The 57,671-nt window shown below is 43.0% G+C and carries 56 protein-coding genes (2 of these 56 only partly in view); 28 read left to right on the top strand and 28 right to left on the bottom strand.

Annotated features, from left to right (window positions below; all coding sequences use genetic code 11):
• Both fba and J7649_RS04325 read left to right on the top strand, forming a co-directional pair.
• Window positions 1-930: the 3' portion of a class II fructose-bisphosphate aldolase gene (fba, locus tag J7649_RS04330; protein ID WP_004279853.1), read on the top strand. 108 nt of this gene lie to the left of the window's left edge; the window shows 930 of its 1,038 coding nt (coding positions 109-1,038); the start codon falls outside the window, past its left edge; it ends in the stop codon at window positions 928-930.
• Between the two features lie 85 nt (window positions 931-1,015).
• Window positions 1,016-1,870, top strand: coding sequence for an EamA family transporter (locus J7649_RS04325; RefSeq protein WP_219309528.1), 855 nt, complete (start codon window positions 1,016-1,018; stop codon window positions 1,868-1,870).
• Here J7649_RS04325 and J7649_RS16765 read toward each other — a convergent pair.
• Window positions 1,833-2,060 carry a hypothetical protein gene (locus J7649_RS16765; RefSeq protein ID WP_228738663.1) on the bottom strand — a complete coding sequence of 76 codons (228 nt, stop codon included), beginning with the start codon at window positions 2,058-2,060 and terminating at the stop codon, window positions 1,833-1,835. The two genes, J7649_RS04325 and J7649_RS16765, sit on opposite strands and share 38 nt — an antisense overlap.
• 106 nt (window positions 2,061-2,166) lie before the next feature.
• Window positions 2,167-2,820 carry an oxygen-insensitive NAD(P)H nitroreductase gene (gene nfsB / locus J7649_RS04315; RefSeq protein ID WP_219309527.1) on the bottom strand — a complete coding sequence of 218 codons (654 nt, stop codon included), beginning with the start codon at window positions 2,818-2,820 and terminating at the stop codon, window positions 2,167-2,169.
• Between the two features lie 243 nt (window positions 2,821-3,063).
• Between nfsB and hpaI the strand changes: the two genes are divergently transcribed.
• From hpaI to J7649_RS04300, 3 genes are all read left to right on the top strand, one after another.
• Complete coding sequence (gene hpaI / locus J7649_RS04310; protein ID WP_004279848.1) at window positions 3,064-3,858, top strand: 4-hydroxy-2-oxoheptanedioate aldolase; 795 nt, start codon at window positions 3,064-3,066, stop codon at window positions 3,856-3,858.
• 101 nt (window positions 3,859-3,959) lie between these two features.
• The gene (locus tag J7649_RS04305) at window positions 3,960-4,217 is read left to right on the top strand and encodes a hypothetical protein (protein WP_228738662.1); all 258 of its coding nucleotides are present in this window, start codon (window positions 3,960-3,962) and stop codon (window positions 4,215-4,217) included.
• A gap of 322 nt (window positions 4,218-4,539) precedes the next feature.
• Window positions 4,540-4,758 carry a hypothetical protein gene (locus J7649_RS04300; protein ID WP_004279847.1) on the top strand — a complete coding sequence of 73 codons (219 nt, stop codon included), beginning with the start codon at window positions 4,540-4,542 and terminating at the stop codon, window positions 4,756-4,758.
• Window positions 4,759-4,786: 28 nt separating this feature from the next.
• Here the strand turns inward: J7649_RS04300 and J7649_RS04295 are convergent, their stop codons facing one another.
• Together J7649_RS04295 and J7649_RS04290 are read right to left on the bottom strand one after the other, a co-directional pair.
• Window positions 4,787-5,506, bottom strand: coding sequence for a UDP-2,3-diacylglucosamine diphosphatase (locus J7649_RS04295; RefSeq protein WP_114540753.1), 720 nt, complete (start codon window positions 5,504-5,506; stop codon window positions 4,787-4,789).
• Between the two features lie 110 nt (window positions 5,507-5,616).
• Entirely contained in the window at window positions 5,617-6,126 is a 510-nt protein-coding gene (locus J7649_RS04290; protein WP_004279844.1) for a peptidylprolyl isomerase, read from the bottom strand.
• Between the two features lie 423 nt (window positions 6,127-6,549).
• Between J7649_RS04290 and J7649_RS04285 the strand changes: the two genes are divergently transcribed.
• Both J7649_RS04285 and J7649_RS04280 read left to right on the top strand, forming a co-directional pair.
• Window positions 6,550-8,277 (top strand): glutamine--tRNA ligase/YqeY domain fusion protein, encoded by a 1,728-nt coding sequence (locus tag J7649_RS04285; protein WP_219309526.1) that lies wholly within the window; start codon window positions 6,550-6,552, stop codon window positions 8,275-8,277.
• 69 nt (window positions 8,278-8,346) lie between these two features.
• Window positions 8,347-9,258 (top strand): bestrophin family protein, encoded by a 912-nt coding sequence (locus tag J7649_RS04280; RefSeq protein WP_216985974.1) that lies wholly within the window; start codon window positions 8,347-8,349, stop codon window positions 9,256-9,258.
• 83 nt (window positions 9,259-9,341) lie between these two features.
• Here J7649_RS04280 and J7649_RS04275 read toward each other — a convergent pair whose 3' ends face one another.
• From J7649_RS04275 to putA, 4 genes are all read right to left on the bottom strand, one after another.
• On the bottom strand, window positions 9,342-9,902 hold the full coding sequence (locus J7649_RS04275) for a lecithin retinol acyltransferase family protein (RefSeq protein ID WP_026055785.1): 561 nt from the start codon (window positions 9,900-9,902) through the stop codon (window positions 9,342-9,344).
• A 388-nt stretch (window positions 9,903-10,290) separates the two neighbouring features.
• Window positions 10,291-10,515 (bottom strand): hypothetical protein, encoded by a 225-nt coding sequence (locus J7649_RS04270; RefSeq protein WP_034436106.1) that lies wholly within the window; start codon window positions 10,513-10,515, stop codon window positions 10,291-10,293.
• A 243-nt stretch (window positions 10,516-10,758) separates the two neighbouring features.
• Entirely contained in the window at window positions 10,759-11,841 is a 1,083-nt protein-coding gene (gene trmA / locus J7649_RS04265) for a tRNA (uridine(54)-C5)-methyltransferase TrmA (RefSeq protein ID WP_219309525.1), read from the bottom strand.
• A gap of 184 nt (window positions 11,842-12,025) precedes the next feature.
• Window positions 12,026-15,781: a trifunctional transcriptional regulator/proline dehydrogenase/L-glutamate gamma-semialdehyde dehydrogenase gene (gene putA, locus J7649_RS04260; RefSeq protein ID WP_219309524.1), complete on the bottom strand. Its 3,756-nt coding sequence runs from the start codon at window positions 15,779-15,781 to the stop codon at window positions 12,026-12,028.
• A 118-nt stretch (window positions 15,782-15,899) separates the two neighbouring features.
• On the opposite strand from putA, the gene J7649_RS04255 reads away from it, so the two are divergent.
• Entirely contained in the window at window positions 15,900-16,394 is a 495-nt protein-coding gene (locus tag J7649_RS04255; protein ID WP_004279833.1) for an Lrp/AsnC ligand binding domain-containing protein, read from the top strand.
• A 79-nt stretch (window positions 16,395-16,473) separates the two neighbouring features.
• Here J7649_RS04255 and putP read toward each other — a convergent pair whose 3' ends face one another.
• Window positions 16,474-17,982 (bottom strand): sodium/proline symporter PutP, encoded by a 1,509-nt coding sequence (gene putP, locus J7649_RS04250; protein ID WP_219309523.1) that lies wholly within the window; start codon window positions 17,980-17,982, stop codon window positions 16,474-16,476.
• A gap of 421 nt (window positions 17,983-18,403) precedes the next feature.
• Between putP and J7649_RS04245 the strand changes: the two genes are divergently transcribed.
• The 5 genes from J7649_RS04245 (at window position 18,404) to J7649_RS04225 (ending at window position 26,087) form a co-directional block, all read left to right on the top strand.
• On the top strand, window positions 18,404-19,846 hold the full coding sequence (locus J7649_RS04245) for an aspartate ammonia-lyase (RefSeq protein WP_219310051.1): 1,443 nt from the start codon (window positions 18,404-18,406) through the stop codon (window positions 19,844-19,846).
• 129 nt (window positions 19,847-19,975) lie between these two features.
• Window positions 19,976-20,341 carry a hypothetical protein gene (locus tag J7649_RS04240; RefSeq protein WP_191112447.1) on the top strand — a complete coding sequence of 122 codons (366 nt, stop codon included), beginning with the start codon at window positions 19,976-19,978 and terminating at the stop codon, window positions 20,339-20,341.
• Between the two features lie 123 nt (window positions 20,342-20,464).
• Window positions 20,465-23,923 carry a transcription-repair coupling factor gene (mfd, locus tag J7649_RS04235; RefSeq protein WP_219309522.1) on the top strand — a complete coding sequence of 1,153 codons (3,459 nt, stop codon included), beginning with the start codon at window positions 20,465-20,467 and terminating at the stop codon, window positions 23,921-23,923.
• Between the two features lie 228 nt (window positions 23,924-24,151).
• Window positions 24,152-24,586 carry an HIT domain-containing protein gene (locus J7649_RS04230; RefSeq protein ID WP_004646760.1) on the top strand — a complete coding sequence of 145 codons (435 nt, stop codon included), beginning with the start codon at window positions 24,152-24,154 and terminating at the stop codon, window positions 24,584-24,586.
• A gap of 55 nt (window positions 24,587-24,641) precedes the next feature.
• Window positions 24,642-26,087 carry an adenylate/guanylate cyclase domain-containing protein gene (locus tag J7649_RS04225; protein WP_180038714.1) on the top strand — a complete coding sequence of 482 codons (1,446 nt, stop codon included), beginning with the start codon at window positions 24,642-24,644 and terminating at the stop codon, window positions 26,085-26,087.
• Between the two features lie 89 nt (window positions 26,088-26,176).
• On the opposite strand, the gene fdx is transcribed toward J7649_RS04225, so the two are convergent.
• The 8 genes from fdx to J7649_RS04185 all read right to left on the bottom strand — a co-directional run bounded on the left by fdx (window position 26,177) and on the right by J7649_RS04185 (window position 32,345).
• Complete coding sequence (fdx, locus tag J7649_RS04220; RefSeq protein WP_004279821.1) at window positions 26,177-26,515, bottom strand: ISC system 2Fe-2S type ferredoxin; 339 nt, start codon at window positions 26,513-26,515, stop codon at window positions 26,177-26,179.
• A 15-nt stretch (window positions 26,516-26,530) separates the two neighbouring features.
• Window positions 26,531-28,390 carry a Fe-S protein assembly chaperone HscA gene (gene hscA / locus J7649_RS04215; RefSeq protein WP_005107162.1) on the bottom strand — a complete coding sequence of 620 codons (1,860 nt, stop codon included), beginning with the start codon at window positions 28,388-28,390 and terminating at the stop codon, window positions 26,531-26,533.
• A 34-nt stretch (window positions 28,391-28,424) separates the two neighbouring features.
• Window positions 28,425-28,940: a Fe-S protein assembly co-chaperone HscB gene (gene hscB, locus J7649_RS04210; protein ID WP_005107161.1), complete on the bottom strand. Its 516-nt coding sequence runs from the start codon at window positions 28,938-28,940 to the stop codon at window positions 28,425-28,427.
• Between the two features lie 103 nt (window positions 28,941-29,043).
• Window positions 29,044-29,364, bottom strand: coding sequence for an iron-sulfur cluster assembly protein IscA (gene iscA / locus J7649_RS04205; protein ID WP_005107159.1), 321 nt, complete (start codon window positions 29,362-29,364; stop codon window positions 29,044-29,046).
• Window positions 29,365-29,398: 34 nt separating this feature from the next.
• On the bottom strand, window positions 29,399-29,785 hold the full coding sequence (gene iscU, locus J7649_RS04200; protein ID WP_004279815.1) for a Fe-S cluster assembly scaffold IscU: 387 nt from the start codon (window positions 29,783-29,785) through the stop codon (window positions 29,399-29,401).
• A gap of 104 nt (window positions 29,786-29,889) precedes the next feature.
• Window positions 29,890-31,107 carry an IscS subfamily cysteine desulfurase gene (locus J7649_RS04195; protein WP_004279813.1) on the bottom strand — a complete coding sequence of 406 codons (1,218 nt, stop codon included), beginning with the start codon at window positions 31,105-31,107 and terminating at the stop codon, window positions 29,890-29,892.
• Between the two features lies 1 nt (window position 31,108).
• Window positions 31,109-31,582 (bottom strand): Rrf2 family transcriptional regulator, encoded by a 474-nt coding sequence (locus J7649_RS04190; protein WP_004279811.1) that lies wholly within the window; start codon window positions 31,580-31,582, stop codon window positions 31,109-31,111.
• A 112-nt stretch (window positions 31,583-31,694) separates the two neighbouring features.
• Window positions 31,695-32,345 (bottom strand): hypothetical protein, encoded by a 651-nt coding sequence (locus J7649_RS04185; protein WP_219309521.1) that lies wholly within the window; start codon window positions 32,343-32,345, stop codon window positions 31,695-31,697.
• Between the two features lie 203 nt (window positions 32,346-32,548).
• Here J7649_RS04185 and J7649_RS04180 point away from each other — a divergent pair, with 203 nt between their 5' ends.
• The 3 genes from J7649_RS04180 (at window position 32,549) to J7649_RS04170 (ending at window position 35,453) form a co-directional block, all read left to right on the top strand.
• Window positions 32,549-33,022 (top strand): phasin family protein, encoded by a 474-nt coding sequence (locus tag J7649_RS04180; protein ID WP_219309520.1) that lies wholly within the window; start codon window positions 32,549-32,551, stop codon window positions 33,020-33,022.
• 162 nt (window positions 33,023-33,184) lie between these two features.
• Window positions 33,185-33,457 (top strand): HU family DNA-binding protein, encoded by a 273-nt coding sequence (locus J7649_RS04175; protein WP_004279807.1) that lies wholly within the window; start codon window positions 33,185-33,187, stop codon window positions 33,455-33,457.
• A gap of 130 nt (window positions 33,458-33,587) precedes the next feature.
• The gene (locus J7649_RS04170; protein ID WP_219309518.1) at window positions 33,588-35,453 is read left to right on the top strand and encodes a SurA N-terminal domain-containing protein; all 1,866 of its coding nucleotides are present in this window, start codon (window positions 33,588-33,590) and stop codon (window positions 35,451-35,453) included.
• Window positions 35,454-35,514: 61 nt separating this feature from the next.
• Here the strand turns inward: J7649_RS04170 and J7649_RS04165 are convergent, their stop codons facing one another.
• The gene (locus J7649_RS04165; RefSeq protein WP_044110068.1) at window positions 35,515-36,384 is read right to left on the bottom strand and encodes a DUF2797 domain-containing protein; all 870 of its coding nucleotides are present in this window, start codon (window positions 36,382-36,384) and stop codon (window positions 35,515-35,517) included.
• A 34-nt stretch (window positions 36,385-36,418) separates the two neighbouring features.
• Here J7649_RS04165 and J7649_RS04160 point away from each other — a divergent pair, with 34 nt between their 5' ends.
• Together J7649_RS04160 and J7649_RS04155 are read left to right on the top strand one after the other, a co-directional pair.
• The gene (locus J7649_RS04160; protein ID WP_219309516.1) at window positions 36,419-36,889 is read left to right on the top strand and encodes a DUF6231 family protein; all 471 of its coding nucleotides are present in this window, start codon (window positions 36,419-36,421) and stop codon (window positions 36,887-36,889) included.
• Between the two features lie 105 nt (window positions 36,890-36,994).
• Window positions 36,995-37,666, top strand: coding sequence for a YidB family protein (locus J7649_RS04155; protein WP_044110063.1), 672 nt, complete (start codon window positions 36,995-36,997; stop codon window positions 37,664-37,666).
• Window positions 37,667-37,731: 65 nt separating this feature from the next.
• On the opposite strand, the gene J7649_RS04150 is transcribed toward J7649_RS04155, so the two are convergent.
• Genes J7649_RS04150 through J7649_RS04140 form a run of 3 tightly spaced genes read right to left on the bottom strand, consistent with a single transcriptional unit; the run spans window position 37,732 to window position 39,693 of the window.
• Window positions 37,732-38,346 carry an OB-fold-containig protein gene (locus tag J7649_RS04150; RefSeq protein WP_004279798.1) on the bottom strand — a complete coding sequence of 205 codons (615 nt, stop codon included), beginning with the start codon at window positions 38,344-38,346 and terminating at the stop codon, window positions 37,732-37,734.
• Window positions 38,347-38,365: 19 nt separating this feature from the next.
• Complete coding sequence (locus tag J7649_RS04145; protein ID WP_004279797.1) at window positions 38,366-38,674, bottom strand: Rieske (2Fe-2S) protein; 309 nt, start codon at window positions 38,672-38,674, stop codon at window positions 38,366-38,368.
• A gap of 14 nt (window positions 38,675-38,688) precedes the next feature.
• Window positions 38,689-39,693, bottom strand: coding sequence for an adenosine kinase (locus J7649_RS04140; protein WP_213687210.1), 1,005 nt, complete (start codon window positions 39,691-39,693; stop codon window positions 38,689-38,691).
• Between the two features lie 276 nt (window positions 39,694-39,969).
• On the opposite strand from J7649_RS04140, the gene J7649_RS04135 reads away from it, so the two are divergent.
• The 3 genes from J7649_RS04135 (at window position 39,970) to J7649_RS04125 (ending at window position 44,688) form a co-directional block, all read left to right on the top strand.
• Window positions 39,970-40,422 (top strand): GNAT family N-acetyltransferase, encoded by a 453-nt coding sequence (locus J7649_RS04135; protein WP_005107150.1) that lies wholly within the window; start codon window positions 39,970-39,972, stop codon window positions 40,420-40,422.
• Window positions 40,423-40,587: 165 nt separating this feature from the next.
• A complete protein-coding gene (locus tag J7649_RS04130) occupies window positions 40,588-43,527 on the top strand; it encodes an insulinase family protein (RefSeq protein WP_219309513.1) in 2,940 nt (979 codons plus the stop codon).
• 21 nt (window positions 43,528-43,548) lie between these two features.
• Window positions 43,549-44,688, top strand: a complete 1,140-nt coding sequence (locus J7649_RS04125) for a phospholipase A (RefSeq protein ID WP_004646777.1) — start codon at window positions 43,549-43,551, stop codon at window positions 44,686-44,688.
• 70 nt (window positions 44,689-44,758) lie between these two features.
• Here the strand turns inward: J7649_RS04125 and J7649_RS04120 are convergent, their stop codons facing one another.
• From J7649_RS04120 to ilvA, 4 genes are all read right to left on the bottom strand, one after another.
• Complete coding sequence (locus J7649_RS04120) at window positions 44,759-46,099, bottom strand: TrkH family potassium uptake protein (RefSeq protein ID WP_219309511.1); 1,341 nt, start codon at window positions 46,097-46,099, stop codon at window positions 44,759-44,761.
• Window positions 46,096-46,752 carry a potassium channel family protein gene (locus J7649_RS04115; protein WP_005246545.1) on the bottom strand — a complete coding sequence of 219 codons (657 nt, stop codon included), beginning with the start codon at window positions 46,750-46,752 and terminating at the stop codon, window positions 46,096-46,098. Before J7649_RS04115 ends, J7649_RS04120 begins: the two co-directional genes overlap by 4 nt.
• Window positions 46,753-46,861: 109 nt before the next feature.
• Window positions 46,862-47,326 carry a hypothetical protein gene (locus J7649_RS04110; RefSeq protein WP_219309509.1) on the bottom strand — a complete coding sequence of 155 codons (465 nt, stop codon included), beginning with the start codon at window positions 47,324-47,326 and terminating at the stop codon, window positions 46,862-46,864.
• 152 nt (window positions 47,327-47,478) lie between these two features.
• Entirely contained in the window at window positions 47,479-49,017 is a 1,539-nt protein-coding gene (gene ilvA / locus J7649_RS04105; protein WP_219309507.1) for a threonine ammonia-lyase, biosynthetic, read from the bottom strand.
• Between the two features lie 104 nt (window positions 49,018-49,121).
• Between ilvA and rpiA the strand changes: the two genes are divergently transcribed.
• The 7 genes from rpiA to J7649_RS04070 all read left to right on the top strand — a co-directional run bounded on the left by rpiA (window position 49,122) and on the right by J7649_RS04070 (window position 55,848).
• Window positions 49,122-49,793, top strand: a complete 672-nt coding sequence (rpiA, locus tag J7649_RS04100) for a ribose-5-phosphate isomerase RpiA (protein ID WP_004279784.1) — start codon at window positions 49,122-49,124, stop codon at window positions 49,791-49,793.
• A 141-nt stretch (window positions 49,794-49,934) separates the two neighbouring features.
• Window positions 49,935-50,615, top strand: a complete 681-nt coding sequence (locus J7649_RS04095) for a M48 family metallopeptidase (protein WP_219309505.1) — start codon at window positions 49,935-49,937, stop codon at window positions 50,613-50,615.
• 183 nt (window positions 50,616-50,798) lie between these two features.
• Complete coding sequence (gene argC / locus J7649_RS04090) at window positions 50,799-51,854, top strand: N-acetyl-gamma-glutamyl-phosphate reductase (protein WP_219310049.1); 1,056 nt, start codon at window positions 50,799-50,801, stop codon at window positions 51,852-51,854.
• 77 nt (window positions 51,855-51,931) lie between these two features.
• Window positions 51,932-52,681, top strand: coding sequence for a DUF6776 family protein (locus J7649_RS04085; RefSeq protein ID WP_180038696.1), 750 nt, complete (start codon window positions 51,932-51,934; stop codon window positions 52,679-52,681).
• A gap of 18 nt (window positions 52,682-52,699) precedes the next feature.
• Window positions 52,700-53,113, top strand: a complete 414-nt coding sequence (gene clpS / locus J7649_RS04080; RefSeq protein ID WP_004279780.1) for an ATP-dependent Clp protease adapter ClpS — start codon at window positions 52,700-52,702, stop codon at window positions 53,111-53,113.
• A gap of 9 nt (window positions 53,114-53,122) precedes the next feature.
• The gene (gene clpA / locus J7649_RS04075; RefSeq protein ID WP_219309503.1) at window positions 53,123-55,399 is read left to right on the top strand and encodes an ATP-dependent Clp protease ATP-binding subunit ClpA; all 2,277 of its coding nucleotides are present in this window, start codon (window positions 53,123-53,125) and stop codon (window positions 55,397-55,399) included.
• 95 nt (window positions 55,400-55,494) lie between these two features.
• The gene (locus J7649_RS04070; RefSeq protein ID WP_004279777.1) at window positions 55,495-55,848 is read left to right on the top strand and encodes a YnfA family protein; all 354 of its coding nucleotides are present in this window, start codon (window positions 55,495-55,497) and stop codon (window positions 55,846-55,848) included.
• A gap of 109 nt (window positions 55,849-55,957) precedes the next feature.
• Here the strand turns inward: J7649_RS04070 and J7649_RS04065 are convergent, their stop codons facing one another.
• The 3 genes from J7649_RS04065 to J7649_RS04055 form a co-directional block, all read right to left on the bottom strand.
• The gene (locus J7649_RS04065) at window positions 55,958-56,431 is read right to left on the bottom strand and encodes a hypothetical protein (RefSeq protein WP_004280177.1); all 474 of its coding nucleotides are present in this window, start codon (window positions 56,429-56,431) and stop codon (window positions 55,958-55,960) included.
• A gap of 104 nt (window positions 56,432-56,535) precedes the next feature.
• On the bottom strand, window positions 56,536-57,456 hold the full coding sequence (argF, locus tag J7649_RS04060) for an ornithine carbamoyltransferase (protein WP_004280178.1): 921 nt from the start codon (window positions 57,454-57,456) through the stop codon (window positions 56,536-56,538).
• 114 nt (window positions 57,457-57,570) lie between these two features.
• Window positions 57,571-57,671, bottom strand: the final stretch of a protein-coding gene (locus tag J7649_RS04055) for a TetR/AcrR family transcriptional regulator (RefSeq protein WP_004646788.1). The gene runs 547 nt beyond the window's last position; the window shows 101 of its 648 coding nt (coding positions 548-648); its start codon lies off the right edge, out of view; its stop codon occupies window positions 57,571-57,573.

The following is a 57,671-nucleotide window of genomic DNA, read 5'->3' as shown; positions in this document are numbered from 1 at the left end:
GCAGCAGATGCAACCAATTCACCTGTTATCGTACAAGCATCTGCGGGTGCGCGTAAATATGCAGGCGCTCCGTTCTTGCGTCACCTGATTTTGGCTGCAATTGAAGAATGGCCACATATTCCAGTGGTAATGCATCAAGACCACGGTACGAGCCCTGACATTTGCCAACGTTCAATCCAGTTAGGCTTTTCATCAGTGATGATGGACGGTTCACTCGGTGAAGACGGTAAAACACCAACTTCATATGAATATAACGTTGATGTGACTCGCCGTACAGTTCAAATGGCACATGCGTGTGGCGTATCTGTTGAAGGTGAAATCGGTTGTTTGGGTAGCCTTGAAACAGGTATGGCGGGTGAAGAAGATGGCGTAGGCGCAGAAGGCGTACTGGATCATTCTCAACTCCTGACTTCAGTTGAAGAAGCACGTAGCTTCGTTGCTGATACCAATGTTGATGCGCTTGCAATTGCAGTAGGCACTTCACACGGTGCGTACAAGTTCACGCGTCCACCTACAGGTGATATTCTTGCGATTGACCGCATTAAAGAAATTCACGCAGCACTTCCAAACACGCATCTTGTCATGCACGGTTCAAGCTCTGTGCCACAAGAATGGTTGGCAGTGATCAATCAGTATGGCGGCGACATTAAGGAAACTTACGGTGTTCCGGTTGAGCAGCTGGTTGAAGCAATCAAACACGGTGTGCGCAAAATCAACATCGATACTGACTTGCGTTTGGCATCTACCGGTGCAATGCGTCGTATGATGGCAGAAAAACCAAGCGAATTCGATCCTCGTAAATTCTTCAGCGCAACTGTAGACGCAATGAAGCAAATCTGTATCGATCGTTACGAAGCTTTTGGTACTGCAGGCAATGCAGACAAGATTCGCCCAATCTCTTTAGAGAAAATGGTGTCACACTATAAATAATTCCCAGTGAATCATTTATAAAAAAAGCCCACTGCAAATGTGGGCTTTTTTGTAGACTCATAAATATCAAGAATAAGAGCAGCATATGGAACTGATTTTCGCAGCAGCGCTATGCAGCGTTGCGGTCTCAATATTATTAAAAGTCGCCAAAAATAAGGGCTTGAGTCCGATACACATGATTAGCTGGAACTATATGACAGCTAGTCTCTTGTGTTTTTTCTGGTTTAAGCCTGATATTCAGCATATTTCAATGTCTCAGACGCCTTGGTTGCTTATTCTGGCTCTGGGTATTTTGCTTCCGAGCGTATTTCTGTTTTTGGCCAAGGCTTTGCAAACGGCTGGAATTTTAAAAACCGAAATTGCCCAGCGACTTTCTGTAGTTTTGTCACTGGCTGCAGCCTATTTCATTTTTCAGGAACAGTTTAATCAGCTGAAAATACTTGGGATCGCTTTAGGTATTGGAGCAGTGCTGTGCATCCTGTTTTCACATCGACAAAGTACAGGACAGGGCAGTCAGGGAATGTTGTATCTGGGCTTGGTCTGGGTCGGTTATGCACTGATTGATGTATTGTTGAAATATACAACCAGTCTGGGCTTCCAATTCGCGGTGGCGCTGAATCTAATGTTTGTTTGTGCCCTGATCATTTCGATGGGCTATCTGTTAATCAAATATAAAAGCTTGGGCTCGATGCAGAATATCGGCGCTGGTCTGTTATTGGGTTTCCTGAATTTTGCCAATATTGCTTTCTATGTCAAAGCCCATATGCTGCTTAAGGATTCACCTGCGATCGTCTTTGCTGGCATGAATATTCTGGTGGTGGTATTTGGTGTGATAGCAGGTCTGGTATTCTTTAAAGAACGGCTCAAACCTGCAAGTACTCTAGGATTACTGCTAGGCTTGACTAGTGTGATTTGCCTAGCTTATGCAATGTCTGCTTGACATAAGAGGATGCAAATTCAATCGGATGTCGGAGCAGGTCACCTGCTTCGGCCAGTCCAAGCAATAAACCGCACTGTTGGCAGTCTGGACAGTGCGGATAACGATGCTGTTGCTCTTTATAGTGCTGGAGATAAATTTTATCGCAATGATGGCATTCAAATTTCAGGGATTTGGATGTAAGGAGCGACATAGATGACCTCTATTGTTATTCTATTAGATGTAAATTAAATAAAGCAAAAAATAGGCCCGAATTGACATGGAAAGGGGCGCTTGACCCCTTTTATAGCATAAATTCCTTACAGTTTGGTGAAAATATCTTCAGCGGCAAGACGTGATTTAGGCAGTTTGGCATTGAAATCATTTTCACTGCGATAGCCTAAAGTCAGCAATACAGAAGGGATCAAACCCTGTTCTGCAAGTTGTAATTCTTCACTAATCATCTCTTCGTCAAAGCCGCCAATTGGTGTGGCATCAACCCCTTCAATTCCGGCAGCCAAGAGCATTTGACCGAGTGCAATGAAGGTCTGGTTTTCAGCCCAACGCTGAATATCACCTTTTTCATTACGATAATAATGAATATAACCTGCACGGGTATTTTTCTGACCTTCTTTGGCTGATTCATCTTTAAAACGGCCACTGAGATCATCGCGGTTCAATAAGTTTTCTAGATGCAACTCATTAATATCGGCTTTGGTGCAGAATAAAATGGTATGGGATGAATCCAGAACTTTGGGTGCATTGTAGGCATAAGTACCGACCAAGGCTTTGGCAATGCGCTGTTTGGCTGCCTCATGATCGGCAATAAAAAAATGCCAAGGCTGAATATTGATTGAAGAGGGTGCCAGACGCAAAATTTCTAATAAGCGTTCAAACTGTTCTGCCGGGATTTTCTTGCTAGGATCATAGGCTTTAGTGGTATAGCGGGTCTGTGTGATCTTGAGTAAATCCATCAATGGACTCCAATCTTTTTAAATAAACAGCGAGTAGAAGTTTTAAATATATATATTTTTCACATCCTCCGATTATTACAATAAAAAAGCATCAGGCAAAGCCTGTTTTGAGATGATCTTGAGCTGGATTCAAGCAAAACTTAGAGTTAAATCAGATTAAAACCCAGTTTTTGTCTATTGGCACTTTTAAGCGAGAAGCGTTTAATAAGAGACATCGTCGGCAACATGCAAATAGGTTAGCGGATGCAAGTCACCAATTATTTTAAACACAAACTGAAAACCCAGCAGCAAATCGGCTTATGGATTGGACTGGCGGATGCCTATGGAACCGAGATTGCGGCAAATGCAGGTTATGACTGGCTGCTGATTGATGGTGAGCATGCGCCCAGTGATTTGAGAACCACCTTGTCGCAACTGCAAAGTATTGCTGCTTATCCCTCGCAAGCAGTGGTACGACCGCCCATTGGCAGCGTACAACTGATCAAGCAACTCCTCGATATCGGCGCGCAAACGCTGTTGATTCCGATGGTAGAAACCGTGGAACAGGCCGAACTCATGGTCAGGGCAGTCCGTTATCCGCCTGAAGGAATTCGTGGCGTTGGTGCTGCACTGGCACGTGCCACCCGCTGGAACAGCATTCCAAATTATTATCAGACGGCACATGAGGAAATCTGTTTATTAATCCAGATTGAATCGGTCACAGGACTTGAAAATCTGGATGCTATTCTTCAGATCGACGGGATTGATGGCGTGTTTATTGGCGCCGTTGATCTATCTGCCACTATGGGTTATCAAGGTGATCCGAATCATCCTGAAGTACAAAAAGCTGTAATTGATGCAATCCAGCGGATTCGTTCTGCAGGCAAAGCTGCAGGAATTCTGTCAACCCAGCATGAAGTGACGCAAAAATATATCGAACTTGGCACTGAGTTTGTAGCAGTGGGCGTAGATACCAGTGTTTTGATGAATTCCTTGCGTGATCTATTGGGGAAATATAAAAAGGATATCAATGTGATTAATCCGACTAGCGGTTATTAATCAACAAGAGATTCTGAATGAATAGCTTGCTTAGATTTTTAGTTTATTTTTAACCGGAAATTCTTTAGATGAGCTATTCATTCAGCCATAAGAAAATCATAATGAACCTTCAAGATGCAGAAAAATTTTTACAAGAACAGCAGAACATCTTAGAGAACCAACGTCAGCAAAAAACTAGACGAGTGCAACAAGCCTTTTTTTATGATTCACGTACTGTTTGTAGCCTTAAATGCTATTCTCTTGATCCTAAATTATCAAAAGACGGGAGAGTGGAACTTGCTGTACCTCGGCTGAGTTTCATGTCTCTAATATTGATTTTAAGGTATTTAAAGACAGGTTTTGTTTATCAACGGAAATGAAGTAACGTTAAAATGAATTTTAGATCATAAAAATCAAAAGCCTAATAATTAACAAAGCATGAAAAAAGTTCTTAAAAATCCCATTCTATTGTCATTACAATGTAATTTTGCTTTTGCTGGATAAATAGCTTACACTGGTTGCACTTCAAGCAAGTACTGTTCTTGCTTCTATTATTATTTTAAGCTGATTGTGATGTACTTTTTAGTTCAAGTATTTGAACTCAAATAAGATCTACTAACCATAGAACTATTATGTAAACTAGGTTGTTATTAATCTCTCTCCATATAGTCACAAAAAGCTCATATCGTGTGAGTAAATATTTTGATCAAAATCAATGAATGGCATATTGCCACTGCCGCTGATGGCAATGAAATTAACGTGAAACTGGTTCCATTAAAGCGCAAGCAAAATACAATGGACGGTTTTATCTGGGTTGAGGTCGGTAAAATGATTCAATTGCCAACGGGTGAGGAATTTCAGTTCAATCTCGATGGTAAAAGTTTCTATACTGGGGTAAACCAGCTTTATCGTCTGTGTTAAGCAGATCAATATCGTAAAAAGTGGCTGATTAATATCGCCACTTTTTTAGTTTCAGGGTATCAAAACTTTGATCTTCCTGAATTTCCAGAATCTCTGCACTGTCTTCTTTCCAGTCGCCTAGTACAATTCTTCTTTTCTGGGCTAACTGATGAATGGCTGCGCGATGCGTATGACCATGGATCAGTACATCTACATCCTGTAATGCCAGCTCAACTGCATGTGGGTTGACGTCCATCACTTCATAGCTTTTAAACTGTTGTGCCTGATGGCTTTGTTGACGAAAGCGGTTGGCTAGTCTGGTTCGAAATGAGAGAGGGGTTTTTCTTAAGAAGCCAAGTAGCCAGGGATGACGAATAATCTTTTTAAAACGCTGATAGGAGACGTCATCGGTACATAGGGCATCGCCATGTTCCAGGCGAAAATGTGTTCCGGCAATGATTAGCTGATCGATTTCGGGAAGAAGCTGCCCGCCAAATCGAGCTAAAAATTTACTTCCTAAGACAAAATCCCGGTTGCCGGCCTGAAAATAGACTTGATTCCCAGCCTGAGTAAACTGTTTTAATGCAGTGACAATCTCGTCCAGCCACGGAGACGTATAATCATCACCAATCCAGGCATTGAACCAGTCACCCAAAATATACAGTTGGGTATTTTGATCTTGATACTCAGTTAATAAATCTAAAAACCCCCGAACAAGTCGAGGGTGATCAGGTGACAAATGTAAATCTGAGATAAACAGATAGATCACGAATCTTTTCCTTTTATTCCTCTCTAGATCCCTTATTCATATGAGGAACTTGCCATTACACCGTTTTAAAGCATCGCTTTAAAACTTATAAAGAACGGAGAGGACGTTTTTTATTCAGAAATGATTTTTGCAGATTCGATCACTACATTTTCTAGAGGAACGTCAGCGTGGTAGCCACGGTTGCCAGTACGTACGTTTTTGATTTCGTTCACAACGTCCATACCTTCAACCACTTTACCAAATACGGCATAACCCCAACCTTGAGCAGTTTTGCCAGAGTGGTTAAGGAATGAGTTGTTTTTCACGTTAATGAAGAATTGAGCAGAAGCAGAGTGCGGTGCCTGAGTACGCGCCATTGCAATCGTACCTTCGTCATTGGTCAAGCCGTTGTCTGCTTCGTTTTCGATTGCATCACGTGTTGCTTTTTCTTTGAAGTTTTCATCCATGCCGCCGCCTTGGATCATGAAACCATCAATAACACGGTGGAAAATTACGCCGTCATAAAAACCGTCACGTACGTATTCTAAAAAGTTAGCTACGGTTTTAGGTGCTTTTTCAGCATTGAGTTCTAGAACAATACGACCTTTATTGGTGTTTAATTCGACTTGAGGAAAACTCATTGTGTAATCTCCTGATCATGGACGAGTGCCATGGTTTTTTCTGAATGAGTGAAGCATAAGCAAACTACATTCGACAAGGCAAGTAAAAACATTATTTTCTTTGTTAAAAGCATAAAAATAATACCTTATTTATACGTTGATTTATCAAGGCATTTCAAATGCAGCCAGACAGGGCGTTATATTTCGGACAGGCACGAATTGAATCATTTTCCAGTTTCGTAAAGTGTTGATATTTTAGTTTTGGGCAGCTTGCTGTATTTTCACTTTTTAAAATGAGTGAATTGAAATCAAATACCGTAGTTAGCGGTTGAGAGATTAATCACCTATAGTTAAACTAAGGAACTTTGATAATGAATATACGTACAACTTGTACGATGAAATATTCGTTAATCCCTTTTTAACTTTAGAAGTGAATGATTGATCATGAAGCCAAATGATGTTGTGACATCTCTGCCCGAGAACCCGACCCAAAAGAACAATGCAGTCGATTCAGTGCAGCAGCAAGAACAACAACCAGGCTTGGACTTTGTACGTCAGGTCATTACTGATGATTTAGCCGCTGGTCGTACTCAACAGGTGGTGACGCGTTTTCCGCCTGAGCCGAATGGCTATTTACATATTGGCCATGTGAAAGCAATTTGCTTGAACTTTGGTATTGCTGAAGAATTTAAAGGTGTGTGTAACCTGCGTTTTGATGATACCAACCCAGATGCCGAAGAGCAGGAGTATGTGGATGGTATTGCCAATGATGTGAAATGGCTGGGTTTCCAGTGGGAAGGTGAGCCGCGTTATGCATCAAGCTATTTCGATCAACTTTATACCTGGGCAGTTCAGCTGATTGAGCAGGGCGATGCCTATGTGGATTTGCAAAGTCCGGAAGAGATTCGTTTAAACCGTGGTAATTTCGTTGAGCCAGGTAAAAACTCGCCACAACGCGATGCAACGGTTGCAGAAAACCTGGAGCGTTTTGAGAAAATGCGCAGCGGTGAATATGCAGAAGGTCAGGCTGTATTACGTGCCAAGATTGATATGACTTCACCGAACGTGCATATGCGTGATCCGATTCTGTATCGTATCCTGCATTCTGAACACCATCAGACTGGCGATAAATGGAAAATTTATCCAATGTATGACTATGCGCATCCATTGTCTGATGCGATTGAAGGCATTACGCATTCACTCTGTACCCTGGAATTCCAGGATCATCGTCCGTTCTATGATTGGGTAGTGGCAAAAGTTAAATCACCATCCGTGCCACGTCAGTATGAATCGAGCCGTTTGAATGTGGACTATACCATCACCTCAAAACGCAAATTGCGTAAGCTGGTTGAAGGTGGTCATGTAAATGGTTGGGATGATCCACGTATGCCAACTGTAGTGGGTATGCGTCGTCGTGGTTTCACACCTGAAGGTCTACGTGATTTCTGTCAACGTGTCGGTGTGTCGAAGGTTGATGGCAGTATCGTCGATGTAGCCATGCTGGAATACTGTATTCGCCAGTCTCTGGAAAATACCGCAGCTCGTGGTATGGCGGTGTTAAATCCATTAAAAGTGACTTTAACCAACTTGCCAGCCGATATGGACCTGACCCATTCACGTCATCCGAATATCGATATGGGCGAGCGCGTTATTCCATTGACGACTGAGCTGTATATTGACCGTAAAGACTTTGAAGAAGAACCACCAAAAGGCTTTAAACGTCTGATTCCAGGCGGTGAAGTCCGTTTACGTCATGCCTATGTCATCAAATGTGACGAAGTCATTAAAGATGAAAATGGTGAAGTGGTTGAACTGAAATGTTCGATTGATCCTGAAACTTTAGGTAAAAATCCTGAAGGTCGTAAGGTCAAAGGTGTGATTCACTGGGTATCTGCGACTAAAGGCGTTCCTGCGGAAGTGCGTATTTACGACCGTCTGTTTACTGAATCTGATCCTGAGGTGGGCGATGACTTCTTGGCAAACCTGAACCCTGAATCATTGAAGGTAGTTCAGGCCGTGATTGAGCCTGCTTTGGCACAAGCACAACCAGAAGACCGTTTCCAGTTTGAGCGTGAAGGCTATTTTGTGGCTGATCAATATGATCATTCCAGCGAAAAACCGGTATTCAACCGTATTCTGGATCTTAAGGATAGCTTTAAACCAGGCAAATAAGCTGGTTTAAGTCAGAATGTAAAAAGCCCAACTCTGGTTGGGCTTTTTCAATACAGCAGGGAAAATTGCATGATTGTGCGTGATAAGAATAATAGTTTGGGTTTACTGTTTGCCTGGCAGGGAACGATTCTGCCCAAGGTACTGCCAGCATTAATCTTGGTGGTTTTTATTTCAGCTTTGCTGGTGTATTTGAGTCAGGCGCATTTCGTGAGCCTTCCTGCTGTTCCGGCAATTGGCTTTACCATTTTTGGTGTCATTCTCTCGATTTTTTTAAGTTTTAGAAATACAGCCTGCTATGATCGCTGGTGGGAAGGGCGCAAACTTTGGGGCGCGCTGATTGCCACCACGCGTCATTTATGCCGTGATAGCCACGTTCTGGACGATCAAACCCGTGAAGTCTTATTGTACCGCATGATGTTGTTTACCCATCTATTACGTGACCGGTTGAGACAGCAAACGCCCAGTATTCAGACTTATCAAGCCACTACCGGTTTTGAACCCAAGTCATTCGAGCAATTGCCGATGCAAATCAATCCATCACAATGGGTGCTAGAACAGATGCAAATAGAGCTGGTACAACAGTATCAGCAGGGCAAGATCAGCGATATTATTTATAACAACCTGAATCAGCACACTGTGGCTTTGGGAGATATTCAGGCCGGTTGTGACCGGATTTTGTCAACGCCATTACCATTTTCTTATTCGGTATTGTTACATCGTGCGGTTTATTCTTTTTGCTTTATCCTGCCTTTCAGTTTGCAGGCGAATTTAGGCCTGTGGACGCCGATTCTGGTCGGGTTGATTGCTTATATGCTACTCGGGCTCGATGAGCTCAGTGCGGAGCTGGAAGAACCCTTTGGCTTGCAGGATAACGATCTACCGCTAGATTCAATTGTACGGCTGGTAGAGCGGGAAACCCTAAGCTCTTTAGGTAAAGCACTACCTGAGGCAATTCAAGCCAGAAAAGGCTATTTGACTTGATTCCTTATCAACATCATCAAAATGTAAAACACGAACTTAAAATTTCTTGCTCACAAAAAATCATCGGCAGGCTGAGCTTTAAATTAACGATGTTTAAGATTGGTCAGGTCTGACACTTTGGTTTTAGCCTGATCTTGCAATTCACGGTATTGTTGCAAACGCAGATTGGCTTTATCTCTGAGTTTTTTCTTGATGTACAGCGCCAATGCGAAACTGGTCGTGGTCAGGGTCAGGAACATGCTGTTCATAAAACTCATCATCGAGCTGATATAACCAATCGTGGTCAGGCGATTCATCATATAAATTACTTGCGGGCTACTTTCCACACCGGTAATCGCCCAGGTACACAAATGTTCGCAATTATTAATAATCAAATGATAGTTATTTTCATGCATTCTGGACCGCATGCGGCGCACCACTTTACGACCTTTATATTTGGCTGAGTCATAATGCTGCATATGAATCGGTTTGCCATGACTGAATTTTTCAATCGAGGTGATTTCAATGGGGCGTTTCTTGAATAAATGCGCAAAGCCGGAATAATGAATGACACGACCACGTCCGGCGTAAATCCCATGATGGGTATAACCGAAATGTTTAACCATAAGGTGTGCGCCTATGGGAAACCGTTTAGTCTGTTGCATATCAGAATTAAGCCATTTAAAAAGCATTGTCGTTTAATAGGAAGTGTACTGTGTTTTGCTAAATTAATCGATGCCTTGCCTGAGTTTCAGATCAGAATTGAAGAGTTATTAAGCCAAATTTAAAGGGATTTAAAGAAAGCAGAATTTAGAACATATTCTTCTGATAAAGGTTTTAAATAGCCTAAGCAAGCCTTAACATTTCTTCAAATCAAAGGGGATCAAATGAGTTGTTTAGAGTTTTCCTGCCTGATCTCTGAAGTTTTAAAGTTGGAGTTAATAAACTATGCTGAAATAGAGAAGACCAAACCCTTCAACTATAAACTTTCAAGCATAAAAAAAGCACCTGACTACGCAAGTGCTTTCTTTATACGGCTGTAACCTTGGCCGATTACTGCAATGGCAAGTGCTGAAGTTCATTCAGTTCTTTACGGCTATAGCCGCGAGATACCAGAACCTTTTTAATTCCGATGATGATTTCTTCATCAGTGGCTTTAGAAAGTGCTTCAAGAAGCTGTTCATTCGTCTTGCAAGAGCAATCATTTTCAACACAAGCAATTTGATTCTTGTGTTCATTGTGTTGTTCATTAGAAAACAACTTTTGCCAAAAACTCATAGAGCCTTCATACAACAACCTAACATAGAGTGAAATATAGCCAATTAAATAAATAAAGCAATAGGACCTATGTGATAAAAGCAGCAGTTAGTCTTGAAAATTTCCGATGGAAGCCCGAAGGTCTAACGATATTTCTTGCTGTACAAGTCAATATTTATTATTAAATATATGATTTTTAATATAAAAAATGGAGCTTCAAAAAGCTCCATTTTTGTAACAATATAATAAATTGAAACAAATTCTTTATACTTTTTCCAACAAGACACCCGTCTCAACATGGTGCGTATACGGGAACTGGTCAAACATTGCGAACTTGCTGATTTTATGCGTTTGAGACAACTGTTTCAGATTGTCATATAAGGTATCTGGATTGCAAGAAATGTAAATAATACGCTGGAAACGCTGTAACAGTTTCAGCGTTTCATCATCAATACCGGCACGTGGTGGATCGACAAATACTGTATCGAAATCATAAGTCGAAATGTCAATTTGTGCTTCCTGCAAACGACGGAAAACACGTTCGCCATTATAAGCTTGAGTGAATTCTTCTGCAGACAGACGCGCAACCTGAATATTTTCAATCTGGTTCTGCTCAATATTCCACTCAGCTGCATAAACTGAAGATTTGGCTAATTCAGTGGCTAAAACACGGCGGAATTTGGTCGAAAGCGGTAGAGTGAAGTTGCCATTACCACAGTAGAGTTCCAGCAAATCTTTATCTGATTGCTCTGCTGCATCACATGCCCATTCCAGCATTTTTTGACAAACTTGTGCATTGGGCTGGGTGAAGCTGCTTTCGATCTGCTTATATTTATAGCGACGATCAAAAACAGACAGTTCTTCCACCACATATTCATCAGTCAGGACGAATTTCTGACCACGGCTACGGCCAATCAGTTTGATATTCAGCTTTTCCGCCAGTACTTTTGCGGCAGGTTCCCAGCTTTCATCCAGCTTGCGGTGATAAATCAGAGATACCAGAACTTGACCACTTAAAGTTGCCAGAAAATGGACTTCAAACAGGCGATGACCCAGATTGGCATCTGCCTTGAATGCTTCAAGTAATTGTGGCATCAAGTCATTAATGCTGCGGTCTGCAATTGGAAATTCATCAATACGAATGACTTTTTTATTGTTGTTTTCGTCACGTTCGAACATGGCATAAAACAGATCATCTTCAGTATGCCAGATCCGGAATTCAGCACGCATGCGGAAATATTTTTCAGGAGACTGGAATACTTCTAAAGCAGGTGGTTGATATTCGGCAAACTGAGCGCTGATGCGTTCAATTTTGGCTTCAAGTTGTTGCTGATAAGATGAAGTCATATGCAGTAAGAAATCGCAAATATTTTAAAGCGCAAATGGTAGCAAAAAATTGCCGATCTGCCTAAGCCTATTGTAGTCGAGCCGCTTGAAAAGCTGCATAAAAAAGACCAAACCTTCTGAGGAGAGAGGTTTGGCCATAAAGAGGAAAGATCTAAGCTAAAAATGCTGAGATGATTGGACTGATTTAGAGATTATCCATCGTCATCAAGCTGGCATTGCCGCCTGCCGCCGCCGTATTGATACTGATCGCGCGTTCAATCACAAATCGCTCGACCGGAATATCATAGTTGCCCGAACTTAAATGGGTGATACCAATAATTGCACCTTTTCGGCCTGCAATGCGTTTTTGCAAATCAATCAGTTCAGAAGAATCACCATGATGCAGGACGGCATCAAACGCGCCTGTTTCAATATCCCGGACCACTTTAAATTGCTTGCTGATCGCGGCTGGCATGGTTGGTAAATATTTCAGAATAAAAGTATTGTCAGCTAGGAATGCAGGACGACTGCCGACCGATAAAATTGCCAGAATTTGCTGAATCTGGTCTTGCTCGGTATTTGCTAAGGATAAAACGCTTTCTCGTGGCAAGATCATGTACTGATTTTCTTCACCGGTTGGACCTTGCAGGCTAAAGCTTTGACCAGTGGCAATCTCAATAGGTGCTTTTAAAGATAAAGTCGGAAAAGTTTTAGCTCCCCAGGCTTTAAATTCCTGAACAAGGTTATTTTCAACAAGTGCTGGACCCGCTTGAACTGCATAAGGTGAGCTCAGTTTTTTCTCGGATACTTGATGCATTAAACGATAGATATACAACGGGCCACCCGCTTTCGGACCGGTGCCGGACAGACCTTCACCACCAAAAGGCTGGACGCCCACGACCGCACCAACGATATTGCGGTTGATATACAGGTTGCCGACTTCTGCTCGCGCAATCACGGTTTGCATGGTTTCATCAATACGCGTGTGCAAGCCCATGGTCAGACCATAGCCCTTACTGTTGATCTGATCTAATAACTGTTCCAGTTCGCCATATTTATAACTGATCAGATGCAGGACCGGACCAAATACTTCACGTTCCAGATCGTCCAGATTTGGCAGTTCAATCAGGGTTGGTGCAATGAATGTTCCATAAGTTAATTCAGTCTGGTCTTGATTAAACATCAATTGATGAACTTTATGGCCTTTGCTGCGCATTTGCTCAATATGCTTTTGGATATTTTGCTGGGCTTCTGCATCAATTACCGGACCAATATCAGTTTTAAGCAAGACCGGATTGCCAACGCGCAACTGTTGCATCGCACCTTTGAGCATGCTGCGTACGGCCTCCAGATTATCTTCCTGAACACAGAGGACACGCAGGGCAGAACAGCGCTGACCGGCACTGTCATAGGCAGAGCTCACCACATCAAGCACCACCTGTTCAGTGAGTGCAGATGAATCCACAATCATGGCGTTTTGACCACCAGTTTCAGCAATCAGGGTGACACTTTCTCCAAACTGGTTTATTCGTTCTGCGACGGTTTTTTGCAGAATTTGTGCGACCTCGGTGGAACCGGTAAACATGATGCCTTGAATACGCGAATCTGCACTGAGCTGTGCACCAATAGTTTCACCACGGCCCGGCAACAGCTGTAATACATCCTGCGGAATGCCGGCTTCCCATAAAATCTGCACGGCTTGTGCTGCAATCAGCGGTGTTTGTTCAGCCGGTTTGGCAATCACAGTATTGCCAGCCACCAGTGCCGCTGAAATCTGACCGGTAAAAATCGCCAGCGGGAAGTTCCATGGACTGATACACAGCACGGTGCCTAAAGGCTGGATCTGTACATTGTCACTGAGATCCAAAACTTGAGCTGCATAGTAACGCAAGAAATCTACCGCCTCACGTACTTCGGCAATCGCATTGGCATAGGTTTTACCTGCTTCGCGAGAAAGAAGAACCATGAGCGGAAGCAAACGCTGTTCCATCAGTTCTGCGGCTTTATTCAGGCAGGCAGCACGCTCATTTTTTGGCAGATTGGCCCAGAAACTTTGTGCATTAACTGCTTGAGTGAGTGCAATTTCGGCCTGTTCAGAAGTTGCTTCATAGATTGTGCCGACCACATCCTGATGCTGTGCCGGATTGATGATTTGCACTACGTTGCTTGTATCGATAACTGTAAACGCCGTTCCCATGGCTGCTGCCTGGAATTGGGTTGGCGCCAGACTAGATGCAACCTCATTTAAAACAATGAGTTCAGCATCATTGGCCAAATCGAGTCCTGAAGAGTTCAATCGTGCATCGGTATAAAGATCTTGCGGATAGGGAATCTGGGGATGCTTGGCACCCATCACGCCTTCTTGTTTTGATGCCTTTAAAATGGTTTGCTGTGGATTTTCAATCAAATCTTCAATTTTCAAGGTTTTGTCAGCAATACGATTGACGAAGGAGGTATTGGCACCATTTTCCAGTAAGCGGCGCACCAGATAAGCCAGCAAGGTTTCATGATTGCCGACTGGCGCATAGATCCGGCATGGTACACCGAGTTTATTTTTCGATGGATCGCCCACGACATTTTCATACAGTGGTTCGCCCATGCCATGCAGACATTGGAACTCATATTGGCCGGCATAATACTGCTCAGGTTGTGCCAGCTGATAGATCGTCGCTACCGTTTGTGCATTGTGAGTGGCAAATTGTGGGTAGATATAATCCGGTTCAGCCAACAGCTTACGCGCACAAGCAATATAAGACAGATCCGTATGCACCTTACGAGTAAATACCGGATAATCTGACATTCCATCAATTTGGGCTTTCTTGATTTCGCTGTCCCAATATGCGCCTTTGACCAGACGAATCATCAAGCGTTTCTGGCTGCGCTTCGCCAGATCAATGATGTAATCCACTACATAGAAGCAGCGTTTCTGATAGGCCTGAATCACAAAGCCAATGCCTTTCCAGTCCTGTAATTGTGGTTCAAAACACAGGCGTTCTAACAGTTCAAGTGAAATCTCAAGGCGATCACTTTCTTCAGCATCGATATTTAAACCAATATTGTATTGCTTGGCCAAGACCGCGAGTTTCAGTACTTTTGCATAGAGCTCATCATGCACGCGATCCATTTGCGAACGCTGATAACGGGGGTGCAGCGCAGAGAGTTTGATAGAAATGCCAGGCCCGTCATAAACATCCTTATCCTGCGAAGATTGACCAATGGCATGAATGGCTTGCTGATAATCTTGATAATAACGTTCAGCATCCGGATCGGTCAGTGCAGCTTCACCCAGCATGTCATAGGAATAGCGAAAGCCTTTTTCTTCCAGCGGCTCCGCATTTTTCAGTGCTTCATCAATGGTTTCACCCGTAACAAACTGCTCGCCCATCATGCGCATGGCAACATCGACGGCCTTACGGATAATCCCGCGGCCACTGCGTGCCAAAAGACCGGTCAATAAGCTAGACAGGCTTTTTTGCTGTGGGGTTTCCATCAGCTTGCCGGTCAGCATCAGTCCCCAGGCTGCTGCATTCACAAACATCAATTGGCTCTGGCCCAAATGTTCTTTCCAGTTACCTTGATTGATTTTGTCACGGATCAGCAAGTCACGTGTGGCTTTGTCCGGAATCCGCAGTAAGGCTTCTGCCAGACACATCAGGGCAATGCCTTCCTGAGAAGATAAAGAAAATTCCTGCAATAAGCCTTGGACAATACCGGCTTTCCCAGTGGAACTTTTGCGTTCACGTAAGGAATGTGCGAGATCAAAGGCAAGCGCCTGAATCTTGTCACTCATCTCGGAAGAAATTTCACTATGGGCCAATAACTCTTCGACGCATTCAGTTTCTGCACGACGCCATGCCGTATTAATACGTTCTTCGTATTGGTTTTTGTGTTTAAATTCAGCAATATAATTTGAGTGCTGGGCTGAATCTAAAATTGAATCTGGGCGGAGAGTGGTTGGCATAGTGACTTCCTGTACTGCGTCAATCAGTTCTTTGAGGTGAATGAGTTTTAATCTATAATCACAGAATATTTGACGAATATCTCACTATAGTTTTCGCTTTTTTTAGAGAATAATTCTAATGCCAAGTCCTTATTTGAACCTTGACCGTATAGATATTCGTATACTGGGTTTATTGCAATCCGATGCCAAGCTATCCAATATCAAACTGGCTGAACTGGTCAATTTGTCGCCTACAGCAGCCTTGGCGCGTGTACAAAAGCTGACCCGGGAAGGTTTTATTGTGGGCTATGAAGCGCGCCTCAATCCAGTCATGTTGAATAATGGTTTTGTGGTCTTTGTTGAAATTTTATTGGATAAAACCACGCCGAATGTTTTAGATGAATTTTCCCATGCTGTGCGGCAGATTCCTGAAATTATCGAGTGTCATATGATCAGTGGCGGGTTTGATTTCGTGGTAAAAATCCGCTGTGCCAATATGGATGAGTTCCGGAAAATCTCTGGTCAGATCTTGTGGCAATTGCCCGGAATTAAAGAAACGCGCAGTTATCCGGTGATGGAAGTGATTAAAGAAAGTCAGCAGATCCATCTGAAAATGCCGGGAAAAGCCAAGTAATTTTCAAGAACTTCATTTGTGAATCTAAGAAACATAAAAGGGACGATTAAGTCCCTTTTATGTGCAAGAAAAAAGGTGATTATTTTTTCATTTCTGCCATTTCTTTTTGATACTCGGCTTTAGCCATTTCAAAGCGTTTGACCACATCAGCACTCGGTGCTTTATCCAGCAGGCTGACGATGATAATGCTGAGGGTGGCCAGAATAAAGCCTGGAATGATCTCATACAGACCGGTATCACCCATATAATTTTTCCAGACAATTACAGTCATGGCACCAACCACCATACCCACAATTGCGCCGTTGAGGGTCATTCGTTTCCAGAATAGCGACAAGATAATCAGCGGGCCAAATGCAGCACCAAAGCCCGCCCAGGCATAAGCCACCAGACCCAAAACCTTACTGTTCGGATTAATCGCCAGTGAAATGGCAATTAGGGCAATCACCAAGACCATGCCGCGACCGACCCAGATCAGTTCTTTTTGTGAAGCATTTTTACGCAGAAAACTCTTGTATAAATCTTCGGTCAGGGTGGTTGAACAGACCAGAAGCTGACAGCTTAAGGTACTCATGATTGCTGCCAGAATCGCAGCCAGAATGATTCCGGCAATCCAAGGATTAAACAGAATTTTGGTCAACTCCATAAATACCGTTTCAGGGTTTTGATTCACCACCGAAGCCAGTGTCGGATTGACACTGAAGTAGGCAATACCGATATAACCGGCAGCCACTGCACCGCCTAGGCATAGAATCATCCAGGTCATGCCAATACGGCGTGCAGCAGGAATGGTTTTGACCGAATCTGCCGCCATAAAACGCACCAGTATGTGTGGCTGGCCAAAATAACCCAAGCCCCAGGCCAGACTGGAAATAATCGCGACGGTGCTTAAACCTTCAAGCATGCTGGAGGCATGTGGGCGAGCCGATTCAAGGATGACACTCACTTGCTGGCTGTTGTCGCCCAGAGCCAAGAAGGTAATGATCGGAGTCAGTAATAAGGCAAAAATCATCAAACCGGCCTGGAATGTATCTGTCCAGCTGATCGCCAAAAAGCCACCAATACAGACATAGAGAATCGTCGCCATCGCACCAATCACAAGCGCTGTGGTGTAATCCCAGCCAAACAGGCTTTCAAACAGTCGTGCACCTGCGACCATGCCTGAGGCACAATAAATCGCAAAGAACACTAGAATCACCAGGGCAGACAAGACCCGTAAAATGCGTTTACGGTCGGAAAAACGGCTAGTGAAATAATCCGGCAAGGTTAGAGCATTGTTCTGATATTCAGTATGGGCGCGCAGTCGACCTGCCACGAGTAACCAGTTCAGCCATGCACCGATAATCAAACCGATCGCAATCCAGACTTCTGACAGGCCAGACAGGTAAATGGCTCCTGGAAGACCCATCAACAGCCAGCCACTCATATCCGATGCGCCCGCCGAAAGTGCAGTGACGACACTGCCCAGACTCCGTCCACCTAGAATATATTCGTCAAAATTGGAGGTGGCACGATAAGCATATAAACCGATTGCAATCATGGCGATAATATAAAACATGAAGGTAATCAGGGTGGGGTTTAAATAAGTCATAGGCAGGTCATCCTGTAAATATGGAAATCATCGTCCAAGATGATTTTTTGTACTGAGATCGCAAGGAGGTGATTCAAGCATGGTTTAAAAATTACACTCTGTAACAATTACACAGATTTTATGTATGTCTATTGTAAACATCGTAGTAATTCTCTGAAATTAAATCAGGAATAACTTGAGCGGATAAAAGGCAATACGACGTCGAATTCAGGGGGGAAGTGAAAATTTTGAATAAATAATTAAAATATTTAAATTTTAGCCAGTTGTTTACACAATATTACAAAATTCACATCCTTAGCGTATTGGTAATAAATCGTAGCAAATCTAGGTTAAAGTCTTCCTATTAGGCCTGTATTTGTTTGCTCATATTAATGTCACACCAAATACGGTGCATCGCCAAGAGTATTTTTTAGTGGACAATATGCTTCAAATCGAACCGACCCGCATTGAACGTGATTTATTGGGGGAAAAACAAATCCCGTTGCATAGCTATTATGGGATTCATACCTTACGTGCCATCGAAAATTTTAAGATTTCTGGATTGGCGGTGGGGCAACAAACGCACTTTATTCGTGCTTTGGCCCAAGTGAAAAAAGCTTCGGCACAAGCCAATCTGCACTTTCAAAAATTGTCCGAGCAGACCAGTACTGCCATTCAGAAAGCTTGTGATGAATTGATTCAGCATCCGGAAGCGTGGCAAACGGCATTTCCACTCGATCCTTATCAGGGCGGTGCCGGAACTTCCATCAATATGAATGCCAATGAGGTAATTGCCAATATTGCACTTGAAATGTCAGGTTATCAGAAAGGCGATTATCACATTCTGCATCCGAATGATCACGTCAATACCTCGCAATCGACCAATGATGTCTATCCAACGGCTTTGCGTCTGGCGACCTATAGCAGTCTGGATGAATTGTTGAGCGTGCTTAAAGCATTGATTGACTGTATCGACCATAAAGCTGCCGAATTTGAATATGTCATCAAGATGGGACGTACCCAGTTACAAGATGCAGTTCCGATGACCATGGAACAGGAATTTCGGGCATTTGCCACCTTATTAAAAGAAGACCTGAAGCTGATTGGACAGATGCGACAGTTGTTGCTGGAAGTCAATTTAGGTGCCACTGCGATTGGGACCGGGGTCAATACACCACCGGGCTATGCCAAGCGGGTGGTGGAAATCTTGGCGCACCTAACGGGTCTGCCTTTAAAAGGTGCGGCAGATTACGTCGAGGCGACCAGCGATTGTGGCGTCTTTATTATTTTGTCGAGCAGTTTAAAACGTCTGGCAGTGAAATTGTCCAAAATCTGTAATGATTTGCGCCTGCTCAGTTCGGGACCGCGTACAGGTCTGGCTGAAATTCGCTTACCCGAATTACAGGCAGGTTCTTCGATCATGCCGGCAAAAATCAATCCTGTGATTCCGGAAGTGGTCAATCAGATTGCCTTTCGGGTGATTGGTAATGATTTAACTATTACTATGGCTGCGGAAGCCGGGCAGCTACAATTGAATGTCATGGAACCTGTGATTGCCGTGGCGATGAATGAATCGATTCAATTATTGACCCAAGGCATGCAAACCCTGAATCAGAAATGTATTGCTGGTATTCAGGCCAACGAGCAGATTTGCTTAAGTTCCGTTATGCGCAGTGTCGGGATTGTGACCTTGCTTGAACCGATATTGGGACATGCCAAGTGCGATGAAATCGGCAAACAATGTATGCGCGAAAATAAAACTGTGCCGCAAGTGGTGTTGGAGCTGGGCTTATTAAGTGCAACGCAATTAGAAGAAATCTTTGCGTTTGAAAATCTGGTGTCTGAAATTCCTTCAGCAGAGAATCAGCTCGAACAGGTTTCTTAACAGAACCGGAGCTGTTAAATCATCTGAAACAGCGAATCGCTGCTATTTTGATAATTTGCCTCAAGTTCAGGATGTGGATTTGAGGCATTTTCATCTAGACTAGAGCAAGAACTATATTTGGCTAGGTAAATGGCAATGTTTGATAAAATCAGTGCATTATTTAAAAGTAATAAACCGACTGCTGCACAGCTATATCTAGAAGAGCAGAATATTCAGTATGTAGAAGGTACAGGTTATATTGTCGATGATATTCAACTCAATCAGGAGTGGGGTGCACGATTAGAGTATTTGTCGAATCGGCGTTTAAAACAGTTTGATGATTTAAAAGCGTTATATGATACCGCGATGCTGATCAATGAAAAAATTGATCTGGAAATTGCCCATCAGCGTTTTAATGCGACTTTAGGCAATACTGAAGAGAATCTGCTGCAATTTAAAATGATCCTTAAGAAGTTAAATGATTATTATCGTAACTTTCTGCGCGATCAAAAATAAGCTGCAAAAGTGGCTTAAAATCGAAGTATATGGATGTGGCAAGACTGCATAAAAATAACAAAATATCCTGAGATCATCGTGCTAGTATAAGCCTCAGGTTATTTAGACTTTAAAGCTATATCCATGTTCCAACAAGAAATTTCCCAACTCAATTTACCACAGCTCAAAGCAGGCGAGAAACGCTGGTTAGGCAATCTGCAAGGTTCCTCAACTGCATTATTGCTTAAAGAAATCGTGCAGCAGCAATCGCGTTTATTTATCGTGATTGCACGTAATAATCAGCATTTGGGTCAACTGGAAAGTGAACTGGAATTTTATGGGATTAAACCCACGATTTTTCCGGATTGGGAAATCTTGCCTTATGATCGTCTCTCCCCACATCAGGATATTGTCTCGGAACGTCTGGCAATCTTATCCAATATGCCCAAAACTGGTGTACTGTTGTTGTCCGCCTCAACTTTGGCACAACGTGTGGCGCCAACCTCATGGATTCTGGGTGAGCATTTCGATATTCATGTCGGTCAGAAATTTGATCTGGAACAACAAAAGAAAAAGTTGATTCAGGCCGGTTATCATCTGGTCGATACCGTCTATGATCCAGGTGAATTCGCGGTACGCGGCAGTATCATGGATATCTACGCATCGGGACAGGAAGCACCGATTCGGATTGACCTGTTTGATGATGAAATTGAAAGCCTGAAATTTTTCGATGCCGAAACTCAGCGCACCACGCAAAGTTTGCAGCAGTTTACCGTATTGCCGGCACAGGAATTTCCGCTCAAGGAAGGTCGTGCCACTTTCCGTGACCGCTATGCCGAATTTTTCCCGACCGCGAATCCAAAGAAAAACCCCATCTATCAGGATGTGATGGATGGCATAGTCTCTCCTGGAATCGAGTTTTATTTGCCCTTGTTTTTCAGCGCGGAAGCCATGCAAGGCCAAAGTTCGCTGATTTCGTACTTACCTAAGAATGGTATTGTCATTACAGATAAGGCTTTGGACGAAAGTCTGAGCCAGTTTTGGCAGGATGTGGTGCGTCGTTATGAAGATCGCCGCCACAATGTCGATCAGCCGATTATGCCGCCTGAAAGCCTGTTTTTTCAGACCAATCAGGTGCTGGAGCACTTGAACCAGTTTGCACGCATCATTGCCGCACAAACACCTTTTGATCAAAAAGCTGGGGTATTGAATCTTGATACCCAGTTGCCACCGCGTCTACCCGTAGACCCGAAACGTGAAAAACCGTTTCATGAAGTCAAAAAATATATTGATCAGGCCAATCATCCGGTACTGCTGGTGGCTGAAAGTGCTGGACGCCGTGAAAGTCTTAAAGATGCATTAAGACCAAGTCTGGGTGATATCCCCACGGTTGAAAATTTCGATAGTTTTATTCAATCTCTGTATGCAATTGCCATTACCAATGCGCCTTTGGAGCGTGGTCTGGTATTGACCGATCGTGTCAGCGTAATTTCTGAAAATCAGCTCTATGAACATCGGGTGGTACAGCGCCGTCGCAAACGTCAACAGGAAGTTTCAGAAGAGTTTCTGATCCGAAGTCTAACTGAGCTGACCATGGGCGCACCTGTGGTGCATATCGATTATGGGGTCGGACGTTATGCCGGTCTGGTCGCCTTAAGTATTGATGATCAGGATCACGAATTCCTGCAACTGGATTACGCAGATGCCGCCAAAGTCTATGTGCCGGTGACCAATCTGCACTTAATCAGCCGGTATAGTGGTGGTGATCCGGATCTGGCACCGTTGCATAAACTGGGTACGGATGCATGGAATAAAGCCAAACGTAAAGCGCTGGAACAGATTCACGATGTCGCGGCCGAATTGCTGCATATTCAGGCACGGCGTTCTTCCAAACCTGGAATCAGTTTTGAAGTCGATCAAAGCCTGTATATGCAATTTTCTAGTGGCTTTGCCTATGAAGAAACACTGGATCAGGCCAATGCGATTGAAGCCACACTGCATGACATGCAGCAGGCCAAGCCGATGGATCGACTGGTGTGTGGTGATGTGGGTTTCGGCAAGACAGAAGTCGCGATGCGTGCCGCATTTGTTGCAGTGCAGAATAATCGGCAGGTGGCGATTCTGGTACCAACCACCTTGCTGGCACAGCAGCATTATGATTCATTCAAAGACCGCTTTGCCGACTGGCCGGTCCGGATTGAAGTGCTGTCACGTTTCGGTTCTTCCAAAGCACATACTAAGACCATTGACGACCTCATTGAAGGTAAAGTCGATATTGTGATTGGTACACATAAGATTTTGCAGGAAAATGTCCAGTTTAAGAATCTCGGTCTGATGATTGTCGATGAAGAGCATCGTTTCGGTGTGCGCGACAAGGAGCGAATCAAGGCCATGCGTGCCGATGTTGATATGCTGACACTGACTGCGACTCCAATTCCACGTACGCTGAATATGGCCTTTAGTGGCATGCGTGATCTGTCGATTATCGCCACACCGCCGGCACGCCGTCTTGCGGTGAAAACCTTTGTGCAGGAACATACCGATGACACCATTAAAGAAGCGATTCTGCGTGAATTGCTGCGCGGTGGTCAGGTTTATTTTCTGCATAATGAAGTTGATACAATCGATCGTGCCGCCGAGCATATCCGTAAACTGGTGCCGGAAGCGCGGGTGATTGTGGCCCACGGACAGATGCGTGAACGTGAACTGGAGCAGGTGATGCAGCAGTTTTATCACAAGGAATATAATGTTCTGGTATGTTCGACCATTATTGAAACCGGGATTGATGTTCCGAATGCCAACACCATTCTGATTGAACGTGCCGACAAACTGGGCCTGGCGCAATTACATCAGCTACGCGGACGTGTAGGGCGCTCACATCATCAGGCTTATGCATATTTGATGGTACCGTCATTAAAGGCCTTAAAAGGTGATGCAGAAAAACGTCTGGATGCCATTCAGCGTGCTTCAACTTTGGGTGCCGGTTTTATGCTGGCAACTGAAGATCTGGAAATTCGCGGCGCAGGTGAATTACTCGGTGAACAGCAGAGTGGTTCGATGCAGGCGATTGGTTATAGCCTGTATATGGAAATGCTGGAAAAAGCCACCAAAGCCATTCAAAAAGGTAAAACGCCAAACTTCGACGCACCATTGTCATTGACTGCCGAAATTACCCTGCATATGCCAGCACTGATTCCGGATGAATATCTGGGTGATGTGCATCAACGTCTGTTGTTCTATAAACGCATCAGTAATACCGATACCCAGGAAAAGCTGGATAATATCCGGATGGAATTGATTGATCGTTTTGGTATACCGCCGCAACCGGTCAAACAGCTCTTTGCTGTACATCAGATTCGATTGAAAGCCGAGCAGCTTGGTATTACTAAAATTGATATCAGCAGTCAGGGTGGGCATATTGAATTTGCACCGGATACTCCGGTTCAAGCCATGACGATTATCCAGATGATGCAGAAACATCCGACCTATTTCCGGATGGATGGCGGTCAACGTCTAAAAGTCATGGTCATGCTGGAAGACTATCAAAAGCGGATTCAGTTTATACAGGATTTACTGGACAGTCTGCTTAAAGAATTGCACTGATTTTATTCGATTAAATCAGCCTGAAAATTCAGTTTGGGTTTCATTTTCCAATGAAGTTTGCAGGAACAACAGGCTTGATTTTTTAATGAATTGTTTACAGTAATTGTTGTGATGTGCTTCGCAACAAATCATGAGAATTTGTCTTTAAACACATTGCTTTCAATATTCAGCTTCAGTTGGATATGTTAGTATTAGCCATCATTCTAATTTTGCATCATTTATAAAGATATGTTTAGTTTGCATCCACAACTTGCTCAAGATACGTTTTTTGTAGGCGACTTTCCTTTGTCAACATGTCGTTTGATGAATGATATGCAATTTCCCTGGCTCATTCTGATTCCACGTGTGCCGGGTGTCTCTGAATTATATGAATTGAGTCAAGCTGACCAAGAGCAGTTTTTAAGAGAGTCAAGCTGGTTATCAAGCCAGCTGGCACGTGTTTTCCGTGCAGATAAAATGAATGTAGCAGCGCTGGGTAATATGGTGCCGCAATTGCATTTTCATCATGTAGTTCGTTATCAGAACGACGTTGCATGGCCGAAGCCTGTTTGGGGTACACCTGCTGTTCCTTATAGCAGTGAAGTATTGGCACATATGCGTCAAACCTTAATGCTGGCTTTACGTGGTCAGGGCGACATGCCATTTGACTGGCGCATGGACTAATCAGCCAAGGCATTCCGAGAACCATGAACAGTTGCGGACTTCAGGGAGTGAGTGAGTGCAATTAGACGACTGGATTCAAAAAGAACCCCATCAGTTTGAGTATTTCCATCGCATGATGGGATACATCATGCTGTCTGTGGTTCTGGTCGTCTTTCATTACACTGAACCAGATACCCAGTATCAGCTTTTTGTTCCATTTTTTTTGTTTCTGGTTTTGCTAATTACACCGAAACTATCTCGCTGGCTGATCTATCGTCATGATTATCACATCCGGCGTAATATTCTTTTCCTGATTGATGTCATTGTCATTTCGGTGGTTTTGGCGGCCGTGCATCTGGACTTGGTCTTGTCCTTGCTGGGTCTGGTCGCAGTGCTCTATACCGCGATCAGCAATAAAATTTCATTTATGATGGCATCTCTAGCCAGCCTGATCGGGATTACGCTTTTTTATCTGGCCAATATTCTGGTCTTTGGGTTTAATAATTATTTCGAACCGACCAGCAGTGAGTTGACCGTTTTAGGCTTTATCTGTCTGATTACCTATTTTGGTGTCGGAAGTTTTTATCAAAGTGGTCGTGTGCAATACATGACCCAGAAAAAAGACCATTATTTCGAACAGATGAACCGTTATATGGAATTTGCCAATCAGCTGAGTCGCTATGCGCCCGTGCAGTTATGGCAATCCATTATGAAAGGTGAATCTGAAGCCAAAATTGAATATAAACGTAAAAAGTTGACGATCTTTTTCTCTGATATTCAAGGCTTTACAGAGCTATCTGAAACTCTGATTCCAGATGATTTAGCATTCCTGTTGAATGACTATCTTCGGCATATGACCGAAATCGCTAAAAATTATGAAGCGACTGTCGATAAATTCATGGGTGATGCGATCCTGATTTTCTTTGGTGATCCGAACTCCGAAGGTGTGGAACAGGATGCTAAGAACTGTATGGAAATGGCATTGGCGATGCGTCAGCAAATGAAATTGCTGCGGGAACGCTGGATTAAAATGGGTTATCCGCCACTGCATATCCGCATGGGGATTTCAACCGGTTATTGCCACGTAGGGAATTATGGGGCTACGCATCGTATGGCTTATACCATTGTAGGACGTGATGCCAATCTGGCAGCGCGTTTGCAAAGTGCAGCGGAAGTCGATGAAATCCTGATTTCGGAAGATACTCATAATCTGATCAAAGATGATTATCTTTGTGCACCGAAAAAGCCGATATTCTTGAAAGGCATTAAAGCACCTGTAAGAACCTGGCAGGTCATGGAAAAATATGCGTCTCAGAAAGTCGAGTATCAGCGCTGGTTCGATTATGAATATAAGGGCTTTCATTTATTGCTGAATCTGGATGAAGTGCAAAACTTTGAATATCCTGAGCTGATTCATGTACTAGAAAAAATGATTAAACGCATTGAAACTCAGCAGAAAATGACCAATTCACAAGGTATTGTCAAATTGAAGCTTGAGGATGAAGTAATTGAACACATTTAAAGTTCATGTAAATTTACTTTAATTGTTTCTTATAAAGAGAAAAAACCACGCCTGAGCGTGGTTTTTTATTTTAGCCTGCAACGAAAATCTTAGTGATTTTCTGACGCATGGTTAATGGTGTATTTTGGAATTTCAATTTCCAGATCTTCATCGTCCAGTTTAACCTGACAAGAAAGACGTGAATCAGGTTCTAAACCCCAGGCACGATCGAGTAAGTCAGCTTCAACATCATCCATTTCTTCCAGGCTGTCAAAACCTTTGCGTACCACTACATGGCAGGTGGTACACGCTGCTGACATATCGCAAGCATGTTCGATTTTAATGCCATTTTTTAGCAGGCTTTCGCAAAGATTGGCATTTTGTTCGACTTCAAACTCAGCACCTTCGGGGCAAATCTGCGCATGTGGAAGAACTTTAATACGTGGCATAGTCGTTACCTTAAATTAGTTTGAGTTTGACCAGTCGTCGAGTTTAGTGCCCTTAAGAGCTGCATCAATATGTTGATTCATACGTGCTGCTGCAAAAGCATCACTATGTATTTTAAGCTGTTCAACGGCAGATTCAATCGCTTTGATATCTGAACCCTGAAGCTGAGTTTCAAGTTGTGCTTGCGCAGTTTGCAGTGCTGCAAGTTGATCTTCAGTCAACAGACCGGCATCCGCTTTGAGTGCCTGAACCAGTGCTTCCAGCTCACGCTGTGCTTCCACTTTGGTTTCATTCAAATGACGAAGATTCTTATCTTCTTCAGCGAACTTATAACCGTCTAGCAACAGACGTTCAGTATCTTCACCCGATAAACCATAAGATGGTTTGATATCGATTTGAGCCGTCACGCCAGAGGTGGTTTCTTTGGCAGATACAGTCAGCAAGCCATCTGCATCGACCTGGAACGTCACTTCAATACGTGCCTGACCGGCAGTCATTGGTGGAATGCCATGCAGGACAAAACGCCCTAAACTACGGCAATGCTCAACCAGATCACGTTCACCTTGAACCACATGAATCAACATGGCAGTCTGGCCATCTTGATAAGTCGTAAATTCCTGACGACGAGCGACTGGAATCGCAGTATTACGCGAAATTAATCGTTCAACCAGTCCGCCCATGGTTTCAAGACCAAGAGACAGAGGCGTCACGTCTAATAGTAATGAGCCATCAGTTGAGTTGCCAATCAATTGGTTCGCAGTAATTGATGCGCCAATCGCAACCACTTCATCCGGATTAATAGTGCATAGTGGTTCTTGATTGAATACTTCACGCACGGCTTTTTGTACTGCATAAGAACGGGTTGAGCCACCGACCAAAACGACATTTTGAATGTCATCCAGTTCAAGCTTGGCATCACGCATCACACGCTTACATACGCTGATGGTCTTATCCAAAGCAACTTTAATGATCTCTTCAAATGTCGGACGGTCAAGCGTCAATACCTGATCAAGCAATTTGAGTTGAACTGAATCTGCATCAGACAAAGCTTCTTTGGCTTTACGTGCTGCAACCACAAAATGTGCATATTCTGCATCATTCAAGGTGTCAATATTCAGTTGTTTCTTGGCCCATTTCAGGATCAAACGATCCAGGTCATCACCACCGAGGGCAGTGTGGCCACCGGTTGCCAGAACTTCAAACACACCTTGACTAAACCGCAGAATCGAAACGTCAAAGGTACCACCACCCAAGTCGTAGATCACATAGTTGCGATCTGTACTTAAGTTGCTTTCCTGATCGAGACCATAAGCAACAGCAGCAGCGGTTGGCTCATTCAACAAACGTAAAACATTCAAGCCAGCAAGTTGAGCAGCATCACGGGTTGCCTGACGCTGTGCTTCATCAAAGTAGGCCGGAACAGTAATAACGGCACCATTGACCGGATTTTGCAGACTGGCTTCAGCGCGGTCTTTCAACTGCTTTAAAATTTCTGCAGAAATCTCAACCGGAGTCTTACGGCCTTGTGCAGTTTCAAAAGCCGGCATTTCATTTGCTTCACCAACCAACGCATAAGGATGCTGGAATTTAATGTCAGCTTTCGAACGACCCATAAATCGTTTCACAGAAACGATGGTGTTTTTGGGGTCAGTAGTAATGAAAGGCGCAGCTTCATTGCCGTATTGAGTCTGTTGTTCTGCATAATGCACGATAGAAGGAAGTAGCACACGACCTTGTTCGTCATTAAGTACTTTGGCTTTACCTGAAAGAACCGTGGCAACCAAAGAGTGGGTGGTGCCTAAATCGATACCAATCGCAATGCGGTGTTCATGTGGTGCACTTGATTGACCTGGTTCTGCAATTTGCAAGAGAGCCATAGTGTTACATCCTTTGCACGTTAAATATTAAAAATTAGAAATCATCATCAAGATCAAAGCTGTCATCGTCCAGGAAGCGGTCTTCCGCTTTGTCGATATCGGCCATGACTTTAACGAAGAAGCGTAGTTTGCGCACTGTATCGCGTGCTTCGGCCCAGTCTTCATCCGCATAATCAATTTTGAACTCGCGAACCAAGCCTTCAATCCATTGCTGGACTTCGACTTTCAGTGAAGTTAAATCTTCAGCAGAGGTTGCATCGTCAAGTTGTTCACGAATTTCCAGAGCGTCCTGCAAGAATTCAAAATCACTGATCGACTGATCTAAGTGATAATCCTGTTTCTTGAGAGACAGTAAATAAGCTGCACGGCTATCGACCGCTGACAAGGCTTTAAATGCCTGATTGATATCACTTGATTTAATCAGAGCCTGATCTTTGTCTTCAGCTTTATCTGGGTGATATTGTTGCTGCAACTTTAAAAATTCAGTCTTTAAAGCCGCCAAATCAATATCGAGTGCTACAGGAAGGTTGAACAACTCAAAATGATTCATGGGAGATGGGATCCGCGATTAATGAGCAAAAATAACTGTATAAATGCAATTAAAACAGTGTGAAACACACTGTTTTAATGTCAAAAGAGAATAACTGCCGGGTTTATACAGTGAAGGATTCACCACAACCGCATTCGCCTTTTTTGTTGGGGTTGTTAAATTCGAAGCCTTCGTTCAAGCCGTTTTTAACATAGTCCATCTCCATACCTTCAAGATAAACCAGACTTTTCGGGTCAACAAATACTTTAACCCCAAACTGCTCAAAGGCTTGGTCATGTGCATCGACTTCATCAACGAATTCGAGCACATAGGCCAGACCAGAACAGCCTGAAGTTTTCACACCAACGCGAATGCCTTCACCCTTACCGCGATTTTTTAAATAATTGCTGATATGAGTTGCAGCATTTTCAGTTAAATGGATCATGAAAACTCCGTTAAAATTTCAAAACGTGGAACAATTAAGCTTTAACTTTCTTGCTACGGTAGTCTTCTACAGCTGCTTTGATTGCATCTTCAGCAAGAACAGAGCAGTGTACTTTTACTGGGGGAAGTGCAAGTTCAGTTGCAATATCAATGTTCTTGATCGCTTGAGCTTGATCTAAAGTTTTGCCTTTGAGCCATTCGGTCACAAGTGAACTTGATGCAATGGCAGAACCACAACCATAAGTTTTGAAACGTGCTTCTTCAATCACACCTTCGTCGTTTACCTGAATCTGTAAACGCATCACGTCACCACATGCTGGCGCACCAACCATACCAGTACCAACGTTTTCAGCATTTTTATCTAAAACGCCAACATTACGAGGGTTTTCGTAATGATCAATTACTTTTTCGCTATAAGCCATGTTGCTTCTCCAAACCTCGGGGTCAGCCTTAGTATTAAATATGGGGGTAAAAAAACTTTTCTCAATGAGATAGCAACGGATTTGTCACTATCTCAGAATGAAAATTAGTGCTCAGCCCACTCAACTTTAGAAAGGTCAATACCTTCCTTATACATATCCCAAAGCGGAGAAAGTTCACGTAACTTCTCAACAGCAGCTTTAGTGATAGTCAATACGTGATCGATATCTTCTTCAGTGGTGTATTTACCGAAGCTGAAGCGGATCGAACTGTGTGCAAGTTCGTCTGAAAGACCCAATGCACGAAGTACATAAGATGGTTCAAGTGTTGCAGATGTACATGCCGAACCTGAAGATACCGCAGCATCTTTCAATGCCATCATCAATGATTCGCCTTCAACGAAGTTGAAGCTAATATTCAGGTAGTTCGCTACGTTTTGTGTTGGATGGCCGTTCAGGAACACTTGTTCAAGACCTTGTAAACCATTCCACAGCTTGTCGCGAAGTACACGTAAACGAGTCTGTTCAGCTTCCAGGTTTTTGCCTGCAAGTTCAAAGGCTTCACCCATACCTACAATCTGGTGAGTCGCAAGGGTACCTGAACGCATACCACGTTCGTGGCCGCCACCATGCATTTCAGCTTTAAGGCGTACACGTGGGCTACGACGTACAAACAGTGCGCCAATACCTTTAGGGCCATAGATCTTGTGCGCAGAGAAACTCATCAAGTCTACTTTTAAAGTTGAAAGATCAATTTCAACTTTACCTGCCGCCTGAGCTGCATCTACATGGAAGAAAATCTTGTTGGCGCGAGTGATTTCACCAATCGCTGCAACATCAGTCACAGTACCGATTTCATTGTTCACCATCATCAGGGAAACAAGAATCGTATCTGGACGGATCGCTGCCTGTACCATTTCTGGAGTAATTAAACCGGTTTGAGGTTGAGGCTCAATATAGGTAATTTCAAAACCTTCAGACTCAAGCTCACGACAGGTATCTAAAACTGCCTTATGTTCGATTTTAGAGGTAACGATATGTTTACCTTTAGATGCATAGAAATGAGCTACACCTTTAAGCGCAAGGTTGTCTGACTCGGTCGCACCCGAAGTCCATACGATTTCACGTGGATCAGCTTTAATTAAATTCGCAACTTGTTCACGTGCATATTCAACTTTTTCTTCTGCTTGCCAACCATACGCGTGTGAACGAGATGCCGCATTACCAAAGGTACCATCGAATGTTAAGCATTCCATCATACGTTCAGCAACCTGAGGATCTACAGGAGTTGTAGCTGCATAATCAAGATAAATCGGACGTTTCATGTCAAATACCTGTAACCGATAAAAGGGCTGAATCTAAAGGTGCTGATTTTTGGCGTAATGACACAGTCTGGACGTTGTCACGTGCAACCAGATCAGCAAGCGAGATTTTTTCTAAATAATCGGCGATGTGATGGGAGAGTTCCTGCCATAAATCATGAGTCAAGCACATCGCACCATTCTGGCAGTTGCCTTTATGGTCACAGCGAGTCGCATCAACTGTTTCGTTTACAGCTTCAATAATTGCTAACACAGTAATTTCATCTGCATTACGTGCTAAATGGTAACCACCATTTGCGCCACGAACACTAGAAACTAAACCATGACGCTTGAGCTTCGCAAATAACTGCTCAAGATAAGCAACAGAAATAGTTTGACGTGCTGCAATTTCAGCGAGCGTTATCGTTTTTTCAGAAGGCTGCAAAGCTAGATCAAGTAGAGCAGTCACAGCGTAGCGACCGCGAGTGGTTAGGCGCATGATTCGATACACATGGTTAGACTAGATGTGTAGATTTTATGAATCCCGACTAAATTAGTCAAGTTATTTTTAGTAGACCTTAGTGGGATTTAATTTTTGGAGAATGAAAGATTTACATGCTCAGCCAATTATACACTAATAACGTAATCAAAAGTACGCTGCTCAAGCCAAAAATGATGTTAATGCGCTTTTGACGGCGTTCAATCCGTTTCAGGCGGTTTTTATACTGTTTGACTTCCACTTGCAGGGTATTGATCTTGGAACGCTGCTCTTCAATTTTCTTTAGAAGCGGCGCAATACGCTTTTTAGAGGCAATAATTTCCGCTTCATCCGTCGGCGCATCAGACAGCCAGTGTTTCCAGTCGGCTAATACTTTAGGCAAACTGAATACGGTTAACAGATCACGAAACTCATCTTTTAAAACCTGATGACCATCAATACGCATGCTACGAATGCTACGACGATTACCAAAAATGAAAATTTTAATCAGATCGGGAAGTGTAGTGCGCACATCCAGGTCGACAATGCGGCCCGGTGCTTTATGGTCAAACAATAGTCCATTGGGGGTGAATTGCACATAAAAGTCGAAATACGGAATATAGCTATTGATTTTAATCGAGATGTTTTTATCTACAAACTTTTTGGCCTGTAATGCAACGACACGATCATGCTTGAGAATGAAGGTAAATATTGTCTCTAAAACAATTAACGTCATCGTAAGCAACAAATGCGGTTGATTTTGACTTTGTTGCGATTCGCTCATATACAACCAATCCTTACCTGAAATATAAAGTGAAAAAGCTTCCTGCTTGTGAAGAGATTTCAGGGTTAAATCAAATTAGACTTGAAATAAATTGCTTTGTAGAACAGTTTATCAAATCTATCAAGTACTAAATTTGCTATTATGCAGTGGTTTTGTAGAATAATTTATAATAATTGCGCAGAAAACAAACAGGAGCCGTGCACATGGACAAGTCAAAAACAGCACAAGACTCAGCTGAAGCTTCGAATGAGAAAACGCTGACAACCAAGTCTAAATCTGCCTCAGAGCGCAAATCGGTTCTTGATTTTCGTAAATACACCAAACAGATCTGGTTGGCTGGACTAGGAGCTTTTTCACGTGCAGAAGAAGAAGGCAATAAACTGTTTGACTCGCTGGTCAAGGTCGGGGAAGAGCTTGAATCTAAAACTGCAGATATTGCCGATCAAACTGTAGAGAAGGTTTCGGAAAAGGCCAAAGAGTCGGTCACAGACACCAAAGACAAAGTGGAAAAATTAATCGACAACTCTGTTCATCACTCATTGAATCGTATAGGATTAGTCACACTGAAGGATGTACAGTATTTGGAACGTTTAATTCTTCAGTTGCATGCCAAGGTTGATCAGTTGACTGCGGAACAAGAAAAAATGAAAGAAGAATTGTCGAAAAAACTTAAATAAAATGACTTTATTTATTATTCAATGTTTTTTTCGCATATTTTTTGAAAAAAAAGAGGTTCTTAAGTATTGCGTTTATACCTAAAGCATTGCTATAAAGGCGTTATGGCATGTTAAATCAATTCTTGAACCTTAAATAAACGATATTAAGAGGACGTAATCTTCATGAATAAATCAGAATTAATTGATGCAATTGCAGAAAAAGGGGGATTATCTAAGGCTGACGCAGGTAAAGCTTTAGATGCTACAATTGCTTCTGTTACTGAAGCTTTAAAATCGGGTGATACAGTAACTTTAGTGGGTTTTGGTACTTTCGGTGTGAAAGAACGCGCTGCACGTACTGGCCGTAACCCACAAACTGGTGCTACTCTTGAGATCAAAGCAAGCAAAGTACCTAGCTTCAAAGCAGGTAAAGGCTTAAAAGACGCTGTAGCTTAAGCTTACCCAGCGACGAAACGCGCCTTCTTTGGCGCGTTTTTTATTGATAAATTTAATTGTGATGATTAACACATTCATTCAATGGGTATTTTCGGTTAAAATCCTTTGCAAATAAAATATTGGAATACTTATGGAAGCTTTTCGTAAAGTTATTAAGGGTTGGTTGGGCAAAGTCTTGCTCGTTCTGTTTTTGACCCCGTTAGCACTTGTAGGTATTGAAGGATATTTTAGCAGCGGAAACTCTGATGCGGCAAAATCAGTGAACGGGACTGAAATATCTCAAAAAGAATTAGAGTCACTGACCAAATCATTTAAAGAACAATATCTCAGTTATGCCAATGGGGATGAAACTTTACTGAATCAAAGCTTCATTGACCAGAAAGCCATGGATACTCTGGTTGCACGTACTTTATTGCTGCAACAGGCTGAAGAATTAGGGATCAGTCTGAGTGACCAGCAAATTGAACAGATGATTGCTCAGCAGCCTACTTTCCAGCAAGATGGCAAGTTCTCGAATGCTTTATATGAAAATTATCTAAAATCAATTGGCATGACCAATCGCGCTTTGATTGAAAGTTTACGTAAAGATCATGCGCTGAAGATGCTGTCATCGACTTTCCTGGATTATCCACTGGTGAGCCCAGTCGAAATGCAGCAGATTGCCGATTTACAAACTGAACAACGTCATATTCATATTTCCAGCATTAATCTGGACAGCTATAAAAAAGATGTCAAAGTGACGGATGCAGATATTGCTGCTTATTATGAAAAACACAAAACGCTATTTAAACAGCCGACCAGTGTAGATGTCGACTATGTGGTGTTAAAGCCAAGCGATATTCAGGTGCAGAGCTTAGCGGTTACAGATGCTGAGCTTCAGGAAGCGTACACGGCTTTTGTCGCGACACAAAAACAGGCAGTTAAACCAGATGTGAAGCATATTTTAATTACGGCGGACAGTCGTAGTGATGCTGAAGCGAAAAAACTGGCGACCGAGATTGCAGCCAAAATTAAAGCCGGTACCACTTTTGCTCAAGCTGCAGCACAATATTCTGAAGATCCTGAATCTAAGTCTAAAGGTGGTGCGCTTGCTGTCTATGAAGAAGGTGTATTTGGCACTGCATTTGACCAGACGGTTAATTCTTTAAAATCAGGTCAGGTTTCTGCACCGGTGAAAACAGATTATGGATACCACATTATTTCTGTGCAAACGCCAGATGTTGCGGTTCCTTCTTTTGAGTCACAAAAAGCACGTTTGTCTGAAGAAGCCTTGGCTGCTAAAAAATCCAATGCATTCTCTGATACGGTCAATACGCTAAATGATATGGTAGTAGGAAGTGATTCTCTGGATGTCGTTACTCAAGAAGTGAAAGGTGTGCAAGTCCAGAAAGCCCAAGGGATAACACTTTCGACCCGTGATCCTGTGCTGAGCGATGCTAACCTCAAGGTTAAACTGTTTAATGACGATGTTAAAAATGGTGATCGTAATGCTTCATCAAGCATTCAGTTGGCCAATGGTGATGTAGCTTGGATCAAGGTGCGTAATTATCATGCAGCTGGTGAACAAACATTGGCAGAAGCAAAACCCCGTGTTAAGGCTCAGTTGATTGAAGACAAGGCAGCTGCTTTGGCAAAAGCAAAAATTCAGAAAGCTTTGGATGAGTTCAAAACCAAACCGGCTGCAGCAGTGGCGAAAGGTGATTTGATCTTTGAAGATGCTGGCGTTTACACACGTGCTGAAGGTTTACTAAAACGTGATGTACAGCGTGCGGCCTTTAGTCTGCCGACACCAAAAGCAGGCCATTGGTCAGTGACCACAGCGAAAATGCCGAATGAACTGGTTGTGGTTGCGGTATCAGAAGTGAAGAAAAATCCGGTGGATGTATTAAGTGCAGAACAGCGTAGTGAGTTGGTGAAGTTATATCAGCAACTTCGTGGTCAGCAGGAATTTGATGACTATACGCGTTACCTGAAATCTCAGGCAAAAATCAAATAAAATTGTTGTATAAAAAAACCAGCCTGCGGGCTGGTTTTTTGTTTTCTAGGCAAATAATGGTTTAAGCACGAATAATCAGTTGATAACCGGTATATTTGCGCATATTAATCACGCCAGTATCCAGAATTAAATACTGGCCCTTGATGCCTTGTAATTTGCCACGAATCACAGGAGTTTTATCCAGATTATGCGATTTAATCTTTTCCGGATATTGTTCTACCGGATAAATAAACTCTCGTGCGAATTCATCTTCCAATACTTCAATATTTTCATTAAATTCTAGATTCTGATTAAATTCTTCGCGAATGCTTTGAATTTTAGGCGCAAATTCTTCCAGCAGTTGTTCACGCACTTCAATCAGGTTCAATGGTTCTGCTTCACCTTTCAGTAGCTTGCGCCAGTCAGTTTTATCAGCAACCTGCGTACCAAACATGACCTCAAGCTTTCCGGAAAGACGACGTGAGCCCACTTTCATAATCGGCAGGGCTTGGGTGGCACCCTGATCAAGCCAGCGAGTCGGCATTTGGCTGGTACGGGTAATGCCGACCTTTAATGCACTGGAATTGGCCAGATAGACAATATGTGGTTGGAAGCAGACATTCTGTGCAAATTCATCTTCGCGGCAAGTGCCCAAATGATAATGGCACGTCTCTGGCTTCATGATGCACATATCACATGAAGCATTGGTTTTAAAACATTTAAAACAGTGACCTTGCGAAAATGATTTGGAAGTTTTGTTGCCACAGGACACGCAGTAAATATTACCGGTCCATTCAATCTCGATTTCCTGGCCTAAATTAAACGGAAGATCAATTTCTGCACGATCTAAAATTAATTTATATTCAACATTTGCCCGCTGTATCTGTTGATCAGTTACACTAAGGTCCTTGAGGCCGACGTGCATTTTATGACAAATGCCCTGAAGTTCCATAAAAATTACTCACTTAAATCATAAGGATGCAGTTATGGCTGAGCAGAATGTCATTACCTCGATGCTAGACGATTTCGCACAGGAACAGCCAATTCATACTGCTATTTGTATTGGGCAGGACTTGAGCCAAGTCCAGTTTCAGCCAGCTATTCAATGGTCCTATTTTAGCGTATCTGACTTTTTAAATCTGCCTTTTCAGCAACGTTATGACTTGGCTGTGGTGATGTTGGATACTGCAGAAACAGAAAATTTGTCGGAGCAGATCATGAGTCAAATTCTGGTGAAATTACGTGATTTGTTTGCCAAACGATTGGTGGTAATCAGCCGGCTGCAAAATGAAAAGTTATTGAGAGCTTTAGGATTTACCCAGCTGATTGACAAGACCACACATGAGGCCGATTTTGCGCTGTGGCAGTTTAATATTTTAACCTATAAGCACGTGCCAGACTGGTTTAACTCCAAATTTTGGGCTAATCCGGAAAACTGGGATAAATTTCGCTGGTAAGCCGAAAACCTGCTTAACTAAGATTGCAAATATTAACACAATCTTGCCTAGACAATATGAGGGCAGGCCGTATTCTGTAATTAAGATGCACATAGGATATAGGACATGACAAACCTGAGTAGTATTGTGGAAATATTAGCAAAGCAGGCATTGGGTGGTGGACAGTTGCAGCAAAAGTCCTCACAACAAGGTGGCTTGGCAGATATCCTGGGGTCTGTGCTAGGGCATTTAAACCAGTCAAATTCTCAGCAAAATCAAAATACTCAAAACCAGCAAAATCAAACCGGCCAGCAGACTCGACAAAATGGTCTGGGGGCAATTTTAGGTTCAGTACTAAGTCAGTTCGGTGGTAGTGGTACTCAAGGTACTGCTCAGCCTCGTTCAGGATTGGGTGGTTCTACTGGTAAAACCTTATTGATTGCAGTACTGCCTTTAGTGCTGGCCTGGATTCAAAAACAGGGCGGTTTACAGGGTGCATTAGACAAGCTCAAAGGACAGGGGCTCAATAGCCAGGTCGATGATTGGGTGTCGACCGGCCCCGGTGAAAATGCCAATGTCGATCCGCAGCAGGTGCAAAACCTGTTTGATGATCAGGAAGTTGAAGCAGTTGCACAACAAACCCATGCACCGAAACAGGATGTTTATAGTGCGATTTCACAGGTCTTGCCGCAGATTATTGATTCGCTTACTCCACAAGGTGAGCAGACCAGTAAGCAAGAAGCCAATAATGATATTCAAAATGTATTGAATATGGTTTCAGGACTTCTTAAAAAATAAATCTAAACATTAAAAAATCCCGATATCTGTCGGGATTTTTTAATAACTATTAAATGATTTAGAATTTAATCTAGATTCATGCTGAACAGCTGATTAGATTTACAAATTTTCTTAGCAACATAATGAGATTTTCTCATGCGAATCAGGATAATCTGCGACTGAAAACCGAGTTCACCAAACTCAGGTTCTACCTGTACATAATGCAGTTGCCCATACTCATCTCGCACCCGCGCTTGAGCAGAAAAACCGGGTCGGGCATTGCCACTGGAAATTGTCGCCAAACGGCCAAGTAAATTGACATTGTTCTTTTTATATTTAGGTGGAATGACCTGATCCAGACAGTGAATCATAAAAATAGTAAAAAAAGTCGCAATGATTAAAGCCGGAATAATCAGGTAATAAGCAGGCAGAAATTTAAATTCCTGAGAATAGATCAGGAACTGTAAAACATAGCCGGCAAAACTAAAATTCATCAGGAAGAAAAACACAATCAAGGTTTTGGAGAATTTGACGTTTAGTAGATCCATCTGCTGAAAGTCATAAGGTGAAATTTTTTGCAGAAACTTGCTGGGTCTGAGTCCAAAATAGAAACCAATGGTTTTCACCACACCGAACAGAATAATCGCCAATAAACTCAGATGAAAAGGCATCAGGTTATAGTCTAGAAAAAATGCAGGCATGGTGAAGTCCGTTTTAGTCTTATTCTGAGAGGTAAATTCCACCATCAGAATGCACGGTAATCTCTACTTTTTCAAGTGCTTGACCTTGGCAAGGCCCAGAAATGCATTCACCGCTTTCTACCAGAAACAAGGCGCCATGCGTGGAGCATTCAATAAATTCCTGATCGCGATCCAGAAACTGGTTTTCCAGAAATTCCAGTTCGACCTGCAAATGCGGACACAGGTTTTGATAAGCATAGAAGGCACCGTCACGCTGTGTGATAAAGATATTATCTCCATCGGGAAGCTCAAAAGAGCGTGCTTCGCGTTCTGGAACGTCTTCGGTCATGCAAATTTTAAACATTAAGCACATTCCTTTTGAAAGTCTTGTAATAATGCCGCATAGTCTTCAACTGCCAGGCGTGGACCAAATTGTGAAACCACCTGGCTCGAAATGAGAATCGCCAGTTCAGCCGCAGCTTGAAGACCCAAATTAGCATTCAATCCGTACAGGAAAGCCCCGGCAAAAGCATCACCGGCACCGTTGGCATCTACTGCAGGCACTTTACGGCCAGGAACAGTAAATGTATTTTGATAATTCGAAATCAGTGCGCCTTCAGCTGACAATGTAATGACAACGTGCTGACTGATTGTTTTTAATTTAAGCAGGGCTGCCTCAAGATTATCTGTTTCTGTATACATCAGCGCTTCTTGCTGGTTACATAACAGCAAGTCTACACCATCTGCAATCATTTCATCCAAACCGGCACGCGCGTATTGCACCATGGCAGGATCAGATAAAGTTAGGGCAATTTTAACGCCATTGGCACGGGCAATATCACGTGCTTGTTGTACCGCATGACGTGCTGTGTCAGAAGTTGATAAATAACCTTCGAGATATAGCCATTTCGCGCTATTTAGTGCGCTGAAATCAATTTGTTGATCAGTCAGTTCGGCCGTAATACCCAGATAGGTATGCATGGTACGTTCAGAATCAGGGCTGACCAGAACCATACATGTCCCTGTTACGCCTTCACTGATCGATTGGGTGGTGGTCTTAATACCTGCATCATTCAAACCCTTCAGGTAGATGTGCCCCAGTTCGTCATTTCCGACACGACAGCCATAAAATGCAGAACCACCGAGCGCAGAAAATGCCACGGTAGTGTTGGCTGCTGAACCGCCTGAAGCCTGACCCTTATACACTTGAGTCGCTTGAAGATTTTGATAAAGAGTGGCCTGAGTCTCACCATCTGCAAGTTGCATGGTGCCTTTTTGCAAGTGATGTGCAGTTAAAAAGTCATCAGAAACTTTAAATTCTTGGTCAATCAGCGCATTACCAATCGCAAAAAGATCAACAGTTGCCATGTTCAAATATCACATTAAAAATGAAAGTCCTAAGTTTACACGATTGCTTGGGATTGCTGTAGTTTGCTGAATCATTTTCAAATATTTTTCAAAAATGCTGTATTTTGTTCAGCAGCTATCTTTGGTCTAAAAACTGACTTATTTTTGTGCACTGGTGTGCTGCAGCATTGATTTAAGGATCACATTTTATTTATAAAGAGATATCGCTCCTGGCATGATACTTTAAGTCGCTTGGCAACAGTCATTCTTCACAACAATTTCAAATAGTGTGCGTATATGAATATTAAAATTGTAACAGCCGAACAACTCCCGGATCAGATCGAAACACTGGCAACTCTGGCACGTAAAGAAGGCTATAATTTGGTAGATAAGTTAATAGAAGAATATCGCACCGGGAAAAACTGCTTTAGCCACGCCAATGAATATCTGGTGGTGGCGCATGATGGCAAGAAACTGGTTGCCTGTGGTGGCTTGAACCAGCAATGGGGAGATAATGGCATTGAAGACCGCATTGGTCGGGTACGCCGTTTCTATGTGCATCCGAAATATCGTCAGCATGGCGTCGGCAAACAGCTTTTGGCTTACCTGGAGCAATTGGCACGTCCGCATTATTCAGCTTTGTGCCTGCAAACAGATACCCGACTGGCCGCCAGTTTTTATCAAAAGCAGAATTATGTATTTGTAGAAAATAATCCAAGCTATAACTATTTTAAATATCTGATTTCTTAAGCTTGTAAATACTCATCTAGATGCAGGAAGTAAATTTGATGATTTAATTTTCAAATGATCAAGTTTACTTAATTCGATCAAAATCCTCGGTTTTCAACGTGAATAATTCAGATAACTAAAGCTATAATGCGCTTAGTTATTTTAATTAAAGCATTAGGAGATCGCATGACTGTAGATGTCACTGAAACCATTTCTCAAACTGTACATCCTGCGTTTCAGTTGGTACGTCAACAACATGTTGAAGCTTTAGACATTTTCGTGTCTGAATATAAACATAAAGTGACTGGCGCCACGCATTATCATTTGGCGACCAATCATGACGAAAATGTCTTTCTGGTGGCGTTTCGTACCCAGCCGATGGATTCTAAAGGCGAAGCACATATTCTGGAACATACTGCGCTGTGTGGTTCAGAAAAATTCCCGGTGCGTGATCCATTCTTCCTGATGATTCGCCGTTCATTGAATACTTTCATGAATGCCTTTACTGCGGCGGACTGGACTGCATATCCATTTGCGACCCAAAACAGCAAGGATTTCCAGAACCTGCTTGAAGTGTATATGGATGCAGCATTTGCTGCGAACCTGAATCCACTAGATTTTGCCCAGGAAGGCATTCGCATTGAGCTGGAAAATGGCGAGCCTGTCTATAAAGGCGTGGTCTTTAATGAAATGAAAGGGGCGATGAGTTCGCCTTCGGATCAGCTTTATCACACGTTGGCGTATCATTTATTCCCGAATACGACTTATCACTATAATTCGGGTGGTGATCCCAAAGATATTCCCGATCTGACTTACCAAGAGTTAGTAGATTTCTATAAGTCACATTACCATCCAAGTAATGCAGTATTCATGACCTTTGGCAATAAAACAGCATTTGAATTGCAAGAGCAGTTTGAACATCTGGCATTGTCTAAATTTGAAAAAGGTCAGACGCTGTATCCAACACCTGAAACCCGCCTAACTGCACCATTGACGGTTACTGACAGCTATGCGGTCGACGCCGAAGATCTACAGGACAAGACCTATCATGTGCTGTCATGGTTATTGCCAGAAGCTAGTGACATTAAACTGCGTTTAGGTATGCGTTTAGTTGAAGGGATTCTGCTTGAAGATTCAGCATCACCACTGCGTCATTATCTGGAAACTTGTGGTTATGCAGATGCAACAGGTCCATTCATGGGTGTGGATGATTCTAACTTTGAAATGACTTTTTACTGTGCGGTGCAAGGTTCAAATCCTGAACATGCAGAAGAATTTAAAAATGGTGTGTTTAAGGTTCTGGAAGAAGTTGCCTCTAAACCGGTTGATCAGAACATGGTCGATGCGATTCTGCATCAAATTGAATTGCATCAGCGTGAAATTAATGGTGATGGTACACCGTATGGTTTAAGCCTGATTCTGAGCGGTCTGGGTAGTGCCATTCATCACCGTGATCCGGTCGAAGTCTGGGATGTGGATTCTGCGATTGCGGCAGTTAAAGAAGAGCTGCAAGATCCGATGTGGTTATCCAATCTGATCAAAGAGCATCTGCTGGATAATCCACATCGTGTCCAACTGACGCTGGTTCCGGATGCGACCAAATCTGCCAAAGAAGCAGCGGATGAAAAAGCGCGTCTGGCTGAAATTGGCAAGAATCTGACTGAAGAACAGAAAGCTGAAATTATTGCGCAGACTGAAGCATTGAATGTGCGTCAGGACACGCCGGATGACTTGAATTTATTGCCGAAAGTCGGTCTGGAAGATGTCCCTGCGGAATTGCAAATTGTTCAAGGCCAGTTGCGTGAGATTATCTGTAACCGTGTTGATACGCCGTTGAACCTGTATCATGCCGGCACCAATGGGATTTATTATCAACAGGTTCTGGTCAATATTCCGGATGAAGTGGTGCAGTCGCCTTACTTTAACCTGCTGTCGATCCTGATGGGTGAAGTTGGTGCGGGTGAGTATGATTATCTTGAGTTCCAGCAACTGCAAACAGCGGTAAGTGGCGGTCTGGGCATGGGCGCATCTTTGCGTTCTAAAGTCGATGACAAAAACAAAATTACTGCCTGGTTGACGTTGACTACCAAATCTTTGGTGAATCATCTGGATGCAATTCGTCTGTTAAAGATCGGTTTTGAACAGCTTCGTTTTGATGAGAAAGATCGTATTGTTGAACTGTTACAACAGCGTAAAACGCGCTGGCAGTCACGTATTTCTGGTTCTGGACATAGCTATGCAATGCAAACGGCTTCACGTCAGCATAGTGCATTGGCTTTGCGTGATTATCACAATACCGGTTTGGGTGCATTGAACTGGCTGATCGAGCTGGTGTCTAAGATCGAAAAAGATCCGGCTGAATATGATCTGCTGATTGATGAATTAAAACGGATTCATCGGGTCTTGTTGCAAGCACCAAAGCAATTCCTGTTAGTCTGTGAAGAGCCGCAGTCTGAGCATCTGATCGAAGAAATTCAGAATGTCTGGGATAAACTTGAAGTTGATTCTGCACCAGTTTCATTAACTCAAGTCGAAAAAGTAACCCATGACCAGCACGAAGCCTGGTTGATTCAAGCCAATGTCCAGTTCTGTGCGGCTGCTTATCCAGCTGTTGAAGTTTCACATCCTGATGCTGCTGCATTGATGGTACTGGCGGGTTATTTGCGTAATGGCTTCCTGCACAGTGCCATCCGTGAAAAAGGCGGTGCCTATGGTGGTGGTGCCAGCTATGACGGGAATGCCTGTTCATTCCGTTTCTACAGCTATCGTGACCCACGTCTGGCAGAAACTTTCCAGGATTTTGATGCGAGTATTCAGTGGTTACTTAATGTACCACAACAGCCACACCAGTTGGAAGAAGCCATTCTGGGTCTGATTGCCAGTATGGATAAACCAGGTTCACCGGCAGGCGAAGCCATTACTGCATGTTATTCTTACTTGCATCAACGTACGCCAGCGTTCCGTAAAAAATTACGTGAACGTTTATTGAATGTCACACTGGATGATTTGCAGCGTGTTGCACAGACCTATCTGGTCGAGCAGCAGGCGACGAAAGCCATTGTAGCGCCAGTGGCAAAACGTGAAATGCTGGAACAGCTTGGTTTTGTAATTCAACAAGTTCTATAAATAAAAAAAAGAGGATAAAGGATGGCGCTTAATTCGTTTAAGCGCTCAACTCTACAGCTGAGCGTTTTGCTGGGCTGTGCAGTTGGGACGCAAGTGAATGCGGAAGAAACAGTAGTCAACAGTCCCACGCCGGCAACGGCTGAAGCCTGTGCTGCACTGGAAATTAGTGCAGAGCGTCTGGCCTGTTATGATACTTTATTTAAAATTCCGGTCACTGATAAGCCTGCAATCGTTTCTGAGCGTCGTGCAGCAGCAGAAATTGCGCCTGAACCCGATAATTTAAAAGCGAAAATTGGTCAAACCGTTTCCAATATTTATGCTTCTGAAGGATCAAAGCTGACGCCGAATCTGTCTTTGCTGGATAGCCGCTGGGAACTCTCTCCAGAAAGTAAATTAGGCACCTGGAACATTCGTTCTTATCAGCCGGTGTATTTGATGCCAGGTTTCTGGACATCAAACAAGAATGAATTACCCGAGAGTGAAAATCCCAACAATATAGAGACAGAGAAACAGAATCTCACCTCAACTGAAGCTAAGTTTCAACTGTCTTTAAAGACCAAGGCGGTTGAAAATATCTTGGGAGATAATGGCGATCTCTGGCTTGGTTATACTCAGTCTTCGCGTTGGCAGGTGTATAACTCGGAAGAATCACGTCCGTTTCGTGAGACCAACTATGAACCCGAAGCCAGTTTGATTTTCCGTACCAATTATGATCTTTTGGGTCTGAATTGGCGTATGTTGGGATTGACCATCAATCATCAGTCCAATGGTCGTTCTGATCCGTTATCACGTAGCTGGAATCGGGTGATGCTGAATCTTGGTTTTGAAAAAGACAATTTTGCCTTGATGGTTCGTCCTTGGTATCGCTTTGAAGAGAAGCGAGAAGACGATAACAATCCAGAGATCAAGAACTATATTGGCCGTGGAGACATGACCGCATTTTATCGTTATAAGGAGCATGATTTTTCATTGATGCTACGACATACCTTAAAAGGTGGAGATGAAAACCGTGGAGCGGTACAGTTCGACTGGTCATTCCCGATCAGTGGGCGTTTGCGTGGCCAATTCCAGCTTTTTGATGGTTACGGAGAAAGCCTGATTGATTATAACCATCGTGCCACGTATGTCGGTTTAGGTGTTTCCTTGATGAACTGGTTCTAGGATTCCAACTTTAAACATCTTGGAATGAAAATAAAAAACCATGCCGCTGCATGGTTTTTTTATAGATAGATTAGCCAATCTGGATTTCTGAAGGCGGATGTTTGAGACGACTCTTTTTCGGAGTCGCAATAAAATAAGCAAGCGTCAGTGGCCCTAGACGCCCTGCGAACATTAACAGCATTAGAATAATCAAACTGGCAGGTTGTAGTTCCTCTGTTACCCCTCGGGACAAACCGACGGTACAAGCTGCAGACACGGCTTCAAACAACAGATCCAGAAAATCCTGCTCAGGTTCCAGGATTAATAAGCTCATAAAACCCATCATGATCAACGCTGCAGTAATACACACGACGGCCAATGCTTTAAACGTAGTTTTTTCAGGAATAGAGTGATTAAACAACCGGATCTCATCTTCGCGTCTTAAAAAACTGATTACGCTGATCACCACAATAATAAATGTTCCGACTTTGATGCCGCCCGCCGTACTTAAGGAGCCGCCCCCGATAAACATGAGCAGCATGGTAATGAGACTGGATGCATCGCTCATTTGTTCCATTGGCAAGCTATTAAAACCTGAAGAGCGGGGAACGGTGGCATGGAACCAGGCATTCACGGCCTGATCGCCTATACTCATGAGACCCAAGGTGTGTGGATTCGAAGCCTCTAATAGCCAAAGTACGATAAAAGCACTTAGGTTCAGACCCAGAATCGTTGAGAGGATTAGCTTGCTGTTGGTACTCAACTTACGCCAGCGCTTATGTTCTTTGACATCCATCAGCACCAAGAAACCGATACCGCCAATGATATACAGCATACTGATGGTAAAGGTAATCAGATACTGTCCTGAAAAACTCATCAGACTGTTTGGAAAAAGCGAAAATCCACCATTATTAAAAGCGGAGACGCTATAAAAGGCTGCATAAAATAGTGCATCGCTAAACTGGTATTCTTTGAGCCAGGACACGGTCAGAATCAGTGTACCGATCGCTTCAAAAAACAGGGAGTATAAAAACACAGCTTTAATGGTAAAACTGACTTTTTTCAGACTAGTTTGTCCAATGGACTCCTGTGCCATGACTTGTTGTTTTAGCCCCAGTTGCGGTGCCAGACTCATCACTGCCAGAATGGCAAAGGTCATAAAACCCAAGCCGCCGCATTGCAACAAAAACATAATCACGATTTGACCAAATACGGTATAGGCTTCACCGACATTCACCACCGATAGCCCGGTAATGGTCACAGCAGAAGTTGCTGTAAAAATCGCCTCCAGCCAGCTGATTTCTCCATGATGTGCAATAGGCAGCATCAATAGCAGTGAGCCGATCAGAATTAATCCGAGAAAACCCAAAGCCAGTAAGCTTGGAGGACTGAGGTTAATCGTCCTGTGTTGCTTTAAATCAGAACTTTTCATAGATGTTTAAAATATTTAGCAAGACGGCGCAAAGGTTCCAGCAATCCTTCAACCAGTAAAATATCGCCTTCCTGAAGAATCTGATTGGCATCTACGTGATATTGCAATGTAGATCCGCGTTTATGTAATAAGGTCGTGATTTCAGGAGCATGCTTCATCAACTGATTCAGTGGCGTACCATGATGATCCGCATGAATTTCAATTTTGACAATATAATGATCATCCTCAAGCGCCATATAACGACTGACCATCGGATAGCTTAATGACTGTGCCACCCGAACGCCCATATCTTCTTCAGGATGAATGATTTTTTCAACATTGAGATGGGTCAGAATCATGTGATGGGATTTGGATTTGGCCTTCACCCAGATTTTCTTCACGCCCATATTTTTTAAGTGCAATACACATAGAATGCTGGCCTCAATATCCTCTCCAATCGCAACGACAACGGCATCACAGCGCTGAATGTTCAGCTCATCGAGTACATGTTCATCGGTTGCATCGGCAATCACGGCATGGGTCAGCTGATCAGAAATGTTTTCAACATATTTTTTATTCAGATCGATTCCGATCACTTCATGCTTCAGGCTGATGAGCTGTGTGGCCACGGTCGCACCGAAACTGCCAAGCCCGATGACTGCAAATAATGCCATGGATTGTCCTTCGTTATCTTTATGTCATTCGTTATATCCGCTATGGTAATGAGAAGGCGATTCTTCAGCTATAGTTTTTAGGTAAAAATAGTACAGATCTTTGAAGTATTTACGCTTCTTTCATCTGAAGTACAGATTGAAAATTTGGACAGTCAGACATAACCTGACGATGTGCATATAAGGTTCCATAGCTGTTTTGGATGATGTATTCGAATTCATGATGATCATCCTTCATGATATTGAGTGTGGCTTGGCGTTTGAGTTGAGGATAAGTTTTTAAATTATCGATTGAGGCACAAGAAAAGCTTTTTACAAAAGCTGAAATTTTAGGATCTAATTTCACTTCTTTATAATGATTTAGAAAAATATAAACAAATTTGGGATACTGGTTGAGTATTTCTGAATGTGCCTCTATACCAGCGATGTTGCTGAGGTTATTTGCGGTTGCATTACTGGGAATATTTTTCATACTTGTTCGAACGCGATCTTCTTTTTGATTTAATTTGTATGCTGGATAGCCGTATAAATAGACAAATAAAGTGGTGAGCAAAATAATAATAAAAGTGATATTCATATCTTAAGGTTCTATTTTTGTAATTATTTTTAATTTTAACAAGATTGGAAATTAATGGATAATTGGTGTTTTCATTCATGATACATTTTTAAATCTGCCTAGAATATCATCCTAAAAAAACCGCCTCGAAAGGCGGTTTATGTTTGAAAGAATTACTTCAAGAAACGTTGATAACCCAGATTATTGGTAATTTCCTGATATGGATAGGTAATGGTTTCGAGAGTTTCGATCAAACCGTCCGGATTCTGTTGTGCATCGGTTGCTTCAAGACCCACCAGAACACGTCCTTCAGCAGCGCCGTGGTTCCGGTAGTGGAACAGGGTGATATTATGGGTTGGGCCAAGACGTTCCAGGAACATCAGTAAAGCGCCAGGACGCTCCGGGAATTCCACGCGGAACAGGCGCTCATTTTCAATATCGGCATGACCACCGATCAGGTAACGGATATGCAGTTTGGCCACTTCGTCATCAGACAGATCGTCAACGTCATACTGGAACTTTAAGGTTTCATAAATTTCCTGACGTTCTTTCTCGCCATTTTTCAGACTGATGCCGACAAAGACTTGCGCAGCAGAAGCATCGCTGGCACGGTAGTTAAATTCAGTAATATTACGGCCTTGTAATGCACGGCAGAAACTCAGGAATGAACCTTTCTGTTCCGGAATGGTCACGGCAAAAATCGCTTCTTTGCGTTCACCCAATTCGGTACGTTCAGCGATATAGCGTAAACGGTCGAAGTTCATGTTGGCGCCGCAGACAATCGACACCATGTTTTTCCCTTCGATGCCATGTTCAGCCACGTATTTTTTGATGCCAGCCAGTGCCATTGCACCAGATGGTTCGACAATGCTACGGCATTCGTCATAAGTGTCTTTAATCGCTGCACAGACTTCATCCGTATTCACCAGCACTACATTCGGTTCCACGATCGGGCCTGAATTGTCCGACTTTTGCAGACGAATCACATCAAATGGTTTTTCACCAATTTGGGCTACGGCTGTACCATCAGCAAATAAACCTACAGATGGAAGAATCACACGTTCATTTGCTTCTAAAGCAGCTTTTAAACAGGCAGATTCGTCGTATTCCACTGGAATGACTTTAACGTGTGGTGCGACATCACCTAAATAGGCTGCAACACCTGCGATCAGGCCGCCACCGCCAACTGCGACAAACACATAGTCGAGATCACGCCATTGACGTAGAATTTCATTGGCAATGGTGCCTTGGCCAGCAATCACCAATTCATCATCATAAGGTGGAATGAAAGTCATGCCATCTTCCTGGGCACGTTGAATCGCATATTTATTTGCAACATCAAATGAATCACCATGTAAAACCACTTCGCCACCCAGACGTTTAACCGCCTGCACCTTGATATCAGGCGTGGTTTTAGGCATCACAATAATCGCGCGAATACCCAGCTTTTTCCCTGAGAGTGCCACGCCCTGTGCATGGTTACCCGCTGAAGCAGTAATAACGCCACGTTCCATTTGTGATTTCGGTAATTGACTAATACGGTTATAGGCACCGCGTAGCTTGAATGAAAAAACCGGTTGTAAATCTTCACGTTTAAAGCGGATATTATTATTGAGTCGTTCGCTAATTCGTGGCGCTGCTTCGAGTGGAGTTTCGATTGCAACATCGTAGACCGTTGCTTGTAAAATTTGTCGAACCAAACGAGACAGCATGTTAATTTTCCATCTAACAGTTTAAAATAGGGGCTTATTGTAACAAACCACACGGCTTTGCGGTTTAAAAAAGCTGCAAAAGTCCAAAATAGTTGAGTGAAGCCATGAGTCTATATGCAACCCAAGATGAGAAAAAACAAGCAGCAGCCAAAGCCGCTTTAAAACACTTGCCAAAAGGGGGCATTTTAGGCGTAGGTACAGGCAGTACTGTAAACTTTTTAATTGACTTATTGCCTGAGCTGCAATTGGAAGCTGCGGTAGCCAGTTCAGAAGCAACTGCACAGCGCTTAAAAAAGCTCGGTATTGAAGTAGTGGATATGAACTCTGTCAGTGGTTTAGATGCCTATGTCGATGGCGCAGACGAAATTGATCGTCATATGCATATGATCAAAGGTGGCGGCGCAGCATTGACACGTGAAAAAATTGTTGCCTCTATTGCGAAAAAATTTGTGTGTATCGTGGATGATTCAAAATGGGTTGGACAATTGGGTCGTGAGTTTCCGCTTCCTGTAGAAGTGATTCCAATGGCACGTTCTGCGGTTGCGCGTAAAATTGTATCTTTGGGTGGCGATCCTGCTTATCGTGAAGGTGTGGTAACTGACAACGGTAACGTGATTCTAGACGTGTACAACCTGAATATTCTAAATGCGCTTGAACTGGAAAAAACCTTAAACGATATTCCGGGCGTGGTGTGTAACGGGATCTTTGCGATTAATAAAGCAGATATCGCCATTGTCGCGACGGATAACGGAATTGAAGAGCGTACTGCGGTTTAATTAAACTTTCTAGAAAAAATCCCTCTAAATCTCCCTGAGCGAAGTTTTAAAACACTGCTTTAAAAACAAGTGCAAGAAGGGAGACTTTTAAAAGCCCCTCTTTGAAAAAAAAGGGGTTTGGGGAGATTAAAAAAAACTATAATGACCTTATCCGACCTACCCGAAATTCAAATCACCCGAAATGTCCGTTCAACACGGTTACGTTTGCGTGTCGATGCGACCCAGATTCGTCTGACAGCACCGGTTTTTTGCAGCAAAAAACAGATACAGCATTTTATTGAACAATCTGAAAGCTGGCTGATTAAAACCTGGCAATCCCAGCAGGAAAAAATCGAAAATATTGACCGGACGCTACCGAGTGAGCTGCGGCTATTCAATCTAAAAGCAGCAGTAAAAATTTCTTATCACAGCCAGAAAAACAACTTTATTTTTGATCATGAAGATCTACAGCTTTGGATCAGTGACCGACATCCTGAAGAATATTTAAAAACTTTCGTGATTGCCTACGCAAAAGAACAGCTTCCTTCATATTTAAATCTTGTCTCACAGCAATGTCGGTTGCCTTTTAAAAACTGCAGTATTCGACAACCTAAAACCCGTTGGGGCAGTTGTTCTGCCAAGCATGACATTATGTTGAACAGCGCGCTGGTATTATTTCCTGAAGAGGTCACGCATTATGTCGCTGTCCATGAACTGGTACACACAAAGCATTTTGATCATAGTCCACGCTTTTGGGCAGAAGTTGCTAAGCATGATCAGCATTTCCAGCAGCATCGTATAACGCTGAAAAATACGCCGTTGCCATATTGGTGGGGTGCCTAAAACCATAATTAATAAGTCCATATAACTCTATTGAAATAGCCTAAGCAAATTAAAAGTTTCATGATCAAAATCGGACTTATCCTACTGATCAATTAAAAAACCAGCAAACCCCAGTGAAATGGTTTAGAAAACCTCAACTTCCTGTCATACTAGGCTGTATAAAGGAAACATTTATTTGAGGTAATCATCGTGATTTCAGTGGGTATTGTGGGTGGTACGGGTTATACAGGCGTTGAACTTTTGCGTCTTTTGCTACGACATCCAGATGTAAATGTAACAGCACTGACATCACGTACTGAAGCAGGTCGTCGTGTAGATGACATGTTCCCAAGCTTGCGCGGGCATACCAATCTTAAATTTTCTGATTTGAGTCTGGGTTTATTAAAATCATGCGATGTGGTGTTCTTTGCAACACCGCATGGTGTCGCAATGAAACATGCCGAAGAGCTGGTTGCTGCAAATACCAAAGTGATCGACTTGGCGGCAGATTTTCGTTTACAAGATCTTGAACAGTTTGAAAAATGGTATGGCATGCAACATGCATGTCCAGAACTGTTAAAAGATTCTGTTTATGGTTTATCTGAGCTAAATCGTGAAGAAATTAAAAAGGCCAGTGTGATCGGGAATCCGGGGTGTTATCCAACTACAGTTCAGTTGGGTCTGGCGCCAGTCTTAAAAGCGGCTGAAGCATTGGTGAAACCTGAAAGCATTATTATCGATGCCAAATCTGGTGTATCAGGTGCAGGTCGTAAAGCCAGTCTGGGCATGATTTATTCTGAAAATTCCGATAATTTTAAGGCCTATGGTGTAGCGGGTCATCGTCATCACCCTGAAATTGTCGAAGCATTGGAAAAAATTTCAGGTCAAAAAAATGTGTTTGATCATATTTTATTTGTACCGCATTTGGTGCCGATGATTCGTGGTATGTTGTCGACCATCTATATCGATTTAACTGAAGCAGGCCAATCAGCAGATTTACAAGCGCTATATGAGCAGTTCTATGCCAATGAAGCATTTGTCGATGTTATGCCGGCGGGTAGCTCACCCGAAACCCGTTCAGTGCGTGGAGCGAATCAGTTGCGTATTGCCTTGTATAAGCCACAACCAACAAAACTGGTGATCCTGGTTGCACAAGACAATCTGGTGAAAGGTGCAGCAGGACAGGCTGTGCAAAACATGAACTTGATGTTTGGTTTTGCTGAAGACGCTGGCTTAAATAATATTGGTTTATTACCATAAAAAACGTATTAGAACTTCACACACATTTAGATTTGCATTTAAATGTGTGTCTTGATTAAAGCAAACAAGAGATCAAAATGCCGAATAACGAGTCAAATACGACGCTTCCTCAGGAACCCGGTACTAAGAAACCATTCATGAAAGGCAATACGCCCTTAGCCATTGGTGCGGCTGTATTGATCTTAAGCAGTGGCGTACTCGGATATACCGTAGGACATCGTCAGGGTTTGACTGCGGCGGGTTATGATGCGGATGCAGAGCAACTGGTCGATGTAGTACAGACTCAAAAAGCCAGTCTGGAAACACTGAACAAGACGCTGAATACTGCGGTTCAGGAGCGTGATCTGGCGGTTAGCAATGCCAATGATCTGTATCTGGCCATGACCAAGGCACGTGATGAACAGGTGCAGGCCGAAAGTGTAGGAACCATTTATCGCGAGATCTTGCGTCAGCGTGGTGGTCTGGCATTGGCGGTTCAAAACCTGTCGATTAAACCATTACCCGAAAATGCCTTTGAATACCAGATTGATCTGGTTCAGGTCAGTCCAGGCAAAAGCCGTGCCTCAGGTAGTGTGGAATTGCGCCTGATTAAAGGTGCGGAAATTCTGGTGGTGCCACTGGAAGATAAAAACTTTAATTTTGAAAATTATGAGCGACTCACTGGCCGCTGGACCATGCCGAAAGGCTTTAAACCAGAATTTATTGAAGTGCGTCTCACCGGTGCCAAGCCTGTGATTCGTCGTTTTAGTTGGGAACAGGGCAAAGCAGTCGAAAATCAGTCTGCCACCTTGTCAGAAATTCCGAAAACCGAAGCAAATGCAAATTAAGTGTGAAATATAAATCTTATGCCAAGCAATAAACGTCAAATGTGTTTAAGTGATATTAAAAACTCTTTTAATGAGTCTGGAATTGTTGATTGGCATATCAGCCCACGTTTAGCAAATGAACCCTCTGAAGACGGTGATTCTGACCTAGCTGTACAAACTGCACCGCCAGAACTGAAACGTCCACCGTTGTATGCCGTTGTTTTATTAAATGACGACTATACGCCGATGGAGTTTGTAATTGAAATTTTACAACAATACTTTGCAATGAATCTTGACCAAGCTACACAAGTAATGCTAACTGTACATTATGAAGGAAAGGGTGTAGCTGGGGTCTATCCTCGAGACATTGCGGAGACCAAAGCGAACCAAGTCAATAATTATGCTCGATCACAAGGTCATCCGTTACTTTGCCAAATAGAGCCTAAAGATTAAGGGGGTTACATGCTCAGTCGTCAATTAGAAGTATCACTACGTTTGGCTGTCAGCATGGCTCGTCAAAAGAGACATGAGTTCCTGACCGTAGAACATTTATTGTTAGCCTTACTCGACAATGATTCTGCCGTAAATGCTCTCAAAGCATGTGGTGCCGACATCATCGTGTTGCGTAAGGAATTAGAAGAGTACGTAGAACAACATACCCCTAAACTTGGTGAAAATAGTGATCAGGCACCACACCCGACAGAAAGCTTCGACCGGATCTTGCAACGCGCGATTTTTCACGTGCAATCAAGCGGTGGTGATCGTACTGTAGAAGGTGCTGATATTCTGGTTGCCATGTATTCTGAGCGTGACTCATTTGCAGTCTATCTGCTTAAACGTCATCAAATTAACCGTCTGACCCTGACTCAATATCTGTCTCATGGTACGCGTAAAGAAGATGTACAGTCTGAAGAGGAAATCGAAGACCTAGATGGCGAATCAGCATCTTCAGCGAGTTCAGGTCCACTTGAGCTTTATACCACTAACCTGAATGTTGAAGCACAAAAGGGCAAGACCGATCCACTGATTGGTCGTGAAAAAGAAATCGAGCGTGCCGCACAAATTCTTTGCCGCCGTCGTAAAAACAACCCGCTGCTTGTCGGTGATCCGGGAGTTGGTAAAACCTCGATTGCTGAAGGTCTGGCCTGGTTGATCGTGAATGGTAAAGCGCCAAAACCGCTGGAAAATGCTGAAATTTTCAGTCTGGACATTGGTGCTTTGGTGGCAGGAACCAAATACCGCGGTGATTTTGAAAAACGCTTGAAACAGCTTTTAAATGCGCTGAAAAAGAAACCTGAAGCAGTGCTGTTTATTGATGAAATTCACATGATTATTGGTGCAGGCTCGAGTATGGGCAGCACCATGGATGCATCGAATCTGATCAAACCGGCGCTGGCAAATGGTTCTTTACGTTGCATTGGCTCAACCACTTTCCAGGAATACCGTCAGGTCTTTGAGAAAGATCATGCTTTATCGCGCCGTTTCCAGAAAATTGATGTGAATGAACCCTCTATTTCAGAAACCATTGATATTCTACGTGGTCTGAAATCGAAATTTGAAGATTTCCATCATGTAGAATATGACGATCAAGCCTTGGTGTCTGCGGTAGAACTTTCTGCAAAATTTATCAACGACCGTTTCTTGCCAGATAAGGCGATTGACGTCATTGATGAAGCCGGTGCTCAGCGCCGTCTGAAAGCTGAACAAGATGACAGTTTGATCACCGTAGAAAATATTGAAGATATCGTCTCTAAAATTGCGCGTATTCCACCAAAAACTGTCTCGAAAGATGACAAGAGCGTGCTGGAAAATCTTGAGCGCGATCTGAAACGTGTGGTCTTTGGTCAGGATGAAGCCATTGAAGCTTTGGCATCTGCAATTAAACTATCACGTGCCGGTTTGAAATCTCCAGATAAGCCTGTTGGTAGCTTTGTTTTTGCAGGTCCAACAGGGGTCGGTAAAACCGAAGTGACCAAGCAGCTCGCAAAACAGATGGGTGTGGAACTGGTTCGCTTTGATATGTCGGAATATATGGAACGCCATGCGGTGTCTCGCTTAATCGGTGCACCTCCGGGCTATGTCGGTTTTGATCAAGGTGGCTTGCTCACCGATGCGATTCATAAAAATCCGCATTGTGTACTGTTGCTAGACGAGATCGAAAAAGCGCATCCAGATGTGTTTAACCTGTTATTACAGATTATGGATCATGGTTCATTGACTGATAACAACGGGCGTAAATCTGATTTCCGTAACGTGGTCTTGGTACTCACCACCAATATTGGTGCTGAGAGTATTTCTCGTGCCAGCATCGGTTTCATGGAACAAGACAATAGTAACGATAATCAGGAAGCGATGAAGAAAGCCTTCTCGCCAGAATTCCGTAACCGTCTCGACGGAGTGATTCAGTTCAAGGCATTACCAAGCAGCATTATTGAAAATGTCGTGGATAAATTCCTGACTGAACTTCAAGCACAACTGGATGACAAAAAAGTCATGCTGGAAGTGGATCAAAGCGCACGTGAATGGATGTCAGAACATGGCTATGACCGTTTAATGGGCGCACGTCCAATGCAACGTCTGATTCAGGAGCACCTGAAAAAACCGCTTGCTGAGATGATCCTGTTTGGTGAACTGGCTGAAAATGGCGGCAATGTTGCAGTATCGGTTAAAAAAGAAAATGGTAAAGCGGTTGGCTTAAAACTTGAGGTTTTTGAAGATCAGACTGCTGAACCGGCCTAATGAACAAGAAAGATCAAACCCGTGCTTGCACGGGTTTTTTCATGCATTCATATTTTAAAGCATTAAACTCATTCATCTAGTTCAAAAGATAAATTATGGATATTCAAATTACCAAGTTGTTCACGACATTTTTCCTGTTTTTGGTCACAGCACTGATGGAAATTTTAGGCTGTTATTTTCCTTATCTAATTTTAAATCAGGGAAAAAGCCATTGGTTGTGGATTCCGACAGCTCTGGCTTTGGCGGCTTTTGTCTGGCTGTTAACCTTGCATCCAGCTGCTTCAGGACGGATCTATGCCGCTTATGGCGGTATCTATATTTTTTCAGCGCTAATGTGGTTGCGCTTCGTTGATCAAGTCACACTGTCACGTTGGGATCTGCTTGGTGGTATGGTGGTAATACTGGGTGCACTGGTTATTATTTTGCAACCACAAGGCTTGATACGTTAATTGAGGTACACCTTGATAAAAAAGTTCATCAAAAAAAGGTAGCCATAGCTACCTTTTGTTTTCAGGATTCAAGAATCCTGAATTGAAATAAATGTCTTATGGGTTTAGATTATTTTAATTTGCAATCTTTTTGGGAAATATCAGTTTTATAGGTTTGTGTCTGCGAGTTCAGGCTGAGTTCAACCTTGTAAGGGTTCGCAATCTGATAACGATGCTCAAAGAAAATTTCACAATTATTCAGCAGATTGTTGCGAATGACTTTCATCACTTCTTTGCGCCCTAGGTCTTTTTCAAACTGGCTAAAATCGGGCGTGATGATCATGCCTTTCAGTGTGGTTTTGTTGGCACTTAACTGCAATTGTTCAATAATCGTATTTTGATCAATCTGCAACGGTAAAGTTCTGGAATCCTCTGCACTGAGCACTGCGAGTAATTCATTCAGTTCAGCTTTTTTCTGAATTTTAAATTTGCTGTCAATAATATTTTTTTCTTGAAGATATTGGTCAAATTCAGAAGCATGCACCGGTAAGACAGCACTGCTAAAACCTGCCAAGAGTGCCAAAATCCAATATTTTTTTTGCATTGTATAAAATCACTTTTTATTCCATTTCAACAACGATTATAAGAGCTGAGACAAAAAAAGCACCAGAGATTGGTGCTTAATTTGTGAAAATTCATCTTAAAAAATTAGTCTTTTTTCAGATTTTCATTAATCAGGAATTCAACCAAGGCTTTTTGCGCGTGCAAACGATTTTCTGCTTCATCCCAAACTACAGCATTTTTATGGTCAAGCAGATTTTCTGAAATCTCTTCGCCACGATGCGCAGGCAAGCAGTGCATAAACAAGCAATCCGGATGTGCAAGATCCATCAGGCGTTCATTCACCTGATAATCTGCAAAGGCTTTTTCACGGATCTTCTGCTCTTCTTCCTGACCCATGCTTGCCCAAACATCAGTCACGATCAGGTCAGCATTCACCGCTGCATCTTCAGCAGAAGGAACCAGTTCCACACAATGCGCGAATTCAGACAGGAATTTTTCTTGTGGCTCATAGCCTTTTGGCGCTGCAATTTTCAGATTAAAGCCCCACATATGTGCAGCTTCAATATAAGAGTTACACATATTGTTGCCATCACCAATCCAGGCAACAGTTTTACCTTCAATTGAGCCACGTTGCTCTACATAAGTCTGCATGTCAGCAAGTAGCTGGCAAGGATGGTGGTCATCTGTCAACGCATTAATCACTGGAACTTTTGAATAAGATGCAAAACGCTCCACGATATCATGGCCGAAAGTACGGATCATCACGATATCCAGCATGCTTGAAATCACACGTGCTGAATCTTCAATCGGTTCACCACGACCTAACTGGGTATCGCGTGAAGACAGGAAAATCGCGCTACCACCAAATTGGCTCATGCCAGCTTCAAACGAAACACGCGTACGGGTACTCGATTTCTCAAAAATCATGCCCATCACTTTACCAACAAATGGTTGGAACACTTCATTGTTATGCTGTTTGCGCTTAAGCTCAATTGCGCGTTGCAAAATCTGGTTAAGTTCTAAAGTTGATAAATCGCGTAAGGTGAGAAAGTGACGGAGAGCCATTCGTTACTCCACAATAATTGCCGAAAAACTCGATCAACAATCAGTTGTTGGTTAGTTTAAGAAAAAAATACGGAATCGGCTAATATACTATAAGCAATGAAAAATGCAAAAAAACTAGACTTTTTGATGACCGTCTAAAAAGCGATCCACACAATAACTGATGTATTTGTCGATTTCCTGATCATCTTCCTGTACCGGAATTCCCATCAGAATAC

Origin of the sequence: Acinetobacter lwoffii (genome assembly GCF_019343495.1) — a bacterium.
Taxonomy (GTDB): domain Bacteria; phylum Pseudomonadota; class Gammaproteobacteria; order Pseudomonadales; family Moraxellaceae; genus Acinetobacter; species Acinetobacter lwoffii_P.
This window is presented reverse-complemented; position numbering and strand designations above follow the sequence as displayed.

Coding starts and splice junctions, on each gene's coding strand:
- putP (WP_219309523.1), bottom strand. CDS start 17,982: ATGACTTATTTAAACCCCACCCTGATTACCTTCATGTTTTATATTATC.
- J7649_RS04125 (WP_004646777.1), top strand. CDS start 43,549: ATGGCGCTTAATTCGTTTAAGCGCTCAACTCTACAGCTGAGCGTTTTG.
- J7649_RS04280 (WP_216985974.1), top strand. CDS start 8,347: ATGATTGTGCGTGATAAGAATAATAGTTTGGGTTTACTGTTTGCCTGG.
- J7649_RS04180 (WP_219309520.1), top strand. CDS start 32,549: ATGGACAAGTCAAAAACAGCACAAGACTCAGCTGAAGCTTCGAATGAG.
- J7649_RS04115 (WP_005246545.1), bottom strand. CDS start 46,752: ATGGCATTATTTGCAGTCATCGGGCTTGGCAGTTTCGGTGCGACCGTG.
- J7649_RS04150 (WP_004279798.1), bottom strand. CDS start 38,346: ATGCCTGCATTTTTTCTAGACTATAACCTGATGCCTTTTCATCTGAGT.
- hscB (WP_005107161.1), bottom strand. CDS start 28,940: ATGAATCATTTTGAGTTGTTCAACCTTCCTGTAGCACTCGATATTGAT.
- J7649_RS04175 (WP_004279807.1), top strand. CDS start 33,185: ATGAATAAATCAGAATTAATTGATGCAATTGCAGAAAAAGGGGGATTA.
- J7649_RS04255 (WP_004279833.1), top strand. CDS start 15,900: ATGCCAAGTCCTTATTTGAACCTTGACCGTATAGATATTCGTATACTG.
- J7649_RS04290 (WP_004279844.1), bottom strand. CDS start 6,126: ATGAGTTTTCCTCAAGTCGAATTAAACACCAATAAAGGTCGTATTGTT.
- J7649_RS04140 (WP_213687210.1), bottom strand. CDS start 39,693: ATGGCAACTGTTGATCTTTTTGCGATTGGTAATGCGCTGATTGACCAA.
- J7649_RS04270 (WP_034436106.1), bottom strand. CDS start 10,515: ATGAGTTTTTGGCAAAAGTTGTTTTCTAATGAACAACACAATGAACAC.
- hscA (WP_005107162.1), bottom strand. CDS start 28,390: ATGGCTCTCTTGCAAATTGCAGAACCAGGTCAATCAAGTGCACCACAT.
- clpS (WP_004279780.1), top strand. CDS start 52,700: ATGCCAAGCAATAAACGTCAAATGTGTTTAAGTGATATTAAAAACTCT.
- hpaI (WP_004279848.1), top strand. CDS start 3,064: ATGCAAGTCACCAATTATTTTAAACACAAACTGAAAACCCAGCAGCAA.
- J7649_RS04165 (WP_044110068.1), bottom strand. CDS start 36,384: ATGGAACTTCAGGGCATTTGTCATAAAATGCACGTCGGCCTCAAGGAC.
- argF (WP_004280178.1), bottom strand. CDS start 57,456: ATGGCTCTCCGTCACTTTCTCACCTTACGCGATTTATCAACTTTAGAA.
- trmA (WP_219309525.1), bottom strand. CDS start 11,841: ATGACTTCATCTTATCAGCAACAACTTGAAGCCAAAATTGAACGCATC.
- J7649_RS04085 (WP_180038696.1), top strand. CDS start 51,932: ATGCCGAATAACGAGTCAAATACGACGCTTCCTCAGGAACCCGGTACT.
- J7649_RS04130 (WP_219309513.1), top strand. CDS start 40,588: ATGACTGTAGATGTCACTGAAACCATTTCTCAAACTGTACATCCTGCG.
- J7649_RS04095 (WP_219309505.1), top strand. CDS start 49,935: ATGACCTTATCCGACCTACCCGAAATTCAAATCACCCGAAATGTCCGT.
- J7649_RS04155 (WP_044110063.1), top strand. CDS start 36,995: ATGACAAACCTGAGTAGTATTGTGGAAATATTAGCAAAGCAGGCATTG.
- fdx (WP_004279821.1), bottom strand. CDS start 26,515: ATGCCACGTATTAAAGTTCTTCCACATGCGCAGATTTGCCCCGAAGGT.
- J7649_RS04305 (WP_228738662.1), top strand. CDS start 3,960: ATGAACCTTCAAGATGCAGAAAAATTTTTACAAGAACAGCAGAACATC.
- J7649_RS04160 (WP_219309516.1), top strand. CDS start 36,419: ATGGCTGAGCAGAATGTCATTACCTCGATGCTAGACGATTTCGCACAG.
- J7649_RS04170 (WP_219309518.1), top strand. CDS start 33,588: ATGGAAGCTTTTCGTAAAGTTATTAAGGGTTGGTTGGGCAAAGTCTTG.
- J7649_RS04065 (WP_004280177.1), bottom strand. CDS start 56,431: ATGCAAAAAAAATATTGGATTTTGGCACTCTTGGCAGGTTTTAGCAGT.
- clpA (WP_219309503.1), top strand. CDS start 53,123: ATGCTCAGTCGTCAATTAGAAGTATCACTACGTTTGGCTGTCAGCATG.
- rpiA (WP_004279784.1), top strand. CDS start 49,122: ATGAGTCTATATGCAACCCAAGATGAGAAAAAACAAGCAGCAGCCAAA.
- J7649_RS04070 (WP_004279777.1), top strand. CDS start 55,495: ATGGATATTCAAATTACCAAGTTGTTCACGACATTTTTCCTGTTTTTG.
- nfsB (WP_219309527.1), bottom strand. CDS start 2,820: ATGGATTTACTCAAGATCACACAGACCCGCTATACCACTAAAGCCTAT.
- J7649_RS16765 (WP_228738663.1), bottom strand. CDS start 2,060: ATGTCGCTCCTTACATCCAAATCCCTGAAATTTGAATGCCATCATTGC.
- J7649_RS04230 (WP_004646760.1), top strand. CDS start 24,152: ATGTTTAGTTTGCATCCACAACTTGCTCAAGATACGTTTTTTGTAGGC.
- J7649_RS04185 (WP_219309521.1), bottom strand. CDS start 32,345: ATGAGCGAATCGCAACAAAGTCAAAATCAACCGCATTTGTTGCTTACG.
- iscA (WP_005107159.1), bottom strand. CDS start 29,364: ATGATCCATTTAACTGAAAATGCTGCAACTCATATCAGCAATTATTTA.
- J7649_RS04135 (WP_005107150.1), top strand. CDS start 39,970: ATGAATATTAAAATTGTAACAGCCGAACAACTCCCGGATCAGATCGAA.
- J7649_RS04245 (WP_219310051.1), top strand. CDS start 18,404: ATGCTTCAAATCGAACCGACCCGCATTGAACGTGATTTATTGGGGGAA.
- J7649_RS04275 (WP_026055785.1), bottom strand. CDS start 9,902: ATGCAACAGACTAAACGGTTTCCCATAGGCGCACACCTTATGGTTAAA.
- J7649_RS04325 (WP_219309528.1), top strand. CDS start 1,016: ATGGAACTGATTTTCGCAGCAGCGCTATGCAGCGTTGCGGTCTCAATA.
- ilvA (WP_219309507.1), bottom strand. CDS start 49,017: ATGCTGTCTCGTTTGGTTCGACAAATTTTACAAGCAACGGTCTACGAT.
- mfd (WP_219309522.1), top strand. CDS start 20,465: ATGTTCCAACAAGAAATTTCCCAACTCAATTTACCACAGCTCAAAGCA.
- putA (WP_219309524.1), bottom strand. CDS start 15,781: ATGCCAACCACTCTCCGCCCAGATTCAATTTTAGATTCAGCCCAGCAC.
- J7649_RS04195 (WP_004279813.1), bottom strand. CDS start 31,107: ATGAAACGTCCGATTTATCTTGATTATGCAGCTACAACTCCTGTAGAT.
- J7649_RS04110 (WP_219309509.1), bottom strand. CDS start 47,326: ATGAATATCACTTTTATTATTATTTTGCTCACCACTTTATTTGTCTAT.
- J7649_RS04190 (WP_004279811.1), bottom strand. CDS start 31,582: ATGCGCCTAACCACTCGCGGTCGCTACGCTGTGACTGCTCTACTTGAT.
- J7649_RS04145 (WP_004279797.1), bottom strand. CDS start 38,674: ATGACCGAAGACGTTCCAGAACGCGAAGCACGCTCTTTTGAGCTTCCC.
- J7649_RS04120 (WP_219309511.1), bottom strand. CDS start 46,099: ATGAAAAGTTCTGATTTAAAGCAACACAGGACGATTAACCTCAGTCCT.
- J7649_RS04240 (WP_191112447.1), top strand. CDS start 19,976: ATGGCAATGTTTGATAAAATCAGTGCATTATTTAAAAGTAATAAACCG.
- iscU (WP_004279815.1), bottom strand. CDS start 29,785: ATGGCTTATAGCGAAAAAGTAATTGATCATTACGAAAACCCTCGTAAT.
- J7649_RS04285 (WP_219309526.1), top strand. CDS start 6,550: ATGAAGCCAAATGATGTTGTGACATCTCTGCCCGAGAACCCGACCCAA.